This window comes from Streptomyces sp. NPDC058664, from assembly GCF_042716635.1.
Classification (GTDB): Bacteria; Actinomycetota; Actinomycetes; order Streptomycetales; family Streptomycetaceae; genus Streptomyces.
The window spans coordinates 1-55,199 of the sequence record NZ_JBHXRW010000024.1 but is presented as its reverse complement, the minus strand read 5'-3'; the positions used below and the strand labels follow the sequence as shown (position 1 = coordinate 55,199).

55 protein-coding genes are annotated in these 55,199 nt (G+C 71.4%); 25 read left to right on the top strand and 30 right to left on the bottom strand.

The genetic code is table 11. The annotated features are described in order from the left end of the window. Window positions 1-232: 232 nt before the first annotated feature. The 9 genes from ACFWUY_RS20710 to ACFWUY_RS20670 all read left to right on the top strand — a co-directional run bounded on the left by ACFWUY_RS20710 (window position 233) and on the right by ACFWUY_RS20670 (window position 9,506). Window positions 233-778 (top strand): GntR family transcriptional regulator, encoded by a 546-nt coding sequence (locus ACFWUY_RS20710; protein ID WP_384110471.1) that lies wholly within the window; start codon window positions 233-235, stop codon window positions 776-778. Further along, window positions 778-1,545 carry a GntR family transcriptional regulator gene (locus tag ACFWUY_RS20705; protein WP_384110468.1) on the top strand — a complete coding sequence of 256 codons (768 nt, stop codon included), beginning with the start codon at window positions 778-780 and terminating at the stop codon, window positions 1,543-1,545. The genes ACFWUY_RS20710 and ACFWUY_RS20705 overlap by 1 nt, the downstream gene beginning before the upstream one ends. A 59-nt stretch (window positions 1,546-1,604) precedes the next feature. Continuing rightward, complete coding sequence (locus tag ACFWUY_RS20700) at window positions 1,605-2,198, top strand: hypothetical protein (protein ID WP_384110464.1); 594 nt, start codon at window positions 1,605-1,607, stop codon at window positions 2,196-2,198. Window positions 2,199-2,380: 182 nt separating this feature from the next. Next, window positions 2,381-2,659: a GntR family transcriptional regulator gene (locus ACFWUY_RS20695; RefSeq protein WP_384110461.1), complete on the top strand. Its 279-nt coding sequence runs from the start codon at window positions 2,381-2,383 to the stop codon at window positions 2,657-2,659. Window positions 2,660-2,696: 37 nt separating this feature from the next. Beyond that, window positions 2,697-3,149, top strand: coding sequence for a nucleoside deaminase (locus ACFWUY_RS20690; protein ID WP_384110458.1), 453 nt, complete (start codon window positions 2,697-2,699; stop codon window positions 3,147-3,149). After that, window positions 3,142-4,050 (top strand): isopenicillin N synthase family dioxygenase, encoded by a 909-nt coding sequence (locus ACFWUY_RS20685; protein WP_384110455.1) that lies wholly within the window; start codon window positions 3,142-3,144, stop codon window positions 4,048-4,050. The genes ACFWUY_RS20690 and ACFWUY_RS20685 overlap by 8 nt, the downstream gene beginning before the upstream one ends. 111 nt (window positions 4,051-4,161) lie before the next feature. Further along, window positions 4,162-6,264, top strand: coding sequence for a hypothetical protein (locus tag ACFWUY_RS20680; RefSeq protein ID WP_384110452.1), 2,103 nt, complete (start codon window positions 4,162-4,164; stop codon window positions 6,262-6,264). Window positions 6,265-6,268: 4 nt separating this feature from the next. Continuing rightward, window positions 6,269-7,837, top strand: coding sequence for an ABC transporter substrate-binding protein (locus tag ACFWUY_RS20675; RefSeq protein ID WP_384110449.1), 1,569 nt, complete (start codon window positions 6,269-6,271; stop codon window positions 7,835-7,837). A 178-nt stretch (window positions 7,838-8,015) separates the two neighbouring features. Beyond that, window positions 8,016-9,506 carry an MFS transporter gene (locus ACFWUY_RS20670; protein ID WP_384110446.1) on the top strand — a complete coding sequence of 497 codons (1,491 nt, stop codon included), beginning with the start codon at window positions 8,016-8,018 and terminating at the stop codon, window positions 9,504-9,506. A gap of 12 nt (window positions 9,507-9,518) precedes the next feature. Here the strand turns inward: ACFWUY_RS20670 and ACFWUY_RS20665 are convergent, their stop codons facing one another. The 8 genes from ACFWUY_RS20665 to hemL form a co-directional block, all read right to left on the bottom strand. Next, window positions 9,519-10,058 (bottom strand): SRPBCC domain-containing protein, encoded by a 540-nt coding sequence (locus ACFWUY_RS20665; RefSeq protein WP_384110443.1) that lies wholly within the window; start codon window positions 10,056-10,058, stop codon window positions 9,519-9,521. 37 nt (window positions 10,059-10,095) lie between these two features. Continuing rightward, window positions 10,096-11,178, bottom strand: a complete 1,083-nt coding sequence (gene ccsB, locus ACFWUY_RS20660; RefSeq protein ID WP_384110438.1) for a c-type cytochrome biogenesis protein CcsB — start codon at window positions 11,176-11,178, stop codon at window positions 10,096-10,098. Then, window positions 11,175-12,890: a cytochrome c biogenesis protein ResB gene (locus ACFWUY_RS20655; protein WP_384110694.1), complete on the bottom strand. Its 1,716-nt coding sequence runs from the start codon at window positions 12,888-12,890 to the stop codon at window positions 11,175-11,177. The genes ccsB and ACFWUY_RS20655 overlap by 4 nt, the downstream gene beginning before the upstream one ends. A 104-nt stretch (window positions 12,891-12,994) precedes the next feature. Continuing rightward, window positions 12,995-13,732: a cytochrome c biogenesis CcdA family protein gene (locus tag ACFWUY_RS20650; RefSeq protein ID WP_384110435.1), complete on the bottom strand. Its 738-nt coding sequence runs from the start codon at window positions 13,730-13,732 to the stop codon at window positions 12,995-12,997. Window positions 13,733-13,736: 4 nt separating this feature from the next. Beyond that, window positions 13,737-14,372 carry a TlpA family protein disulfide reductase gene (locus ACFWUY_RS20645; protein WP_384110430.1) on the bottom strand — a complete coding sequence of 212 codons (636 nt, stop codon included), beginning with the start codon at window positions 14,370-14,372 and terminating at the stop codon, window positions 13,737-13,739. A gap of 77 nt (window positions 14,373-14,449) precedes the next feature. Beyond that, window positions 14,450-15,736 (bottom strand): hypothetical protein, encoded by a 1,287-nt coding sequence (locus tag ACFWUY_RS20640; protein WP_384110692.1) that lies wholly within the window; start codon window positions 15,734-15,736, stop codon window positions 14,450-14,452. 212 nt (window positions 15,737-15,948) lie between these two features. After that, window positions 15,949-16,644, bottom strand: coding sequence for a histidine phosphatase family protein (locus tag ACFWUY_RS20635; protein WP_384110427.1), 696 nt, complete (start codon window positions 16,642-16,644; stop codon window positions 15,949-15,951). A gap of 5 nt (window positions 16,645-16,649) precedes the next feature. Beyond that, a complete protein-coding gene (hemL, locus tag ACFWUY_RS20630) occupies window positions 16,650-17,996 on the bottom strand; it encodes a glutamate-1-semialdehyde 2,1-aminomutase (protein ID WP_384110424.1) in 1,347 nt (448 codons plus the stop codon). A 230-nt stretch (window positions 17,997-18,226) separates the two neighbouring features. Here hemL and ACFWUY_RS20625 point away from each other — a divergent pair, with 230 nt between their 5' ends. After that, window positions 18,227-18,829 (top strand): hypothetical protein, encoded by a 603-nt coding sequence (locus ACFWUY_RS20625; RefSeq protein ID WP_384110421.1) that lies wholly within the window; start codon window positions 18,227-18,229, stop codon window positions 18,827-18,829. A 174-nt stretch (window positions 18,830-19,003) separates the two neighbouring features. Then, window positions 19,004-19,423 carry a MerR family transcriptional regulator gene (locus ACFWUY_RS20620; protein ID WP_384110689.1) on the top strand — a complete coding sequence of 140 codons (420 nt, stop codon included), beginning with the start codon at window positions 19,004-19,006 and terminating at the stop codon, window positions 19,421-19,423. Between the two features lie 303 nt (window positions 19,424-19,726). Here the strand turns inward: ACFWUY_RS20620 and ACFWUY_RS20615 are convergent, their stop codons facing one another. Further along, window positions 19,727-20,620, bottom strand: a complete 894-nt coding sequence (locus ACFWUY_RS20615; RefSeq protein WP_384110417.1) for an ABC transporter substrate-binding protein — start codon at window positions 20,618-20,620, stop codon at window positions 19,727-19,729. Between the two features lie 266 nt (window positions 20,621-20,886). Here ACFWUY_RS20615 and ACFWUY_RS20610 point away from each other — a divergent pair, with 266 nt between their 5' ends. Further along, complete coding sequence (locus tag ACFWUY_RS20610) at window positions 20,887-21,120, top strand: hypothetical protein (RefSeq protein ID WP_384110414.1); 234 nt, start codon at window positions 20,887-20,889, stop codon at window positions 21,118-21,120. Between the two features lie 26 nt (window positions 21,121-21,146). On the opposite strand, the gene ACFWUY_RS20605 is transcribed toward ACFWUY_RS20610, so the two are convergent. Beyond that, window positions 21,147-21,731, bottom strand: a complete 585-nt coding sequence (locus tag ACFWUY_RS20605; protein ID WP_384110411.1) for a TIGR03086 family metal-binding protein — start codon at window positions 21,729-21,731, stop codon at window positions 21,147-21,149. 84 nt (window positions 21,732-21,815) lie between these two features. Between ACFWUY_RS20605 and ACFWUY_RS20600 the strand changes: the two genes are divergently transcribed. Together ACFWUY_RS20600 and ACFWUY_RS20595 are read left to right on the top strand one after the other, a co-directional pair. Then, entirely contained in the window at window positions 21,816-22,706 is an 891-nt protein-coding gene (locus ACFWUY_RS20600) for a DUF6597 domain-containing transcriptional factor (protein ID WP_384110407.1), read from the top strand. A 14-nt stretch (window positions 22,707-22,720) separates the two neighbouring features. Beyond that, complete coding sequence (locus ACFWUY_RS20595) at window positions 22,721-23,284, top strand: GNAT family N-acetyltransferase (RefSeq protein WP_384110401.1); 564 nt, start codon at window positions 22,721-22,723, stop codon at window positions 23,282-23,284. Here the strand turns inward: ACFWUY_RS20595 and ACFWUY_RS20590 are convergent. Then, window positions 23,281-23,730, bottom strand: coding sequence for a GNAT family N-acetyltransferase (locus ACFWUY_RS20590; RefSeq protein ID WP_384110397.1), 450 nt, complete (start codon window positions 23,728-23,730; stop codon window positions 23,281-23,283). The two genes, ACFWUY_RS20595 and ACFWUY_RS20590, sit on opposite strands and share 4 nt — an antisense overlap. 189 nt (window positions 23,731-23,919) lie before the next feature. On the opposite strand from ACFWUY_RS20590, the gene ACFWUY_RS20585 reads away from it, so the two are divergent. Further along, entirely contained in the window at window positions 23,920-24,660 is a 741-nt protein-coding gene (locus tag ACFWUY_RS20585; RefSeq protein WP_384110393.1) for a Mut7-C RNAse domain-containing protein, read from the top strand. 86 nt (window positions 24,661-24,746) lie between these two features. On the opposite strand, the gene ACFWUY_RS20580 is transcribed toward ACFWUY_RS20585, so the two are convergent. Continuing rightward, a complete protein-coding gene (locus ACFWUY_RS20580) occupies window positions 24,747-25,307 on the bottom strand; it encodes a TetR family transcriptional regulator (RefSeq protein WP_384110388.1) in 561 nt (186 codons plus the stop codon). A gap of 115 nt (window positions 25,308-25,422) precedes the next feature. Here ACFWUY_RS20580 and ACFWUY_RS20575 point away from each other — a divergent pair, with 115 nt between their 5' ends. Next, entirely contained in the window at window positions 25,423-26,847 is a 1,425-nt protein-coding gene (locus ACFWUY_RS20575) for an FAD-dependent monooxygenase (RefSeq protein ID WP_384110382.1), read from the top strand. A 95-nt stretch (window positions 26,848-26,942) separates the two neighbouring features. On the opposite strand, the gene ACFWUY_RS20570 is transcribed toward ACFWUY_RS20575, so the two are convergent. Beyond that, window positions 26,943-27,425, bottom strand: coding sequence for a hypothetical protein (locus ACFWUY_RS20570; protein ID WP_384110377.1), 483 nt, complete (start codon window positions 27,423-27,425; stop codon window positions 26,943-26,945). A gap of 75 nt (window positions 27,426-27,500) precedes the next feature. On the opposite strand from ACFWUY_RS20570, the gene ACFWUY_RS20565 reads away from it, so the two are divergent. Further along, a complete protein-coding gene (locus ACFWUY_RS20565) occupies window positions 27,501-27,836 on the top strand; it encodes a YnfA family protein (protein WP_384110374.1) in 336 nt (111 codons plus the stop codon). Window positions 27,837-27,904: 68 nt separating this feature from the next. Then, a complete protein-coding gene (locus ACFWUY_RS20560; protein WP_384110371.1) occupies window positions 27,905-28,669 on the top strand; it encodes an SDR family NAD(P)-dependent oxidoreductase in 765 nt (254 codons plus the stop codon). A 74-nt stretch (window positions 28,670-28,743) separates the two neighbouring features. On the opposite strand, the gene ACFWUY_RS20555 is transcribed toward ACFWUY_RS20560, so the two are convergent. Then, window positions 28,744-29,937, bottom strand: coding sequence for an RtcB family protein (locus tag ACFWUY_RS20555; protein ID WP_384110364.1), 1,194 nt, complete (start codon window positions 29,935-29,937; stop codon window positions 28,744-28,746). A 174-nt stretch (window positions 29,938-30,111) separates the two neighbouring features. Between ACFWUY_RS20555 and ACFWUY_RS20550 the strand changes: the two genes are divergently transcribed. From ACFWUY_RS20550 to ACFWUY_RS20540, 3 genes are all read left to right on the top strand, one after another. Then, window positions 30,112-31,077, top strand: a complete 966-nt coding sequence (locus ACFWUY_RS20550) for a DUF3558 domain-containing protein (RefSeq protein WP_384110362.1) — start codon at window positions 30,112-30,114, stop codon at window positions 31,075-31,077. Between the two features lie 127 nt (window positions 31,078-31,204). Beyond that, the gene (locus ACFWUY_RS20545; protein ID WP_384110359.1) at window positions 31,205-31,942 is read left to right on the top strand and encodes a DUF3558 domain-containing protein; all 738 of its coding nucleotides are present in this window, start codon (window positions 31,205-31,207) and stop codon (window positions 31,940-31,942) included. Between the two features lie 120 nt (window positions 31,943-32,062). Next, a complete protein-coding gene (locus ACFWUY_RS20540; RefSeq protein ID WP_384110356.1) occupies window positions 32,063-33,343 on the top strand; it encodes a DUF2637 domain-containing protein in 1,281 nt (426 codons plus the stop codon). A gap of 88 nt (window positions 33,344-33,431) precedes the next feature. Here ACFWUY_RS20540 and lysS read toward each other — a convergent pair whose 3' ends face one another. After that, window positions 33,432-35,156: a lysine--tRNA ligase gene (gene lysS / locus ACFWUY_RS20535; RefSeq protein ID WP_384110353.1), complete on the bottom strand. Its 1,725-nt coding sequence runs from the start codon at window positions 35,154-35,156 to the stop codon at window positions 33,432-33,434. A gap of 191 nt (window positions 35,157-35,347) precedes the next feature. Here lysS and argS point away from each other — a divergent pair, with 191 nt between their 5' ends. Further along, the gene (argS, locus tag ACFWUY_RS20530) at window positions 35,348-37,123 is read left to right on the top strand and encodes an arginine--tRNA ligase (protein WP_384110348.1); all 1,776 of its coding nucleotides are present in this window, start codon (window positions 35,348-35,350) and stop codon (window positions 37,121-37,123) included. Window positions 37,124-37,185: 62 nt separating this feature from the next. Here the strand turns inward: argS and ACFWUY_RS20525 are convergent, their stop codons facing one another. The 7 genes from ACFWUY_RS20525 to ACFWUY_RS20495 form a co-directional block, all read right to left on the bottom strand. Next, the gene (locus tag ACFWUY_RS20525; protein WP_384110686.1) at window positions 37,186-37,455 is read right to left on the bottom strand and encodes a DUF1876 domain-containing protein; all 270 of its coding nucleotides are present in this window, start codon (window positions 37,453-37,455) and stop codon (window positions 37,186-37,188) included. Between the two features lie 62 nt (window positions 37,456-37,517). Beyond that, the gene (gene hemB / locus ACFWUY_RS20520; RefSeq protein ID WP_384110343.1) at window positions 37,518-38,522 is read right to left on the bottom strand and encodes a porphobilinogen synthase; all 1,005 of its coding nucleotides are present in this window, start codon (window positions 38,520-38,522) and stop codon (window positions 37,518-37,520) included. Window positions 38,523-38,980: 458 nt separating this feature from the next. After that, window positions 38,981-40,651 (bottom strand): uroporphyrinogen-III synthase, encoded by a 1,671-nt coding sequence (locus tag ACFWUY_RS20515; RefSeq protein ID WP_384110338.1) that lies wholly within the window; start codon window positions 40,649-40,651, stop codon window positions 38,981-38,983. After that, the gene (hemC, locus tag ACFWUY_RS20510; RefSeq protein ID WP_384110333.1) at window positions 40,648-41,634 is read right to left on the bottom strand and encodes a hydroxymethylbilane synthase; all 987 of its coding nucleotides are present in this window, start codon (window positions 41,632-41,634) and stop codon (window positions 40,648-40,650) included. The genes ACFWUY_RS20515 and hemC overlap by 4 nt, the downstream gene beginning before the upstream one ends. Further along, complete coding sequence (locus ACFWUY_RS20505; RefSeq protein ID WP_384110325.1) at window positions 41,631-42,986, bottom strand: glutamyl-tRNA reductase; 1,356 nt, start codon at window positions 42,984-42,986, stop codon at window positions 41,631-41,633. The genes hemC and ACFWUY_RS20505 overlap by 4 nt, the downstream gene beginning before the upstream one ends. Further along, window positions 42,983-43,786: a redox-sensing transcriptional repressor Rex gene (locus ACFWUY_RS20500; RefSeq protein WP_384110318.1), complete on the bottom strand. Its 804-nt coding sequence runs from the start codon at window positions 43,784-43,786 to the stop codon at window positions 42,983-42,985. The genes ACFWUY_RS20505 and ACFWUY_RS20500 overlap by 4 nt, the downstream gene beginning before the upstream one ends. A gap of 272 nt (window positions 43,787-44,058) precedes the next feature. Next, window positions 44,059-44,337 carry a glutaredoxin family protein gene (locus ACFWUY_RS20495; protein ID WP_384110310.1) on the bottom strand — a complete coding sequence of 93 codons (279 nt, stop codon included), beginning with the start codon at window positions 44,335-44,337 and terminating at the stop codon, window positions 44,059-44,061. Between the two features lie 150 nt (window positions 44,338-44,487). Between ACFWUY_RS20495 and ACFWUY_RS20490 the strand changes: the two genes are divergently transcribed. The 3 genes from ACFWUY_RS20490 to ACFWUY_RS20480 all read left to right on the top strand — a co-directional run bounded on the left by ACFWUY_RS20490 (window position 44,488) and on the right by ACFWUY_RS20480 (window position 48,180). Continuing rightward, complete coding sequence (locus tag ACFWUY_RS20490; RefSeq protein WP_384110307.1) at window positions 44,488-45,441, top strand: HAD family hydrolase; 954 nt, start codon at window positions 44,488-44,490, stop codon at window positions 45,439-45,441. 428 nt (window positions 45,442-45,869) lie between these two features. Further along, the gene (locus ACFWUY_RS20485; RefSeq protein ID WP_384110300.1) at window positions 45,870-46,655 is read left to right on the top strand and encodes an ECF subfamily RNA polymerase sigma factor, BldN family; all 786 of its coding nucleotides are present in this window, start codon (window positions 45,870-45,872) and stop codon (window positions 46,653-46,655) included. Window positions 46,656-46,941: 286 nt separating this feature from the next. Further along, window positions 46,942-48,180, top strand: a complete 1,239-nt coding sequence (locus ACFWUY_RS20480; RefSeq protein ID WP_384110294.1) for a DUF5667 domain-containing protein — start codon at window positions 46,942-46,944, stop codon at window positions 48,178-48,180. 61 nt (window positions 48,181-48,241) lie between these two features. Here ACFWUY_RS20480 and ACFWUY_RS20475 read toward each other — a convergent pair whose 3' ends face one another. The 8 genes from ACFWUY_RS20475 to ACFWUY_RS20440 form a co-directional block, all read right to left on the bottom strand. Then, window positions 48,242-49,267 carry a lysophospholipid acyltransferase family protein gene (locus tag ACFWUY_RS20475; RefSeq protein ID WP_384110290.1) on the bottom strand — a complete coding sequence of 342 codons (1,026 nt, stop codon included), beginning with the start codon at window positions 49,265-49,267 and terminating at the stop codon, window positions 48,242-48,244. Between the two features lie 15 nt (window positions 49,268-49,282). After that, window positions 49,283-50,392, bottom strand: coding sequence for an NAD-dependent epimerase/dehydratase family protein (locus ACFWUY_RS20470; RefSeq protein ID WP_384110285.1), 1,110 nt, complete (start codon window positions 50,390-50,392; stop codon window positions 49,283-49,285). Between the two features lie 138 nt (window positions 50,393-50,530). Next, a complete protein-coding gene (locus ACFWUY_RS20465; protein ID WP_003948845.1) occupies window positions 50,531-50,629 on the bottom strand; it encodes a 30S ribosomal protein bS22 in 99 nt (32 codons plus the stop codon). Window positions 50,630-50,793: 164 nt separating this feature from the next. Beyond that, entirely contained in the window at window positions 50,794-51,003 is a 210-nt protein-coding gene (locus tag ACFWUY_RS20460) for a helix-turn-helix domain-containing protein (protein ID WP_015034391.1), read from the bottom strand. 127 nt (window positions 51,004-51,130) lie between these two features. After that, complete coding sequence (locus tag ACFWUY_RS20455) at window positions 51,131-51,946, bottom strand: phosphatase (protein WP_384110274.1); 816 nt, start codon at window positions 51,944-51,946, stop codon at window positions 51,131-51,133. Between the two features lie 97 nt (window positions 51,947-52,043). Continuing rightward, window positions 52,044-53,219, bottom strand: a complete 1,176-nt coding sequence (locus ACFWUY_RS20450) for an acetoin utilization protein AcuC (RefSeq protein WP_384110271.1) — start codon at window positions 53,217-53,219, stop codon at window positions 52,044-52,046. Continuing rightward, window positions 53,188-54,402, bottom strand: coding sequence for an MFS transporter (locus ACFWUY_RS20445; protein ID WP_384110266.1), 1,215 nt, complete (start codon window positions 54,400-54,402; stop codon window positions 53,188-53,190). The genes ACFWUY_RS20450 and ACFWUY_RS20445 overlap by 32 nt, the downstream gene beginning before the upstream one ends. Before the next feature lie 43 nt (window positions 54,403-54,445). Next, complete coding sequence (locus ACFWUY_RS20440) at window positions 54,446-55,093, bottom strand: HAD family hydrolase (protein ID WP_384110260.1); 648 nt, start codon at window positions 55,091-55,093, stop codon at window positions 54,446-54,448. Window positions 55,094-55,199: the final 106 nt, after the last annotated feature.

The window sequence follows — 55,199 nt, the reverse complement described above, 5'->3', positions numbered from 1 at the left end:
TCGGACCATCGATCGAGAAACTTCTGCCATCCGGCTTCGGCGCGAGCGCGGAGAGCCGGGCTCAAACCCGATGGCGGCACAGGTGCGTCCTGCCACCGCCCGTCGGTGTCCGTCGTTTCCATGACAGCGACCTTAAGCGCAAGCCGCTATAAGCGGCAAGCGCTTAAGGTGAATCCACTGGTTCGGCTGAAGGAAGTAGGGTCGCTGACAACACTGAGTCGGAGGTACGAGCATGTCGGGCGATGCGTGGATCAGCGAGACTGCGCCGTACCTGGCCCCACGCGCCCCTGGCCAGCACGACGCGTGGACCGATGAGGCCGCTCGCCGCGGACGCCGTGGCGGCCAACTACTTCTCCAGGCAGGCGAAGTGGTCGCTCCCGACACTGTCTGCGCTGCCCTGCAGTTGCCTCCCGGTGAGCACGTGATCGTCAGGCGCCGGCTGATCCTGCTCGATGACCAGCCCGTGGAGCTGGCCGACTCCTACTACCCCCTCGCCATCGCCGGCGGCACACCACTCGCGGAACGGCGCAAGGTGCCCGGTGGCGCCATCAGTCTGCTCAAGGACTTGGGGTACACCGGCGCCGAGGTCGTGGAGGACGTGAGTGCCGCCCTCGCCACCGCAGATGAGTGCGAGCACCTGGGCCTGCCCGAGGGGAGCGCCGTCCTGCGGCTGCTCCGTCTGACGCGCACCGCCGACGGAACGCCGATGGAGGCCTCCCTGATGACCATGCCGGCCGACAGGCACCTCACGTACCGGCTCGGGAAGCAGGGCGTGTGATGGCGAAGGAGTTCAAGGATCCGAGATCACCGCACCAGAAGATCGCGGCGGAGCTCCGACGCCAGATCACCCGCGGCGACCTCCTTCCGGGCAGCAAGCTGGGGTCGACGGCCGAACTGATGGAACAGCACGGCGGCGTTGCCAACACCACCGTCCAGAAGGCCCTCCAGATGCTGAAGGCCGAGGGACTGCTCGAAGGGCTCCCCGGCAGGGGCGTATACGTGCGGCAGCACGCACAGCAGTCCATCGAGCCGATCACCTACATGAAGTCGGCCGGGCCGGGCGAGCCCTACCCGTGGGTGTCCGAGGCGGCGAAGCGGCAGCAGGTCGGCAGGTCACGGCTCCTCGACGTCGAGGTCGTCACCCCGCCGCAGGAAGTGGCCGAGGCCCTGCAGTTGGAGGAGGGCGGGCGAACCGTGCTCCGCAAGCAGATCCTGTTCCTGGACGAGGAGCCCACAGAGCTCACGAGGTCGTACTACCCGCTGAGCCTGGTCGAGGGCACGGCGATGCTGGAGAAGAAGCGGATTCGGGGCGGCACGCCGGCACTGCTCGACTCGATGGGTTTTCCCCCGCGCGAGTTCGTGGACGAGCTCTCGTCCGAGATCCCGACGGAGGAAGAAGTCGTCGCTCTGGAGCTTCCGAAGGACATGCCGGTTCTGTTCGCCTTCCGGGTGGTCTATTCAGACGATCGGCTTCCGATCGAGGTCACGCTGATGACGAAGGCGGCACATCGCTACAGGATGAGATACAGGTCGCCCGTGGAGTAGCGCCCCTGCGGTGTCGGTGGCAGCCCGTACTGTGCGCCCCTGTTCATCGAGGAGGTTCCATGGGGTTTTCGGGTCATCTGGTCTTTGCCCGTAGCGAGCATCCGCTGCTGGAAGCGCCCCTGTTCGGCAGCGTCGAGCAAGGACTGAAGGGCGGCGTGCATGAGTGGTGGCCGCGGCCGGGCGGCTGGCAGACCCTGCAGCTGACACAAGGAATCTGGGAGGACGGTCACCTGTCCGCCCTGGTCAGATGGACTGGCGCACCGGCCTGCGTCGCCGACGTCTCCGACAGCAGCCTCGCCCTTGTGACCGGCCTGGACACCAACGGACAGCGCTGGCAAGCATGGCTCAACCTGGACAACGCCGCGGCCCTTCTCGTCGAGGTGCCCGAGGACTTGGACGACATGAGCCTGTGGGTAACCACCCCTGAGTCCGACGAAGCCATGGGTCGTAAACGCGCAGAGCTCGACGCCGAGGTGCCGGCCGACGCCGAAGGCGCTCTCATATGGGCATCGGCAGCCGGCATCCGGACGGCGGCGCAGCAGCCCCGGATCGAGGAGCTGCTGCGCTCGCAGGAGCCCTTTGCAGAAGACCTGTTCAGCGCATTGCTGGACGAGTTGGGCTTTCCGGAAGCCACCCAACCCTCGCAGCCATGAAGAACGACGTCTCAACCCAGGGCCGATACGACGAAGATCGACCGAGGCTCTTGTCGATCCTCACCGACCTTGTCGATCGACGAGCCCGGCCGTCAGGGCGTGGGCCAGCAGGGACACGGTCACCGCGTCCGCGATCTCCGGCATCACCCAGCAGCCGTCCCCCGCGCGGTTACGTTGGTCGTGTGACCGACCGCAGCAAGATCCCCGACTTCGATCCCCAGGGCCCCCAGCTGGTGTACGTCGCGGTGGCCGACCACATCGCCGCCCGGATCACGGCCGGCGAGCTGTCCCCGGGCGCTCGCCTGCCTGCCGAGCGTGACCTTGCCGAGGAGTACGGCGTCGCCTATCTGACGGTCCGCCGCGCGGCCCGGGTCCTGCGGGAGCGAGGCCTGATCCTGACCGTTCACGGCAAGGGCACGTTCGTCGTCGATCCACTGCCCATGGGCGAGGGCCAGCAGTAGGTGTGACGGTGCGGGTCCGGCGGGGAAGGCTCCCCGCATGGACCACGAACAAGCCCGCCGCTGGCTCGCCACCGCCCTGGCCGAAGCCCGCGCCGGGCTCGCCGAGGGCGGGATCCCCATCGGGGCCGCGCTCTACGGGGCCGACGGCTCGCTGCTCGGGCGCGGGCGCAACCGGCGCGTGCAGGACGGGGACCCGTCGGCGCACGGGGAGACCGCCGCCTTCCGGGCGGCCGGGCGGCAGCGCTCGTACCGGGGGACGACCATGGTCACCACCCTCTCGCCGTGCTGGTACTGCTCCGGGCTCGTCCGGCAGTTCGGGATCTCGCGGGTCGTCGTCGGCGAGGCGGAGACCTTCCACGGCGGGCACGACTGGCTGGCGGAACACGGGGTCGAGGTCCTCGTGCTCGACGACCCCGAATGCGTCGCCCTCATGCGGGAGTTCATCGAGCGGAACCCCGCCCTCTGGAACGAGGACATCGGCGATGAGTGAGGCGAGCCTTCCGACCGTCGACCTGCGCCGCGACCCCGCCCCGCAGCTCCCCGCCGTCGACCGCGCCCTCCGCGAGGCCGGGTTCCTGCTCGTCACCGGGCACGGTGTCGATCCCGACCTCCGGAAGGACATCCGCGCCGCCGCCCGACGGTTCTTCCACCTCCCGCCCGCCGCCAAGGAGCCGTACGCCGTGCGGGTCGGCGGCCGGGGCTGGCTCGGGCCCGGTGCCGAGGCCAACGGGTACGCGGAGGGGACCGCGACCCCGCCCGACCTGAAGGAGTCGCTCTCCTTCGCGGCGGACGAGCCGACCGGGGACCCGGCCGTGGACGCCGAGTGGTTCCTGCCGAACACCTGGCCCTCCGAGGTCCCCGAGCTGCGGCCGCTGGTGGAGACCTACCTCGCGCGGATGAAGGCGCTCGCCGACCGCGTCCTCGACCTGCTCGGCACGGCGCTCGGCGAGGAGCGGGACTTCTTCACCCGGCACACCGGGCATCCCACCTTCGGTTTCAACGTCAACTGGTATCCGGGGCGGGAGCGGACGGGCGATCCGGAGCCGGGCCAGTTCCGGATCGGCCCGCACACGGACTTCGGCACGGTCACCCTCCTCGACCGGGAGGCGGGCAAGGGCGGGCTCCAGGTCTTCACCGACGCGGGCGGCTGGCAGGACGCCCCGTACGATCCCGACGCCTTCACCGTCAACATCGGTGATCTGATGGCCGGTTGGACCGGCGGACGGTGGCGTTCGGGGCGCCACCGGGTGCTGCCGCCGCCGGCCGACGTACCGGCGGAGGAGCTGATGTCGCTGGTGTACTTCTACGAGTGCACGCCCGGAACGACGATCCACGGCATCGAGTCGCACCGCTATCTGCGGGGCCGGCTCGACGCCATCGCCACGGACTGACAACGCATCAGCAACGCCCGTACAACGACTCGAAAGCAGTGTCGAAAAGCCGACCGCTTTCCCAACACGCCGTCGATATCCTTGTGTTGACTGTGACGGGGGTGGCGGGGCGTGGACAGGGAGCTGTACGGCCGCGAGGCGGTCCTGCACGATGCCGGGCTGGTCGCGCGGCTCAGCGGCCTCACGCGGCACGGCGCCGCCCGGGTGCCGTTCGAGCACGGGGACGACCCACCGGTCACGGTGTTCACCGGCGGGCGCGGTACGGGGAAGACCGCCCTGCTCAAGGAGGTCCGCAACCGCTACAAGGGGTACACGCCGCTCGCGCTGCTCGACTGCGCGCACGTCGAGCCGCCCGCCGACCACGGCCCCGGCTGGACCCCGGTCACCGGGGCGCTCGCCGAGCTCGCCGTCCAGCTGTCGCCGAAGGTGCTCGGCGCGCGGCCCGTGCGGTTCCCCCGGCTCTCGCTCGGCCTGGTGGCCGTCGCCTCGCTCAGCTGGTCCCGGGAGGACGACGAGCGGGCGCGGCGCGACCTGCTGCGGCTCGGGCCGCTGCTCTCCACCGTCGACGCGACCAGGGGCGCCGCCGCCAACTGGGTCGGCAAGGTCCTCGCCAAGCTCGCCGCGCGGTTCGCCGAGGCCGCCGTCCCGCTCGCCGGACTGCTCGCCGAGGCGACCGTGGAGACCGTCCTCGAAGAGGTGTTCGGCCGTCTCCAGCGTGCCTCGGAGAACTGGTACGGCAGCTATCGCAACGCGGGCGGGAACGGCAAGGCCGGTCTCCAGCAGCTCGCGATCGACTTCGAGCAGGGCGGCAGGCGCCGCCGCGAGGCCGAGGACTTCCTCGTCGGCGCCCTGACCGAGGACCTCCGCCACGCCTACACCGGGTTACGGCGCGGCAGCCGTATCGGCCGCCCCCTGATCCTCCTCGACAACGCCCACGAGCCGCTCGGCCGGCAGCTCGTCGAACCGGTTCTGCGCGCCCGCGCCGAGGGCCGCCGCGACCGGGTCGTCGTCCTCGCCGCCTCCCGGATCCGCGAGCACGAGGGGCTGCGGCACGCCACCAGGACCCGGCTTCCGGAGACCGCGCACCGGGCGCCGTGCCCGCGCGGGACGAGCGTCGGCTCCGGCATCCTCGCCGTCGAACTGACGCCGCTGTCCCCCGCCCAGACCCGCTCCGCCTTCGACCGTTACGATCCGGCCGGCCGGACGCCCCCCGAACTCGCCCGCGCCGTCCACCGGCTGACCGGCGGCCGCCCGCTCGGCGTGGCGCTCCTCGGCCGGGCCGCCGGCGAGGCCCCGGAGCACCTGCGGGCGGGGCTGACCCCGGGCGGGCTGCTCGACCTGACCGTGGAACTGCGCGAGGACACCCCGCCGGTGCCCGTCGCCCCGACCCTGCTCGCCGAACTCCTCCCGGTGCGCAGGCCCGGCCCGTACGCGGTGCTCGCCGCCGCCCACGACGAGGAGTCCGCCCGGATGCTCGCCCACGCCCGGCTCCAGGGCGAGTCCCTGGACGGGGACGTGGCGCTGCGCGTCCGCGACCAGCTGCGCTCCGAGGACTGGCCGGAGGGTCCGGGCCACTTCGTCGCCGACCCGCTGCTTCGCGCGCTGCTCCTGCACCGGCTCCGCTTCGAGGACGGCGACCATCCGCGGTACGCCGCCTGGCACGCCGTCCACGAGACCCTGCACCGGCACTACGGGCCCGAGACGGGACCGTACCGGCTCCATCACGACCTGGCGCTCGGCCGCACCGAGGAGGCCGTCGGCCATCTGCGGGAGACGTTCCCCGAGCAGGACGTCCTCGGCTGGCTGGGGCGGCTGCGGTTCATCGGGTCCGCGCCCTGCCCCCGGGAACGGAACGGGACCGGTCCCGACCCGCGCCAGGCGGTCGCCCTCGGCCAGGGGCCGCTCGGCGAGCTGCCGCCGGGTCTCGACGCCGACGCCACCGAACTGCACCTGTCGATACGGCGGTTGCTGCACGCCGTATGGCTGCTGACCGATCCGCTCGCACTGCCCGACGACGAGGTGGCCGACCGCCTCGCGCACGAGCTGCGCCGGCTCTCCGGCCGTCATCTGACGGGCAGCGGTTCGCTCTGGGACGCGGCCACCCACTGGCCGCGCGACATCCGTGCCTGGCGGGAGCTCTCGCTGCCGCCGGGCCGCGAGGAGCCAGGCGATCCGACCCGACCGACAAGACGCCCCTCCGAGGACGGAGTCTGACGCCATGCCCGACCGTCTGACCGACCGGCAGCCCGACCGTCTGACCGACCGGCTGCGCCGCCGCGTCCGCACCCCCCGCCAGAAGCTCGTCGCCTCGGTCGTCGCGGCCGCCGTCGTCCTCGGCCTCGGCGGCTACGGCATCGCCCGGCTCACCACCCCGGAGGACCGTTCCTGCGCCCCCGGCGTCGAGCGACCCGCGAACAGCGACGAATGCGTCGGCGTCAACGGCGCCGGCCACGACTTCGGCATCGCCGAACTCCGCGACATCGCCACCGCGATCAGCGAGGAGAACGCCACCCTCAAGGCCGGCGAGTACGTGACCGTCGCCGTGCTCCTGCCGCTGACCTCCACCGACAGCGGCATGCGGACCAAGGTGCTGCACGAGCTCCAGGGCGCGTACGCCTACCAGTTCCGCGCCAACCACGAGTCCAACGAGGAGACGCCCCGGATCCGGCTCGTCCTCGCCAACACCGGACAGGGCAACGCCCACTGGCGCACCACCGTCGACCGGCTCGTCGCCATGACGGACACCGCCGACCGGCTGCGGGCCGTCTCCGGCGTCGCCACCTCCTCCACCGAGATACGGGACGCGGTGACCGCCCTCACCGGAGCCGGGATCGCCGTCGTCGGCACCACCATCACCGCCGACGACATCGCCAACGGCCCCGGCCCCGGCAACCGCTACCCCGGCCTCGCCCGCGTCTCCCCCACCAACGGCGACGAGGCGAAGGCCCTCGCCCACTTCGGCAAGGTCGACGCCGCCAAGGCGTTCCTCGTCCAGGACACCCGGACCGGCGACCACTACACCGACACCCTCAAGGCCGCCTTCGCCGCCAACCTCGAGGGCGCCCCGCACGAACCGGCGCTCTTCACCTCCCCCGCCGACCCGACCGCCGAGGGCACCACCGCCAACACCTTCCGGCAGATCACCCATCTGATCTGCGACACCCGCGCCGAGACCGTCTTCTTCGCGGGCCGCCACACCCAGCTGCGCCAGTTCATCAACGCGCTCGGCTCCCGCGGCTGCGTCGACCGCGCCTTCACGGTCCTGACCGGCGACGAGGGCTCGTACCTGGGCGCGGACGAGAAGCTCGACCGGAACGCGCTGAAGGCGAAGCTGACCGTGCGGTACGCGGCGCTCGCCCACCCCGACGCCTGGAAGCCGGCGCCCGGCCGGCCGGTCCCGGCGACGGGCGGCTCGGTGGTGGCGTACTCGACCTTCGTGACGGACGTCGCCCGCGCCTCGAAGACGCCGGTGCCGCTCGCGGACGGGCAGGCGATCGTCGCGTACGACGCGATGGCGACGGCGGTCCACGCGATCCGCCAGGCCACCCCGCAGGGCTCGCCCTACCCGGCGCTCGCCGACGTGGGCACCCAGTGGCCGCAGGTCAAGGGCTCGCTGCGGGTGCAGGGCGCGAGCGGCTGGATCTGCCTGGACAACTACGGGAACCCGCACAACAAGGCGGTCCCGATCGTGGAACTGGCCCAGGACGGCTCGCAGCGCTTCGTCCAGATCGCCTGGCCGGAGGGCCGCCCGCCGACCACCTCCTGCCTCCCGCCGAAGCGCGGCTGACCCCCGGGCTCCCTCACCCGGGTCCCGTCCCCGCCCCCCGAACGGCCGAGCGGAACCGGGGAGCTGTTGTCGCCCCCCGGCGGCTCCGCCGAAGCTGGGACAGCGGCTCGCGCGGGCATGCCCGGCCGTCCCGGGGGTACGCGGGCAGCCGCCTGACGGGACGAAGGGAGCACGATTCATGGGAGTCGACTCGGTATCGGCACCGGCCCCGGTGCCCGCGGACAGGGGCTCGGTCGTCACCACGGCGGTCCCGGCCCGCCTGGACCGCCTGCCGTGGTCACGGTGGCACTGGATGATCGTGATCGGCCTCGGCACCGTCTGGATCCTCGACGGCCTCGAGGTCACGATCGTCGGCAACGTCGCCGGCCGCATCGCGGAGGAGGGCAGCGGCCTCGCCATCACCTCCGCGCAGGTCACCGGCGTCGCCGCCGCCCTGTACGTGGCGGGGGCCTGCTCCGGAGCGCTGTTCTTCGGCTGGCTCACCGACCGCTACGGGCGCAAGAAACTCTTCATGATCACCCTGGCCGTCTATCTGGGCGCGACGGCGATGACGGCGCTGTCCTTCGAGTCCTGGTGGTTCTTCCTCTTCCGCTTCCTCACCGGCTTCGGCATCGGCGGCGAGTACGCGGCCATCAACTCGGCGATCGACGAGCTGATCCCGTCCCTCTACCGGGGCCGGGTCGACCTCATCATCAACGGCAGCTACTGGCTGGGCGCCATCGGCGGCGCCCTGCTGTCGATCGTCATGCTGGACACCGACATCTTCCCGAAGGACCTCGGCTGGCGGCTCAGCTTCGCCCTGGGCGTCGTCCTCGGCCTCGTCATCCTGCTCGTCCGCAGGCACGTGCCGGAGAGTCCACGCTGGCAGTTCATCCACGGCCGGGGGGAGTCCGCCGAGGAGCTGGTGTCGACGGTCGAGCGCGAGATCGAGCGGGAGAAGGGCGAGGCGCTGCCGCCGCCGGCCGGCGAGATCACCATCCACCAGCGCAGGAGCATCGGCTTCGGGCTGATCGCGAAGACCGTCTTCGCCCGCTATCCGCGCCGCGCGGTCCTCAGCCTGTCGCTCTTCATCGGGCAGGCGTTCCTCTACAACGCCATCACCTTCGGCTTCGGCGCCATCCTGACCACGTTCTTCGACGTACCGACCGGGAACACCGGCTACTACTTCGCCGTCATCGCGGCGGGCAACTTCGTCGGTCCGCTGCTGCTCGGCAGGCTCTTCGACACCGTCGGACGCCGGATCATGATCTCCTCCACGTACCTGCTGTCGGGCCTGCTCCTGTTCGGGACGGCATGGCTCTTCGACCGGGGCTCGCTGACGGCGACGACCCTGACGGCGTGCTGGTGCGTGGTGCTGTTCTTCGCGTCGACCGGTGCCTCCAGCGCGTACCTGACCGTCTCCGAGATCTTCCCGATGGAGACCCGGGCGATGGCCATCGCCTTCTTCTACGCGCTCGGCACCGCGGCCGGCGGCATCAGCGGCCCGCTGGTCTTCGCCGAGCTCACCGAGTCGGGCGTCGTCGGCGACACGGTCCTCGCGTTCCAGATCGGCGCCGGGCTGATGTGCGCCGCCGGCCTGGTGGCGGCGTTCCTGGCGGTGAACGCGGAACGGCGCTCCCTGGAGGACATCGCCGAACCGCTGTCGGTGGCGAAGCGGGAGATCTCCTAGGAGCCCTCGGGCTCAGGGCTCCCACTTCGGCCAGGGGGCGTCCTCGCGTTCGTACAGATCCCGTAGGTGCCGCCACCGCTCGGACGTCCGCTCCCGCCAGTCGGCGGGGTGGCCGTCCAGGGCGCGCGCGAGCAGCTCGAAGTGGTCGTGCCACGCCGCGAGACGGTCGAGGCGGTGCTCCCGCGGCCCCCGGAGCTCGTTGGTGAAACGCAGCACGGTCGACCCGTCGCCACCGGGTCCGGGCCCCGACTCCAGGCGGAACCGGATCCGGCCGTGCGTCGGATCGACCGTGTACTCGGCCACGCGCTCGGTGTCCCAGGCGGTCACCCGCCCCGTGTCCTCGATGTCACCGCTGGTCAGCCGGTGGAGGGTGACCCGGCCGCCGAGCCGTGGTTCCAGCGGGTCCACCGCGCACAGCCAGCCGGCCAGGCCCTCGGGCGAGGTCACTGCCTTCCACACCTCGGGCACGGGGTGCGGAAGCTCGACGACGAACCGCAGCAGGTGCGTGTCCCCGTCGTGGGTCTCGCTCCTGCCCCGGGGTATCTCGCTCATGCCTCAAGCGTCACCCAGGGACGGGCCCGCTGCCAGCTCAGACGCCGGCGTACGAGTGCTTGCTGTTCACGAAGATGTTGACGCCGTAGTAGTTGAACAGGAAGCAGCCGAAGGCGATGAGCGCGATGTACGCGGCCTTCCGCCCCTTCCAGCCGGCCGTCGCGCGCGCGTGCAGGTACGCGGCGTAACCGACCCAGGTGATGAAGGACCAGACCTCCTTGGCGTCCCAGCCCCAGTAGCGGCCCCACGCGTCACCGGCCCAGATCGCGCCCGCGATGATCGTGAAGGTCCAGAGCGGGAAGACGGCCGCGTTGACCCGGTACGAGAACTTGTCGAGCGAGGCCGCGGAGGGCAGCCGTTCCATGACCGAGCGGGCGAAGGCGCCCGGGTTACCGCCGGTCGCGAGCTTGTTCTCGTACGAGTCGCGGAAGAGGTACAGCAGGGTGGCGACCGCGCCGAGGTAGAAGACCGCGCCGCAGAAGATGGCGGTGGAGACGTGGATCCACAGCCAGTACGAGTCGAGCGCGGGGACCAGCTGGTCGCTGGGGGTCTTCAGCCAGGTGGTGGCCATGCCCAGGTCGAGGAGGACGGTCGTGACCAGCGGCAGGCCGAGCCAGCGGACGTTCTTCTTGGCGACGAGGAAGCCGAGGTACGCGCCGACCGCCACCGTCGAGAAGGTGGTGGAGAACTCGTACATGTTGCCCCAGGGGGCCCGCTGCACGGCGAACGCCCGGGAGATCACGCCCGAGGCCTCGACCAGGAAGGCGAGGACGGTGAGCGAGACGGCGATCCGGCCGTACAGGTCGCCCTTGACCGTGCCGCCGGCGGCGCCGGGGCCGTCCGGCACGTCACGGCTGCCGGCGGCGGCGCGGGTGACGACCTTCGGCTTGTCCAGGACGGCGGCGCCTCCGCCCTGCTTGACCTGGACCGTCACGGCGGCGGTGGCCGCGGTGGCGCGCGGGGTGAGGGCGGCGGCGGTACGGCCGACCTTGCTGCGGCTGCCGAGCACCCACTCGGCGATGTGGGCGAAGAAGGCCAGGGTGTAGACGGCCATCGAGGAGTAGATGAGCAGGTCGCTCACCTGCGCCAGGCCTTCGTTGGTCGTGGCGGCGAGGATCACTTGTCGGCCTCTCCAGAAGGGGCAGGGTCTTCTGCGGGTTCTTCCGCGGGTTCCGGTACGACGGGCTCCGGTACGGCTTCGGGCGCGGGCGGCGCCTGGGTCGTGAGCGCGACCGCGAGGTCGCCCAGCTCCTCCGGCAGCCTGGCGGACTCGCTCCGGCCGAGCCCGGCCATCTCGACGACGGTCACGCCGTCCTCACCCCGTACGGCCCGGACCCAGATCCGGCGCCGCTGGATGAAGAGCGAACCGGTCAGTCCGGCGATGGCGGCGATCGCGCCCGCGAGGGCGAGGCCGTTGCCGGGCTGCTGCGAGATCTGGAAGCTCGCCCACTCCTTGATGTCCTTCTCGAAGGTGATCGAGCCGGCACCGTCGGGCAGGGTCATCGTCTCGCCGGGCCGCACCCGCTGGGCGAGACCGGTGCCCTTGCCGAGCTTGAACTGGGTCATCTTGGAGGTGTCCAGCTGGTACACGTTCTGCGGCAGACCGGAGTCCACGCCCAGACTGCCGTGGTAGCCGGTGAGCGCCATCAAGGGGGAGACGAGCCCCGGGAACTGCGAGAACATGGTGCCGTGGCCGGCGCCGGCGAAGGTCGGCACGAAGAAGGCGTTGAAGCCCAGCTGCTCCTTCTTGCCGTTCTTGTCGCGGTAGCCGTCCATGACCTTGATCGCGCCGGTCGACGTGATGTTGTTGTCGATGGGCAGCAGCGGCACCGCGCCGTGGAAGACGGTCTTGCCCCGGCCGTCCTTGACGGTGACGACGGGCGCGTACCCGTGGGCGATCAGATAGACCTTCGAGTCGCCGACCTCGAGCGGCTCGTTGACCCGGATGACGGCCTTCTTGTCCGTACCGCCCTGGGAGTAGGTGACGGCCGCCTCGAAGGTGCGCGGGGTGCCGCGCTGGGGGCCGCTCTTCTCGTACGTGCCGTCGAAGGAGTCGAGCGTGAAGCTGAACGGCTCCAGCTCGTCGACGCCGAACTGGGAGCCCGACTTGAAGTCGTCGTACTGGGTGAGCGTGTTGGAGAAGCCGTCGCCCTCGACGATCAGCTTGCCGCCCTCGGACTTGAAGAGCTGGCCCCAGGCGAAGGCGACGAGCATCACGATGAGGGCGATGTGGAAGGCCAGGTTCCCGGCCTCGCGGAGGTAGCCCTTCTCGGCGGCCACGGCGTCGTCGGCCGTGTGGGCGCGGAAGCGGCGGCCCTTGAGGAGACCGAGCGCGGCCTCGCGGACCTGTTCGGGCTCGGCCTCCGTACGCCAGGTCGTGTACGCGGGGAGGCGGTCGAGGCGCCGGGGGGCGCCCGGCGGGCGGCTGCGGAGCTGGCCGACGAACTGCCAGGTGCGCGGCACGATGCAGCCGATGAGGGAGACGAACAGCAGGATGTAGATCGCGGAGAACCACGCCGAGCTGTAGACGTCGAAGAGCTGGAGCTTCTCGTAGAGCGGGGTGAGGGTCTCGTGCGCCTTCTTGAAGTCCGCGACCTTCAGCTCGTCCACGCCGGTCTGCGGGATGAGGGAGCCGGGGACGGCGCCCAGGGAGAGCAGGAAGAGCAGGATCAGGGCGACCCGCATGGAGGTCAGCTGCCGCCAGAACCAGCGGACCCAGCCGACGATCCCGAGCGTGGGGCCGCCGATGGCGGTCTCGCTCCGGTCCTCGGTGGGAGCGGTCGACAGCTGGGCGCCGGCCGCTTCGTCGGCCTTGCGCTCGGTCTCCGTCATACCGGTCTCCGTCGTACCGGTCTCCGTCGTACCGGTCTCCGTCGTACCGGTCTCCGTCGTACCGGTCTCCGTCGTACCGGGAGTGTCGGTCGTGCTCATGGAACTCAGATCCCCACCGTGAAACCGCTGGACCAGCCCTGCATCGTGGCGACCATGCTGTCCCACGCGCCCGTGAGGAGCAGGACACCGGTGACGAGCATCATGCCGCCGCCGATCCGCATCACCCACACGTAGTGCTTCTTCACCCAGCCGAACGCGCCGAGGGCCTTGCGGAAGGCGACGGCGGCGAGCACGAACGGCACGCCCAGGCCGAGGCAGTACGCGAAGGCGAGTATCGCGCCGCGTCCCGCGCTGGCCTGCTCCAGGGCGAGGGCGTTGACCGAGGCGAGGGTCGGGCCGATGCACGGGGTCCAGCCGATGCCGAAGAGCGCGCCGAGGAGCGGGGCGCCGACCAGTCCGGCGACGGGCTTCTTGTGGAAGCGGAACTCGCGCTGGGTGAACCAGGGCATCAGGCCGAGGAAGAAGACGCCCATGAGGATCATGAGCACGCCGAGGACCGCGGTGAGCGTCTCGCGGTACTCCTGGAGGGTCGACCCGAAGTAGCCGAAGAGCGCCCCGCCGGACACGAACACGGCGGTGAAGCCGAGGACGAAGAGGACGGCCCCCGCGGTCATCCGGCCGCGTCGGCTCTCGGCGAGGTCGGTGCCGGTGACCCCGGTGACGTACGAGAGGTAGCCGGGGACGAGCGGGAGGACGCACGGCGAGAAGAAGGAAACCAGGCCGCCGAGGACCGCGAGGGGCAGGGCGAGCAGCAGGGCTCCGCTGGTGACCGTCTCGTTCACCGGGTCACTTCTCCTTGAGGAGGGGCTCGATCATCGACCGGAGCTTCTCCTCGTCGAGCGCCATGAGGGAACGGGCGGCGATCTTGCCCTCCTTGTCGAGGACGACGGTGGAGGGGATGCCCTGGAGGCTGAGGGTGCCCTTGGGGAAGCCGAAGAGGATCAGCTTGCCCTGCGGGTCGTAGAGGCTGGGGTAGGGCACCCCGTAGTCCTCTTCGAAGGCGAGCGCGGGCTGCTTGTTGGGGTCGCGGGTGTTGAGCCCGACGAACTCGACGCCCTTGCCCTTGAGGTCCTTGGCGACCTTCACGAAGTGCGGGGCCTCGGCGCGGCAGGGGCTGCACCAGGAGCCCCAGGCGTTGAGGACGACGATCTTGCCCTTGAGGTCGGCGACGTCGAGCTGCTTGCCGTCGAGGGTCTCGCCCGCGAGCTTCCCGGTGGCCGCCCGCTCGCCCTTGGCCGCGGTGGAGATGCCGCCCGTGTTGGTCACGAAGTTGGTGTCGCCACCGCCGCCGGACTTGCCGTTGCTGTCGCCGCCGCAGGCGGAGAGCGCGAGGGCGGCGGACAGCACTCCGACGGCGAGCAGGGTGCGCCGAGGGGCACGGCTGGAGCGGCTGGCGCGACCGGCACGACTGCTAAGGCTCATGTGAAAAGTTTCGCATGGGCGTTTGGGGGATCTTGGGCACCCCCCTACGTGCCCGTAAAGCCCCTTGTCAAGATCCTCTAAGCCGTCGGGGTGGAAGAGACGGGCGGGGTGGACGGGGTGGGCCTGAGGAAGGCGTTCCAGCCGCCGACGGGCTTCTGTCCGACGTCGAGCGAGCGCAGCTTCCCGAGGATGGCCGGGTCCTGGACGTCGAGCCAGTCCACGAACTGCCGGAAGGAGACGAGCCGGACGTCCTTCTTCCCGGCCATCCCCTTGAGCGCGTCCTCGACGGCGTCCATGTAGATGCCGCCGTTCCACTGCTCGAAGTGGTTGCCGATGTAGAAGGGCGCGCGGTTCGACTCGTACGCGCGCGTGAAGCCGCCGAGCAGGGCCCCGGCGGCCTGCTTGCGCCAGCCCGGGTAGCGCGAGGGCATGCCCTTCGTCGTGTTCTTCGACTGGTTGGCGAGGATGTTGTAGTCCATGGACAGGACCTCGAAGGAGTGCCCGGGGAAGGGCACGGCCTGGAGGGGCAGGTCCCAGATGCCCTGGCGCTTGTCGGGCCAGGTCTGCCGGCCGCCGGGCGAGCTGGCGTCGTAGCGCCAGCCCAGCCGCTTGGCGGTGGGGAGCAGGTTGTCCTGGCCGAGGAGGCAGGGGGTGCGGCCGCCGACGAGCTCCTTGGAGTAGTCGAAGGGCAGCGGTTCGAGGTCGGTCCAGCCGCTGTTCGTCTTCCACTCGGTGACGAACTTCATGGCCTGGTCGATCTCGCTCTGCCACTGGGCCGGGGTCCAGTTGCCGACGGAGCCCGAGCCGCCGCAGAAGTGCCCGTTGAAGTGGGTGCCGATCTCGTGGCCCTCGAGCCAGGCCTGCCGGACGTACTTCAGGGTGTCCTTGATGTGGTCGTCGGTGAGGTAGCCGATGTCGGAGGCGCCGACGCGGTTGTTCGGCGGGCGGTAGAGGTTCTTCTTCGACTCGGGGAGGACGTAGACCCCGGAGAGGAAGAAGGTCATCGCCGCGTCGTGGTTCTTGGCGAGTTCGAGGAAGCGCGGGAAGAGGCCGTTGCCGACCTCGCCGGCGCCGTCCCAGGAGAAGATCACGAACTGGGGCGGGGTCTGGCCGGGTTCGAGCGGGACGGGGGCGTCGGGCTGGTGCGGCTGCTTCCCGGTGTCGGCGGTGGAACCGTCGCCGATGAGCCGGACGTCCTCCTTGGTCGGGGTGGCCGTGCTCGGGTCCGCCGAGACGTCACCCCCCTTACCAGGTCCGGAACGTCCCGGCTTGTCCTTTTCGTTGACGCTGCACGCGGCGACGCCCATCGCCGCCGCGGCGCCAACGCCCGCTCCGAGCAGCCCCCTTCGACTGATCCCGTTGATCCCGCGCATGACATCCCCATTCGCGCTGACGTATGACCTGAACGTCATCCAAACCGACAATGAGTGAGATGCCGGGAGGAACACGTAGGTTCCCGGAAATAGCACAAAAATTTCAGGGCGACCGGTTGGCATGAACACCACCCGATCGCCCTGAACTGTGGACCGTCCGCTCCCGCGCTGTCCAGTGGGGCCGTACCGCGTCTACCGCATCTCTACGCCCCGAAGGCCTTCGACTTCCCCTTGGCCGGCTTCGCGCCCGCCCGCAGGTGCACGGGGACGAGGTCGAGCGCCGGCTCGCTGTACCCGACCGAGACGATCCGGTCGCCCTGGTACGTGAACGAGGTCAGCGAGGCCAGCGTGCACTGCCGCCGCCGCGGGTCGTGCCAGAGCCGCCGCTTCTCCACGAAGCTGCGGACGATCCAGATCGGCAGCTGATGGCTGACGCAGACCGCCTCGTGCCCCCGGGCCGCGTCCTTCGCCGCGTCGAGCGCGCCCATCATGCGGACGACCTGCTCGACGTACGGCTCGCCCCAGGACGGCTGGAACGGGTTGGTCAGGTGCTTCCAGTTCCCCGGCTTGCGCAGCGCCCCGTCGCCGACGCCGAAGGTCTTGCCCTCGAAGACGTTCGCCGCCTCGATCAGGCGGGGGTCGCTCGCCACGTCGAGACCGTGCGACTTGGCGACCGGCTCCGCCGTCTCCTGCGCCCGCTCCAGCGGGGAGGCGACGACGTACGTGATGTCCCGGCCGGCCAGGTGCTCGGCGACCCGGTCCGCCATCTCGCGGCCGAGATCGGACAGGTGGTAGCCGGAGCGCCGCCCGTACAGCACCCCGTCGGGGTTGTGGACCTCGCCGTGCCGCACCAGATGGACGACGGTGATGTCGCCGTTGCTTGTGTCGTTACTGCTCACGGCGCTCATGCGGTGGCCTCCGCCGCGGCGCGCGCGGCGGCCGGCAGGGCGGCGGCGATCCGCTCGACGGCCCGCTCGTCGTGGGCGGCCGACACGAACCAGGACTCGAAGGCGGACGGCGGCAGGTAGACGCCGTCGGCCAGCATCGAGTGGAAGAAGGCGTTGAAGCGGAAGGCCTCCTGCCGCTTCGCCTCGTCGTAGTTCCGCACCTCGTCGGCGGTGAAGAAGACCGAGAACATGTTGGAGGCGGTCTGCAGCCGGTGCGCCACACCCTCCTTGGCGAGCGCGCCGGTGACGAGCTCCTGGATCTCCCTCGACACCGCGTCGACCTTCTCGTACGCCGCGTCGTCGAGCAGCCGCAGCTGCGCGAGCCCGGCGGCGGTCGCGATCGGGTTACCGGAGAGCGTGCCCGCCTGGTAGACCGGCCCGGCCGGGGCCAGGTGTCCCATGACGTCGGCGCGGCCGCCGAACGCGGCGGCCGGGAAGCCGCCGCCCATGACCTTGCCGAAGGTCAGCAGGTCGGCCTTCACGCCGTCGACGCCGTACCAGCCGGCCTTCGAGGTACGGAAACCGGTCATCACCTCGTCGGAGATGTACAGCGCGCCGTTCTCCCGGCACAGGTCCGCGAGCCCCTGGTTGAAGCCGTCCACGGGCGGCACGACGCCCATGTTGCCGGGCGAGGCCTCCGTGATGACACAGGCGATCTCGCCCGGGTGCGCGGCGAAGGCGGCGCGCACCGCGGCCAGGTCGTTGTAGGGCAGCACGATCGTGTCCCCGGCCTGGGCGCCCGTCACGCCGGGCGTGTCCGGCAGCCCGAGGGTGGCGACGCCGGAACCGGCCGCGGCGAGCAGCGCGTCCACGTGGCCGTGGTAGCAGCCGGCGAACTTGACGACCTTGGCGCGTCCGGTGAACCCGCGGGCGAGGCGGATCGCGGACATCGTGGCCTCGGTGCCGGAGGAGACGAGCCGTACCTGCTCGACCGGCTCGATCCGCGCGACGATCTCCTCGGCGAGCGCGACCTCGCCCTCGCCGGGCGTACCGAAGGAGGTGCCGCGGGCCACGGCCTCCTGCACCGCGGCGGTGACCTCGGGGTGCGCGTGGCCGAGGATCATCGGCCCCCACGAACACACCAGGTCGACGTACTCACGGCCGTCCGCGTCGGTGAGGTAGGGGCCGGAACCGGACACCATGAACCGGGGCGTTCCGCCCACGGCCCGGAAGGCACGCACCGGTGAGTTCACGCCGCCGGGCGTCACGAGGGAAGCGCGGTCGAAAAGCGTCTGTGAGACTGGGGCTTCGTATGAATACGGCACTGTGATCCTGACCTGCGAGAACGACTTCGGGCACGACATCGGGGACGGAGGGACGGCATGGACATCCTGGCTATGACACCGGGGCATTCCCCCTCCGCGTCTGCGAAACTGGGGCGTCATAGGGATGACTCACGGAATCCATGGTGTCAGAGGCCACGGCGTTCTTGCGGACAGGTGTTTCACCGTACGAACGCGGGGGAGGTCACTGACACGATGATCGGGTCGCGCGGCGGGGTCGTGTTGCCGAGAAAAAGCAGTCGGGTGGAGATATGCATCGCGGTGGCGGACCGGGCGAGGGGACGGACGACCTGGGTCCGGAGTCTGCCCGGCGGGGCAGGCACCGGCGCCGGCGGGCGGAGGACCCGGCCGCGTCGGAGCGCCGGACGAGCCCCGAGCCGGCCGCGGAACCACCCCCTGCGACCGGAGGTCGGAGCTTGGGGGTGACGTACAAGTACTTCGGCGCGCCCAACAGCGCGACGGCGGCCCGGGTCCCGATCTCGATGCGTCCGGAGGAGCTCGGCGGTGACGAGCTCGGCATGGGCGGCATGTTCACCAAGATCAAGCCGGAGACCATAGCGGCCATGGTCCTGACCGGCATCCAGGGCATGCCCCTGCACAAGGTGCCACCGCTGGAGCTGGTGGTGCTGCACCCGGACTACGCGGTGGTGAAGCTGCCGATGACCGTGGTCGACCCGCTCCGGGCGATCGGCGAGGAGTCGGTCGGCGCCGCCGCCTTCATCTGGTCCACGGTCCCCGACCGCGGCGGCCCGCGCGACGCCTTCGACGTCTACCAGCTGCTCCACGAGTGGCAGGACTTCTCCGTCCGCCTCCACGAGGCGGGCCACCAGCCGTACTGCCTGGTGTGGCCGTGAGCTGAACGCCCTAAAGGTCCTGCGGCCAGGCGTTTCGCCACACTTCCGGCACTCATAAGTGCTGAAGTTAGGACGAATCGGATGTAATGCGCGGAAGCCGCACCCCCTGTGGGGGTCCGATACGTCCTGGGGGAGCCCGCACGAGGAAGGACCTGACGCGTGAGCGGAGTACGAATGACCGGCGAGCCCATGCAGATCGGCGAGGTCGCCGCACGGACCGAACTGTCCCTGCGGACGATCAGGCAGTACGAGGACAGCGGCCTGGTCGTCCCGTCCGCGGCCTCACCGGGCGGCTTCCCGCTCTACACGGACGCGGACGTGTCCCGGCTGATGGTGGTCCGCCGGATGAAGCCGCTCGGCTTCACGCTCGACGAGACCCGTGAACTCCTCATGGCCATGGACCGGCTGGCCGCCGAGCGCGCGGGCACGGACACGGAGCTCGAACCGGACGAGCGGGCCGAGCTCCTGGCCCGCGTCCGCGGCTACGAGCAGGCGGCCGCGGAACGGGTCGCCGAACTGCGGACCCAGCTCGCCCGCGCGGAGGAGTTCGCCGACTCCCTCCGCCGCACCCGCCTGACGGCCGCACCCGCCTGACGGCGACATCGGCCTGAAGAGGCACTGGCCTGACCGGTGGGCCGGTGACCGGCCCGGGGCGGCGACCGACCCGGGCGGTCCGACCGGACCGACGGACAGCACCCGATCATCCGACTGCCGGCGGACGGTGGCCAAACGCCCGACCAGCCGGCGGCGGCCTGAGCGCCCGCCCGGACCGGCGGGCGGCGACCCGAGCACCCGACCGTCCGACGAGGGCCTGAGCCGTCCGCCCCGGTCGGCGGCAGCCCGAGCAACCGGCCTGGTCGGCGGCAGCCCGAGCAACCGGCCCGGCCTGCCGGCCGTTCAGGTGGTGAGCGCTTCGGCGAGGTCCCGGAAGAAGCGCGCGTACGCGGCCGGACTGGGCGGGGTCTCGGGGTTCCACGGAGTGGTCCGGACGCCGGACAGGGCCTGGCCGGGCGCCGTGGCATGGGCGCGGTTGTCGAAGAGGACCAGGTCGGGGCGGAGTCCAGTGGCGTGGTCCCAGTCCGCGGTGAACCAGTTGGCACCGGGCCCGGGCCCCGGGTCGACCAGCCGGACGCCGAGCTCGGCGAGGCGCGCCAGCTCGGGCCAGGCCTGCGGCCGGGCCAGGTGCACCTGATCGGGACCGGCCCCCGAGAGGGCGAGCACGGCGAGCCGGCTCCGGGCGGCGGCCTCCCGGAGCGCGTCCTCGGCGGCCCGGAGCCCGCCCGGAGGGCCCACCGCCGACACCTCCGTCGCAGCCGACAGCTCCGTCGCCGCACCGGAGCCCGGGACGTCGGACTCCGGCGCGGCCCCCAGGCTGACGGCCAGCGCGCCGAAGCGGTCGAGTATCGCCGCCAGCGTGAGTTCGTTGCCGACGGAGAGCGCGACGAGCGGCACCCCGGCCCGTTCGGCGACGGCCTCGTCGAGCGCGTACGGACTCTTCCCGTCGTAGGTGACGTCGACGATCACGTCCGGCCGCAGCTTCCGCAGCAGCTCCTCGTCCAGGCTCCGGCCCGGTCCGAGGTACGTCACCCCGGCCGCCCGCAGCCCGCCCTCCTTGGCCGGATCGAGGACCTCGCCGTCGTGCCCGGAGCCGTACACGGCGACCGGCGTCACGCCCAGGTCGCACAGCGCCGCCCCCGCCCGCACGTACGCGATCACCCGCCGCGGCGCACGCGCCGCCCCCAGCTCCGTACCCCTGTCGTCCGTGAATCCCCACGGCTGCGCCCCGGACATACGGCTGCTCCCTCCCCGGCCGGAATGTGCCTCTTCCGCCACCTTGGAGCGGTTCCCCGGCACGCACAAGAGGGCCTTCCGCCCCCGGTCGGCGACCGGAGGCGGAAGGCGGTGCCCCGGTCCCGGACCCCCTGCCGAAAATCCCCCACAGTGGTGTTAACTGAACAGATCGGGAGGAAGCAGCAGGAACCACCGGCGCCGCCGTGCCCGTCGCGCCATCTCCCGGGGCGCCGCGTGCGGGCGGTCCTCACGCCCTGGAGTGAGCCATGTCCTTGCCCGGACCGTTCGCCGACCCCCGTGTGATCACGTTCTTCGGTCTGCTCGCCGTCTCGACGGTGGTGTGGCTGTCACGGAGCCTGTGGTCCCGCGACCGGGCGGGTACCCCGCTGGAGCGCGTCTGGCACCCTCAGGAGTCGGTGGAGCTGACGCCCGCGGAGGAGCATGCCTTCGGACAGGTCGTCTCCCAGCTCTCGCCGGACCCGCCGGGCCGCACGCGCTGAGCGGCGAGGGCCTGGGACCGGCCGCCTCAGGCCGCCCGGTCCCGCGGATCGCGTCCCGTCGTGGCGAGGAGCCGCTCGAAGACGGTGGCGTCTCCGGGCAGGTCGACCGCGTCGCCGAAGACCTTCATGCTCCGGGCCATCGGCGCCATCCCCTCCACCTCCTCGACGAGCCCCGCGACCACCGCCGGATCGGGCGCGAAGCTCCGCCCGGTGGCGCGGGCCAGGTCCCAGGCGTGCACGGTCAGGTCGAGCAGCACCATGGACCCGACGGTCCGTGCGGGCAGCCCCATGGCTCCGGACGTGCCCTCCTCCGCACCGGGCGCCGACCAGGCCTCGACGAGCTTCCCCGTCTCGGCCCCGAAACGCTCGCGCCAGTCCGCTTCGGCGAGCCGGTCGGGGGTGTGGGAGAAGTCGGCCGGCTGCTTGGCGGCGAGGGCGCGGAAGTTGACCACGACGTCGAAGAGGTGGTTGAGCAGGGCGCGCACGTCGTACTCGGCGCAGGGCGTGGGCAGGCCGAGCGACGCGTCGACGGTGTCCCTGACCAGGGGTGTGGCCTGCGCGGCGGCGGTACGGAGCAGGTCACCGATACGGGGCGGGGCTACGTTCGTCATGGAATCGATGCTGGGGGAGCATGCCCGCCCGGGTCTTGAAGAAACGCGCCAGGGCGCGGGCGCGCCCCGTCCTAGCATCGGAGGATGTCCGCTTCCGCTCCCCGCCGGGACACCCGGGGCATCGTCGACCCCGCCGAACTGCTCTCCCGGGTCCGCTTCCGCCGTCACCTGCCGGCACCGGAACTGCGGCCCTACCTGGAGCACTACTGGCTGATCGACTGGGAACTGCCGGAGCCGTACGCGAGCCACGTCGTCCCGCATCCGTCGGTGAACATCGTCTTCCAGCGGTACGGGCCGCTCGGTGCCCCGGAGGCGGCGGCGGAGACGTCCGCCGAGGTCGCAGGGGTGGGACTCGGCCTGTTCACCCACAAGCTGACGGAGGCGGGCCGGGTCTGCGGCGCGCAGTTCCGTCCCGGCGGCTTCCGCCCCTTCGCGCCCGCGTGGCCGGTGTCGGCCTGGACGGGCCGCCGGGTTCCCCTCACGGAAGTGTTCCCGGAGTCGAGCACGGGCACCGACCAGGCGTCCGTGGACCAGGTGCCCGCCGACCGGCTGTCCGCCGTCCTCTCCCCCGACACCGACCACGCGCGCGTGGCGGCGCTCGACGCCTTCCTCCTGGCCCACGGCCCCGTCCCCGATCCGGACGCCGAGCGGGCCATGGAGCTCGTGGACCTGATCCGCGCGGACCGGTCGGTCCGCAAGGTGTCCCGGCTGGTCACGGCGACGGGCCTGTCCGCACGCTCGCTCCAGCGTCTCTTCGCGACCCGTGTCGGCGTCGGCCCGAAGTGGGTGATCCTGCGCTACCGCATCCACGAGGCCCTGGAACGCGCCGAAGCGGCGGAGACGGCGGGCACCCCGGACTGGGCGGCACTGGCGGCGGAGCTCGGCTACAGCGATCAGGCCCATCTCGTACGGGACTTCACGGCGACGATCGGGGTGCCGCCGGCGGCGTACGCCCGCGGACTGTCGGTGCCCTGACCTACCGTACGGACATGGAGACCAACACCTCGCCGGTACGCCTGGAACCGTGGTCCGAGGACGACGCCGACCTGCTGCGCGCCCTGAACGCGCCCGCGTTGATGGAGCACCTGGGCGGCCCGGAGACCGAGGAGCAGCTGGTCCGGCGCCATCGGCGGTACGTGGACCTGAGCGCGGACGCCACGGGTGCGGGGCGGATGTTCCGGATCGTGCTGCTGCCGGAGGAGGCCGTGGTGGGCAGCATCGGCTACTGGGCGCAGACCTGGGACGACGAGCCGGTGTACGAGACCGGATGGGCGGTGCTGCCGGGCTTCCAGGGCCGGGGCCTGGCGACGTCCGCCACGCGCGCGGTGGTCGCGGAGGCCCGGGCCGCCGGCCTCCGCCGCCATCTGCACGCGTTCCCGTCGGCGGACAACGCCGCTTCGAACGCGGTGTGCCGCAAGGCGGGGTTCGAGCTGCGCGGCGAGCGGGGCTACGAGTACCCGCCGGGCCGCCCGATGCGCTGCAACGACTGGCGCCTCGACCTGGAGAAGCCGGTCCGGGAGCCGGTCCGGGAGCCGGTCCGGGAGCCGGTCTAGGAGGCGTCCCCCGGCGCGGTGAGCGGCCGGGTGAAGTGGAAGGCCACGATGTCGAAGCGCTCGCGCAGGTAGAAGCGGTGGGCTCCGGTGCGGTGGGTGCCGGAGTCCAGGTTGAGCTCGTGGCAGCCGGCGGCGTGGGCGTGGGCCTCCAGGTGGGCGATGAGCGCGTGGCCGACACCGGTGGAGCGGCTGGTGGCGGCGGTCACGAGATCGTCGACGTAGAGCTTGCGCAGGGAGCTGGTGTTGTTGACGATCCGCCAGCCGGCCGCGCCGACGCAGCGGCCGTCGTCCGCGTAGGCGGCGCTGAACCGGAGCCCCTGCGGGTGGCCGGCCTCGTAGACCTCGCGGAAGAGCTCCGGGGTGAGGTGGGGACGGAGTTCGGAGAGGACCGGCAGGAGATCGCTCTCCAGCCGGGGGTCCCCGAGTTCGAGGTCGATGATCTTCATGGCGGGACGGTACCGCAGGCTCTTGTCCCGGCCGGCACCTCGTACCCGCCCCGGCACGGGCAGGCACCCCACCGCCTCTGCCCCACCGACTCCACCGGTCCGTCCGCCGGCCCACTCGCCCGCCCGTCGTTCGCCGCCCGACGCCGAATTCCCTGGCCGCCCGTCCCGGGACGATGCCATCCTGTCCTCGTGAACGGACCGGAGATCCAGATCAGTTTCGCCCCCGTCCTGGGGCTCTTCGTCTCGGTGGAGCGGCGCGCGGGCCGCACGTCCGTGATCACGGACGGCGCCTCCTCGCTCGGCCACGTCGTGGAGTCGCTCGGCGTGCCGCTCACCGAGGCGGGGAGGCTCCTGGTCGACGGCCGGCCCGTCGAGGCCTCGCACGTCCCGGTCGCGGGCGAGACGGTCGAGGTGGAGGGCGTCGCCCGTCCGCAGCCGGTGCGGCCGGGCGCACCGCTCCGGTTCCTGCTCGACGTGCACCTGGGCACGCTGGCCCGGCGGCTGAGGCTGCTCGGGGTGGACGCGGCGTACGAGAGCGAGGACATCGGCGACCCGGCGCTCGCCGCGCTCTCCGCGCGGGAGCGGCGCGTGATGCTGTCCCGGGACCGCGGCCTGCTGCGCCGCCGCGAACTGTGGGCGGGCGCGTACGTCTACAGCGACCGGCCGGACGAGCAGCTCCGTGACGTCCTCGAGCGGTTCGCGCCCCCGCTCGCGCCCTGGACGCGGTGCACGGCGTGCAACGGGCGGCTGAGCGACGCCGACAAGGACGCGGTCCGCGAGCGTCTGGAGCAGGGCACGGAGAAGACGTACGACGTGTTCGCCGAGTGCGTGGAGTGCGGCCGGGTCTACTGGCGCGGCGCCCACCACAGCCGTCTGGAGGAGATCGTCTCCGACGCGGTACGGGAGTTCGGCGGCGCGACGACCGGCTGACGGGAGACCGCGGCCGGACCCGCGTCGCCGCCCCGCACCCGCGCGCGGGTCTCTCAGCGCGTCTCGGCGACCCGCACGCGGGTCCCTCAGGGCGTCTCGGCGGTCAGGTAGCGCTGCACGGTCGGGCCCAGCCAGGCCACGATCTCCTCGGTGGACATGTCCACGGCCGGCGGCAGCCGCAGGACGTAACGGGTGAGCGCCATGCCGAGGATCTGGGACGCGACGAGCGCCGCCCGGTGCGGGGCCTCCGCCGGGTCGGGGCAGACGCCCCGGGTGACGGGCCCGAGCTGCTGGGCGAAGATCTCCCGCATCCGTTCGGCCCCGGCCTCGTTGGTGACCCCGACCCGCAGCATCCCGGTGAGGACGTCGTCCCGCTCCCAGCGCTCCAGGAAGTGGGTGACGAGGACGGCCCCGATGTGCTGCGCGGGCAGCCCGCCCAGTTCGGGGAGGCCGATCTCGATCTCGGAGGCGGCCGCGAACAGCCCTTCCTTGTTGCCGTAGTAGCGCATCACCATCGAGGGGTCGATCCCGGCGTCACGGGCGATGGCCCGGATGGTGGCGCGGTCGTATCCGTCGGAGGCGAAGCGCTCGCGGGCGGCCTCCAGGATGGCGGCCCTGGTGGTGTCGGAGCGGCGGGCGGTCGTCATACCAACGACTGTAGGCCAACAGGCGTTGACACTCCACCGAGGCTGCCCCTACAGTTGCCAACAAGCGTTGACCAACAGACGTTGGCCAACGGTCGTGGGCACCCTGGAGGCAGCCATGAGCACCACGGAGAAGACCGACACCCAGGTACTCGTCATCGGCGCCGGCCCCACCGGCCTGCTCCTCGCCGGCGACCTCGCCGCCGCCGGCGTCGACGTCACCCTCGTCGAGCGCCGTCCGCACGGCCTCGCCAACATGACCCGCGCCTTCGGCGTCCACGCCCGCACCCTGGAGCAGCTCGACGCCCGCGGCCTCGCGGACGAACTCCTCGCCACGGGCACGACCCTCCCCCTCGCCCGGCTCTTCGGCCGCTTCGACCTCGACCTCACCCGACTGCCCAGCCGCTTCAACCACCTGCTCGTCACCCCGCAGTACGAGGTCGAGCGACTCCTGGAGCGCCGCGCGGTGGCCGCCGGAGTCACCTTCCGGTACGAAACGGAGCTGCGGGGACTGCGCCAGGACGCCGACACGGTCACGGCCGAGCTCACCGGCCCCGACGGAACCCCGCTCACCCTCACCGCCCGCCACCTCGTCGGCACCGACGGCGTCCGCAGCGCGGTCCGCACCGCCCTGGGCCTGCCGTTCCCCGGCCGCTCCGTGATCCGCTCCATCGTCCTCGCCGACGTCCGCCTCGCCGAGGAACCCACCGACTCGTTCACCGTCAACGGCTCCGGCGACACCTTCGCCTTCCTCGCCCCCTTCGGCGACGGCTGGTACCGGGTGATGGGCTGGAACCGCACCCGCCAGGTCGCCGACAGCGAGCCCGTCGACCTCGACGAGGTCCGTGAGATCGCCCGCCGCGCCCTCGGCACCGATCTCGGCATGCACGACCCCCGCTGGATCTCCCGCTTCCACAGCGACGAGCGCCAGGCCCCCGCCTACCGGGTCGGCCGGGTCTTCCTCGCCGGAGACGCCGCCCACGTCCACTCCCCCGCCGGCGGCCAGGGAATGAACACCGGCCTCCAGGACGCCGCCAACCTCTCCTGGAAGCTCACCGCCGTCCTGCGCGGCGATGCACCCGACCCCGAGGCACTCCTCGACAGCTACCAGTCCGAGCGCCACCCGGTCGGCGCCATGGTGCTCCGCAGCAGCGGCGCGATCGTGCGCCTCGCGATGGCCCACACCCCGCTCACCCGCGCCGCCCGTTCCCTCGCCGCCCGCACGCTCAACGCGCTACGGCCCGCCTCCGCGCGCGCCATGGGCATGATCAGCGGCATCGGCATCGCATACGCGCCCCCGGCGGGCTCCAGCCGCCCCGCGGGCCGCCGCGCGCCGGACCTGCGACTGCGCGAGGGACGGCTCTACGAGCTGCTGCGCGGCGGCGAGTTCGTCCTGATCGCCCCCGAGGGCGAGCCCCCGGCCCTGCCCCGCACCGTCCCCGTCTCCCCGGAGCGCCTCGTACGGGCCACCTGGGCGGACCCGTCGCGCCGGACCGCGGTACTGGTCCGCCCCGACGGCTACGTCCACTGGACGAGCCGCTGACCGGAGCGAGCGGGCACCGGAAGACGCACGGGAACCCGGTGCCGGAGTGGGCATCAGAAGACGCACGGGCATCCGATGGTGAAGCGGGCCGGGGATCAGAAGACGTACGGATCCCCGGTGGCGAGCACCAGGACACGGTGCCGGTCGTTCGCCGGATTCCGATCGGCCACCCCGCCCCGCCAAGCCGTCGTGATGTCCACGGTCAACTCGTCCGGAAGCCCCGCGGTCCGCAGATCGAGTGCCAGCTCACCCACGCCGCCCGCGGCCCGCAGCTCACCCGTACGGCACGACACCACCCGGTCGCTGCTCCACAGACAGGCCGGCGGCAGCTCCTGGCCACCCGCCATCGGCACGGAGAAGGCCAGCCGGACCGTCGCCTGGGAGACGTCCGAGGGTCCGTGGTTCCCGCTGACCAGCCAGACACCCACCCTCCCGTCCCAGAGGGAGACATGACCGTGATGGGTCAGATCCGCCTCGGCCCCGCCCGTCGGACCCACGGCACCGGCGGTCGCGCCCGCACCCCACACCACCGCGGCCGCGAGAGCGACCCCGAGCACACCTTTCCGCATTCCACGCATGAGGCCAAAATACCCACAGATCATCCCATGGTCTGACAATCCATCAGCCAGCGTGTCCCATGGCACGCTCACCCCATGCTGACCGCCCGCTCCCTCGCCCTCTTCGCCCTCGCCGCCCTCTTCGAGATCGGCGGCGCCTGGCTCGTCTGGCAAGGTGTCCGCGAGCACCGCGGCTGGATCTGGATCGGCGGCGGAGTCCTCGCCCTCGGCGCCTACGGCTTCGTCGCCACCCTCCAGCCGGACGCTGAGTTCGGCCGCGTCCTCGCCGCCTACGGCGGAGTGTTCGTGGCGGGATCCATCGCCTGGGGCATGGCGGCCGACGGCTACCGGCCCGACCGCTGGGACGTCATCGGAGCCCTCGTCTGCCTCGCCGGCATGGCCCTGATCATGTACGCCCCGCGAGGCCGCTGACCGGCGGCCCCACCTATCCTGACCGGGCGACCGACGTCATCGACCACCCGCGCGAGGAGCACCCCGTCATGACTGCCCCCGGTACCCCCATCGCCGTCATCACCGGAGCGAGCAGCGGAATCGGCGCCGCCACCGCCAGGCAGCTGGCCGCCGCCGGCTACCGCGTGGTCCTCACCGCCCGCCGCAAGGACCGCATCGAGGCCCTGGCCGCCGAGATCAACGAGGCCGGCCACCAGGCCACCGCCTACGCCCTCGACGTCACCGACCGCGCCGCCGTCGACGAGTTCGCCACCGCGTTCCGCAGCCTCGCCGTCCTCGTCAACAACGCCGGCGGCGCCCTCGGCGCCGACCCCGTCGCCACCGGCGACCCCGACGACTGGCGCCAGATGTACGAGGTCAACGTCATCGGCACCCTGAACGTGACCCAGGCGCTGCTCCCGGCCCTCACCGCGAGCGGCGACGGCACCGTCGTCGTCCTCTCCTCCACCGCCGGCCACTCCACCTACGAGGGCGGCGCCGGCTACGTCGCCGCCAAGAACGGCGCCCGCGTCCTCGCCGAGACCCTCCGCCTGGAGATCGTCGGCACCCCGGTCCGCGTCATCGAGGTCGCCCCCGGCATGGTCAAGACCGACGAGTTCGCCACCACCCGCTTCCGCGGCGACACCGACAAGGCCGCCAAGGTCTACGCCGGCGTGGCCGAACCCCTCACCGCGGACGACGTGGCCGACACCATCACCTGGGCCTGCACCCGCCCCCCGCACGTCAACATCGACCTCCTGGTCGTCCGCCCCCGGGCCCAGGCCTCCAACACCAAGGTCCACCGCGAGCTGTAGAGCCGAGAGAGGGCCGGCGCACCGCGCCGGCCCTCCTCGTCCCTCACCGGTCCGTCAGGCCCCCGCCCACCGGCTCAGCCCTTCACGCAGATGACCTGCTTGAGCTTCGCGACGACCTCCACCAGGTCGCGCTGCTGGTCGATGACCTTCTCGATCGGCTTGTACGCGCCCGGGATCTCGTCCACGACGCCGGAGTCCTTGCGGCACTCCACACCCCGCGTCTGCTCCTCCAGGTCCCGCGTCGAGAAGCGCCGCTTCGCCGCGCTCCGGCTCATCTTCCGGCCTGCCCCGTGGGAGGCCGAGTTGAACGAGGCCGCGTTGCCGAGGCCCTTCACGATGTACGAGCCGGTGCCCATCGAGCCCGGAATGATCCCGAACTCCCCGGAGCCGGCCCGGATCGCGCCCTTCCGCGTGACCAGCAGGTCCATGCCCTCGTACTGCTCCTCCGCCACGTAGTTGTGGTGGCAGGAGATCACCTGGTCGAAGGTCACCCGCGCCTTGCGGAACTCCCGGCGGACGACCTCCTGGAACAGCGCCATCATGATCGCGCGGTTGTACTTCGCGTACTCCTGCGCCCAGAAGAGGTCGTTCCGGTAGGCCGCCATCTGCGGGGTGTCCGCGACGAAGACCGCCAGGTCACGGTCGACGAGACCCTGGTTGTGCGGCAACTTCTGCGCCTCGCCGATGTGGTGCTCGGCGAGCTCCTTGCCGATGTTCCGGGACCCGGAGTGCAGCATCAGCCAGACCGCACCCGACTCGTCGAGGCAGAACTCGACGAAATGGTTTCCGCTTCCGAGCGTCCCCATCTGCTGTCGCGCCCGTTCATGACGGAACTTGACCGCGTCCGCGACCGTGTCGAACCGCGACCAGAAGCCGTCCCACCCCGCCGTCGGGAACTGGTACAGCCGCCCCGGGTCCACCTCCGTGCGGTGCATCCCCCGGCCCACCGGAATCGCCTGCTCGATCTTCGACCGCAGCCGCGACAGATCGCCCGGCAGGTCGTTCGCCGTCAGCGACGACTTGACCGCCGACATCCCGCAGCCGATGTCCACACCGACCGCCGCCGGACAGACCGCGCCCCGCATCGCGATCACCGAACCGACCGTCGCGCCCTTGCCGTAGTGCACGTCCGGCATCACGGCCAGGCCCTTGATCCACGGCAGCGTCGCCACGTTCTGCAGCTGCTGCATGGCACCGCCCTCCACCGTGGCGGGGTCGGCCCACATCCGGATCGGCACTTTCGCCCCAGGTACCTCTACGTACGACATACTCCCTCGATTCCCCCGAAAAGCCTGATAACGCAAAAACCGGAGCCAAAGCCCGTACAGGTGACAGCGGACCGGCATCAACAGCTGCGTGTGCGATAGACATTGTGTCCATCGGCCGGGTTCGCGCGGCAAACAGTTTTCGGGAAAGACTTCGGGAGAAGGGAGCCTGGGACCGTGCAGCGAAAGAGGTACGCCCCCGGCCGCACCGGGTCCACGGCTCGCACCGCCGTCGTCCTCGCACTCGGCCTCGGCCTCGGGATCGGCCTCGCCGGATGCTCCGCCGGCCCCCCGGTGGACGACATCGCCGTCGACGCCAAGGCCGGCCCCGCCGCGCCCGTGGCACCGCCCGGCCGCTACCGCACGCTCTTCGAGCCCTGCGGCTCCGTCCCGCCCGGCACGCTCAAGGATCTGCTCCCGGGCGCCGCCGCGCTCGCCGAAGCCGAGCGCGGCAAGGCGTACCGGGGCGTCGCGGCCGTGACGTACGACACCGACCGGCGTGTCGGCTGCACGTGGAAGGCCGACACTCCGGACGTCTCGCACCGGCTGATGCTCGACGTCGAGCGGGTCGTGTCGTACGACACCGCCGTCAGCGACGACGCCCGGGCGCAGGAGGTGTACGTCCGCAAGCAGCTCGCGGCGGGCATCCCGCTGCCCCCGACGGCCCCACCGACCCCCACGGCACCGACGGCCCCCGCGACCGCGTCGAGCGGCGCCACGCCCCCGAACGCGAGCACCGGCCCCGGCCAGACCCCGGGCAAGACCCCGCAGGGCGCGGCCACACCGAAGAGCACCGCGCCGCCCCACCCCCCGACGGGCGCCACCACCCCGGCCACGGGTACCGGCACGGCCACGGGTACCGCCACCGGTCCCACCCCGACCGGCGACCCCGCCTCCACCGGCCTCGAACCCCGCGTCCTCGACGGCCTCGGCGACGTCGCGTACCTGAACGACGTCGTCAGCACGGTCGGCGCGAACGGCCGTGCGCGTGCCGTCAGCGTGGTGTTCCGCACATCCAACGTCATCGTGACCGTCTCCTACCGGGAGCAGACGACCGGCTCGGCCGAAGGCCCGGACAGCCGGGAACTGCAGGAAAAGGCCCGGAATCTGGCCCGGCTGCTCGCCGAGCGCCTGGAGGAGTAGCGGTTCGGCTCCCCACCGTGAGCGGGCGGCGACCACGTAACGTGTCGCCGTACCCGTGGCCCACCAGCACCCGTGCCCGGGCCGCCGGAGCCCCGGCCGGACCGCACGACAAGCGACTGAAGGAACCATGCAGCGATCAGCCCCGCGACTCACCCGCATACTCGCCTGCGCCGCCGTCCCGGTGATGCTCGTCGTCGCCGGCTGCTCCTCGGACTCCGGCGACGGCGGCTCCGGTGCGACGGGGTCGAAGGACAAGGGCGGCGCCTCGGCGTCCGCGACCCCTTCGCCCTCGCAGACCACGAAGACGGTCGAGCCGGCGAGGTTCGCGGAGCTGCCCCAGGCGTGCAAGGCGATCTCCGCCAAGACGACGGCTTCGCTGGTGCCGAAGGCGAAGACGAAGAACGGTACGCCCGCCCCCTCCAGTGATCTCACCAGCCGTGGCGGCTGCTCGTGGAACGGTCTCGCGGACATGGGTGTGAAGGGCTCGCAGTACCGCTGGCTCGACGTGTCGTTCTACCGGTACGAGTCGGACGTCACGCTCGGCAGCGGTCAGGAGCGGGCGCAGGCGAACCTGGCGAAGGAGCTCGCCAAGATCGAGGAGACTCCGGGCGCGAAGAAGGTCCGTACGGCCACGGCCACGGGCATCGGCGACGAGGCGAAGACCGTCGCGTACCAGCTGCGGAAGACCGATGAGGACTTCGTGTACGGCTCCGTCGTGGCGCGTACGGGCAACGTCCTGGTGCTGCTCTCGTACAACGGTGCCGGGTACGCGGGCGCGGCCACCCCGTCGGAGAAGACCGTCATGGCGGGAGCGGTGAAGGCGGCGAAGGAAGCCGTGGCCGCGGTCGCCGCCGCCAACAAGTAGTCACAAACCAGCGCACAGTGGCACGTGCGTGCGGAGCCCGTCCCTCCCCCGGGGGCCGGGCTCCGTGTGCATGTGCCACTCTGTGCGCGCGGGTTGTCCAATGACGGGAGGGGATCGCGGGTGGCCGCGATGCAGCTGACACGTACACACCGAATACTCATCGGTCTCGTCATCGCCGGTGCGCTGATCATCGCGGGGATCGGTTTCGCGGGTTCGTACGCCGCCGTGCGCGAGCTCGCTCTCGACAAGGGTTTCGGTACCTTCTCGTACTTCTTCCCGATCGGCATCGACGCGGGCATCTGTGTGCTGCTCGCCCTCGACCTGCTGCTGACGTGGCTGCGGATCCCGTTCCCGCTGCTGCGGCAGACGGCGTGGGTGCTGACGGCGGCGACGATCGCGTTCAACGGCGCGGCCGCGTGGCCGGACCCGCTGGGTGTCGGGATGCACGCGGTGATCCCGGTGCTGTTCGTGGTGGCCGTCGAGGCGGCCCGGCACGCCGTGGGCCGGATCGCGGACATCACGGCGGACAAGCACATGGAGGGTGTCCGGCTGACGCGCTGGCTGCTGTCTCCGGTGCCGACGTTCCGGCTGTGGCGTCGGATGAAGCTGTGGGAGCTGCGTTCGTACGAGCAGGTGATCAAGCTGGAGCAGGAGCGGCTGATCTACCAGGCGCGTCTGCAGGCCCGTTACGGCCGGAGCTGGCGGCGGAAGGCTCCGGTGGAGGCGCTGATGCCGTTGCGTCTGGCCCGGTACGGCGTCCCGCTGGCGGAGACGGCGGCGGCGGGCCTGGCGGCGGCCGGCATCGAGCCGGCCCTGCTGCCCCCGCAGCCGCAGGCGCAGCAGCTCCAGCCGCAGCAGGCGCCCCAGCTGCAGCCGGCGGTGCAGGGACCCGTCCCCGTACCGCAGCAGTCACCGCAGGTGCCGCAGCAGGCGCCGTCGGCGCAGCAGCAGGCGCCGCACGTCGGGCTCGCGCAGGTGGAGGCGGAGGCGCCCGGCGGGCCCGTGAACCACGAGAGCCCCTGGTTCGACGCGCAGCAGATCACCCCGAAGACGTACGAGGGCACGTACAACCCGCAGATCGTCGATGGTCTCGAGCCCACGCCCGTCCCGGTCCCGCAGGGCCCGGAGGACGTCCCTCCGCCGGGGCCCGAGCAGTTCGTCGAGTATCCGGAGTACGTGGAGCCGGACCAGCAGATCGACGAGTTCCGTGAGGTCGTCTACAAGCTGACCTGGGCGTACGCGGTGGAGCATGACCGCTTCCCGGAGGACGCGGAGCTCGCGGCCATGGTGGCCGAGCACCAAGGGACTCAGCAGCTCGGTAACCCCGCTCTGCTGCAGCAGGTGATCCCCGGGATCCAGCAGCAGATCCAGCAGGACATGCAGGACTACCGCACCGCCTGACCTTCGAGATGACCTTCGAGGCCACGGCAAAGGGCCGCCACCCGGTCTCCGGGTGGCGGCCCTTTCACGCACTCACGCACTCACGCACTCACGCGCCGAGCAGCTTCCTCACCCGGTCCGCGCCGACGGCGAGGAGCAGCGTGGGCAGTCGGGGCCCGGTCTCCCGGCTCACGAGGAGCTTGTAGAGCAGGGCGAAGAAGGCACGCTGGGCCAGCTTCAGCTCGGGCGTCGGCTTGGCCTCGGGGTCGAGACCGGCCATGACCTTCGGGACGCCGTAGACGAGGGTGGTGAGCCCGTCGAGCGACCAGTGGGTGTCGAGGCCCTCCAGGAGCAGGCGGAGCGACTCGCGGCCCTCGTCGTCGAGGGAGCCGAGGAGCTCGGTGTCGGGCTCCTCGCGGACGATGGTGCGCTGGTCGGCCGGGACCTGGCTGGTGATCCAGTTCTCGGCGCGGTCGAGCCGGGGCCGGACCTCGTCGAGGGAGGTGACGGGGTTCTCCGGGTCGAGTTCGGTGAGGATCCGGAGGGTCTGCTCGTCGTGCCCGGCGGTGATGTCCATGACCGAGGCGAGCGTCCGGTACGGCAGCGGGCGCGGGGTGCGCGGGAGCTCGCCGGCGGCCGTGCGGGCGGCGCGGGAGTACGCGGCGGCGTCGGCGGGCAGCACGGTGCCGTCGGCGACCTTGGCCTCCAGCTTGTCCCACTCGTCGTAGAGCCGCTGGATCTCCTGGTCGAAGGCGATCTTGAAGGACTGGTTGGGCCTGCGGCGCGCGTACAGCCAGCGCAGCAGCGGGGCTTCCATGATCTTCAGCGCGTCGGCGGCGGTCGGTACTCCACCGCGCGAGGAGGACATCTTGGCCATGCCACTGATGCCGACGAAGGCGTACATCGGGCCGATGGGCTGGACGCCGTCGAAGATCTCGCGGACGATCTGGCCGCCGACGACGAAGGAGGAGCCGGGCGAGGAGTGGTCGACGCCGGAGGGCTCGAAGATGACGCCCTCGTAGGCCCAGCGCATCGGCCAGTCGACCTTCCAGACCAGCTTGCCGCGGTTGAACTCGCTGAGCTTCACGGTCTCGGCGAAGCCGCAGTTCGCGCAGGTGTAGGCGAGCTCGGTGGTCTCGTCGTCGTACGAGGTGACGGTGGTGAGGTCCTTCTCGCACTGCCCGCAGTACGGCTTGTACGGGAAGTAGCCGGAGGCACCGCCGGAGCCGTCGTCCTCGCTCGCGGCACCGGAGCCCTCCTCGGCCTCCAGCTCGGCCTCGTCGACGGGCTTCTGCGACTGCTTCTTCGGGGCCTTCTTCGTCCGGTACTGGTCGAGGATGGCGTCGATGTCACCGCGGTGCTTCATGGCGTGCAGGATCTGCTCGCGGTAGGCACCGGCGGTGTACTGCTCGGTCTGGCTGATGGGGTCGTACTCGACGCCCAGCTCGGCCAGTGACTCGACCATGGCGGCCTTGAAGTGCTCGGCCCAGTTGGGGTGGGGCGAGCCGGCGGGGGCCGGGACGGAGGTCAGCGGCTTGCCGATGTGCTCGGCCCAGGACGCGTCGATGCCCTCGATGCCGTTCGGCACCTTGCGGTAGCGGTCGTAGTCGTCCCAGGAGATGAGGTGCCTGACCTGGTACCCGCGGCGGCGGATCTCGTCGGCGACCAGGTGCGGGGTCATGACCTCGCGGAGGTTGCCCAGGTGGATCGGGCCGGACGGGGAGAGGCCGGAGGCGACGACGACCGGTTTGCCAGGCGCACGTCGCTCCGACTCGGCGATGACCTCGTCCGCGAAACGGGAGACCCAGTCGGTCTCGGTGCTGCTCTGAGCCACGGTCGGTACGTCCTTCTTCCTGAGGGGGTTCTGCCTGACGGCCCTGCGTAAGCCATTCTCCCAGACGGAACAACACTCTCCGAGGTTGTCCACAGTCCGAGGTCGTCCACAGGCGGGGAAATCACGTTGCGCTCCCGTGGGACACTTGACAAGCGAATTAGACCTGACGGACTCAACAGGAACGGAAGCTCATGGCCTCGGTCCCTTCCCTCGCTTCGACCGTGCAGCAGCGCCTCGCGGACGGACTCTCGGCAGCCCTGCCGGAGGCCGCGTCCGCCGACCCGCTGCTGCGACGAAGCGACCGGGCCGACTTCCAGGCCAACGGCATCCTGGCGCTGGCCAAGCGGCTCAAGGGCAATCCGCGTGAGCTGGCGACCCAGGTCGTCGCGGCGATCCCGGAGAACGACGTCCTGAAGGAGATCGAGGTCTCGGGCCCCGGCTTCCTGAACATCACGGTGACCGACGCGGCGATCGTGCGGACCCTCGCGGCCCGCGCCGCCGACGCCCGGCTCGGCGTGCCGTTCAACGAGTCGGCGGGCACGACGGTCGTCGACTACGCCCAGCCGAACGTGGCGAAGGAGATGCACGTCGGGCACCTGCGCTCCGCCGTGATCGGCGCCGCGATGGTGGAGATCCTGGAGTTCACCGGCGAGAGCGTGGTCCGCCGTCACCACATCGGCGACTGGGGCACCCAGTTCGGCATGCTGATCCAGTTCCTGATCGAGCACCCGCACGAGCTGGACCACAAGGCCGAGGGCGGCGCCGAGGTCTCCGGTGAGGAGGCCATGTCGAACCTGAACCGGCTCTACAAGGCCTCGCGTGCCCTCTTCGACTCCGACGAGGAGTTCAAGAAGCGGGCCCGCGCGCGCGTGGTGGACCTGCAGGCCGGTGACGAGGAGACGCTCGCGCTCTGGCAGCGGTTCGTCGACGAGTCGAAGATCTACTTCTACTCGGTCTTCGACAAGCTCGACATGGACATCCGGGACCCCGACGTGGTCGGCGAGTCCGGCTACAACGCCATGCTGGCGGAGACCTGCCGCCTCCTGGAGGAGTCGGGCGTCGCCGTCCGCTCCGAGGGTGCGCTGTGCGTCTTCTTCGACGACGTGAAGGGCCCGGACGGCAACCCGACCCCGCTGATCGTCCAGAAGTCCGACGGCGGTTTCGGGTACGCGGCGACGGACCTGTCGGCGATCCGCGACCGGGTGCGGAACCTGAAGGCGACGACCCTGCTGTACGTGGTCGACGCCCGTCAGTCGCTGCACTTCAAGATGGTCTTCGAGACGGCCCGCCGGGCCGGCTGGCTGAACGAGGACGTGAAGGCCGTGCAGCTGGCCTTCGGCACGGTCCTCGGCAAGGACGGCAAGCCGTTCAAGACCCGTGAGGGCGAGACGGTCCGGCTGGTGGACCTGCTTGACGAGGCCGTGGACCGGGCGACGTCGGTGGTGCGCGAGAAGGCCGAGAAGGTGGGCCTGACCGAGACGGAGATCGTCGAGAACGGCCAGTACGTGGGCATCGGCGCGGTCAAGTACGCCGACCTGTCGACGTCCGCGGCGCGGGACTACAAGTTCGACCTGGACCAGATGGTCTCGCTGAACGGCGACACCTCGGTGTACCTGCAGTACGCGTACGCGCGGATCAGGTCGATCTTCGGGAAGGCCGGCGACCGTGTGCCGCTCGCGCACCCGGAGCTGGAGCTGGCCCCGGCGGAGCGCGCACTCGGCCTGCACCTGGACCAGTTCGGCGAGGTGATCGCCGAGGCGGCCACCGAGTACGCGCCGCACAAGCTCACCGCGTACCTGTACCAGCTCGCCTCGCTGTACACGACGTTCTACGACCAGTGCCCGGTCATCAAGCCGGCGCCGGCGCAGGAGGTCGCGGAGAACCGCCTCTTCCTCTGCGACCTCACCGCCCGCACGCTCCACCAGGGCATGGCCCTCCTGGGCATCCGGACGCCCGAGCGCCTCTGACGCTCCCGGCAGCCGCGAAGGCGAAGCCCCCGGCACGGGATCCCGTGCCGGGGGCTTCGTCGTCAGCGAAGGGAGTGCGAGGTCCGGCCCGACACCTCGTCGATCTCCGTATGCGCCTTCTGCAGCAGCTGGGAAGCGAGGTCCATCAGGGCGCGCGCCCCCGCGATCTCCTCACCCACCCGCAGCTGCTCCGGATCGGAGGGGTGCCGGTTCGCGGTGCCGTGGGCCCGGAACTCGGTGCCGTCGGAGAGCCGGACCATGGCCGCGGCCCGCGTCCGGTCGCCTTCCTCCTGGAACTCCATCTCCACATGCCAGCCGACAAGCGTGTGCATCATGAGGACCACCTCCAGAGAGGTACCTGTCGGGTACCTCTCCAGGGTGCGCCGGACGGCCCCTACTGGCGAGCCGACCCCAGGGTCCGGGCGACCTCGGTGGCCCAGTAGGTCAGGATCAGCTGCGCGCCGGCCCGCCGGATGCCGGTGAGGGTCTCCAGGATGGCCTTGTCGCGGTCGATCCACCCCTTCTCGGCGGCCGCCTCGACCATCGCGTACTCACCGCTGATCTGGTAGGCGGCGACGGGCACGTCCACGGACTCGGCGACCTTGGCGAGCACGTCGAGATACGGCCCCGCCGGCTTCACCATCACCATGTCGGCGCCCTCCTCCAGGTCGAGGGCGAGCTCGCGCATCGACTCGCGGAGGTTGGCGGGGTCCTGCTGGTAGGTCTTGCGGTCGCCCTGGAGGGAGGAACCGACGGCCTCGCGGAAGGGGCCGTAGAAGGCGGAGGAGTACTTCGCGGTGTACGCGAGGATCGACACGTCCTCCTTGCCGATGGTGTCGAGGGCGTCGCGGATGACTCCGACCTGCCCGTCCATCATCCCGGAGGGGCCGACGACGTGGACGCCGGCGTCGGCCTGGACCTGGGCCATCTCGGCGTAACGTTCCAGCGTGGCGTCGTTGTCGACCCGGCCGTCGGCGTCCAGGACGCCGCAGTGGCCGTGGTCGGTGAACTCGTCCAGGCACAGGTCCGACATGATGACCAGCTCGTCGCCGACCTCGGCCTTCACGTCCCGGACGGCGACCTGGAGAATCCCGTCCGGGTCGGTCCCCGCCGTACCGGCGGCGTCCTTCTTGGCGTCCTCGGGCACGCCGAAGAGCATGATCCCGGAGACCCCGGCCTCCAGCGCCTCCACGGCGGCCTTCCGCAGGGTGTCCCGGGTGTGCTGGACGACCCCGGGCATGGCCTGGATCGGCACGGGCTCGGTGATCCCCTCGCGCACGAACGCGGGGAGGATCAGATCGGCGGGGTGCAGCCGGGTCTCGGCCACCATCCGCCGCATGGCAGGCGTCGTCCGCAGCCGCCGCGGCCGCGCCCCGGGAAAGGATCCGTACGAGTTCATGCCCCGAGGCTACGCCCGCGGCCACGGTGCCTTTGCCAACAGGTTGTGGGCATACGCCCCACCCCCGTCGCGGAACACATCCGCCCCCCACCCCACGTAACCGCACGCCCGACCCCCACCCCCGCGCAGCCGCACGCCCCGCCCCCACCCCGTGCGGACAGTAGTCCCGTCCCACCCCGTGTGACCGCACGCCCCACCCCACCCCACCCCACCCCCGTGTGGGCAATCGTCCCGCTGGGGCGGGACGGGTGGGCACACGGGACGGCGCCCTCGGCGGCGCCTGCGCCCCTTGTGCCTGGACCCGCACCATGAGCGCGCCACCTCCACCCGAACCCGCATCAGCAGGCCCCGGCAACGCAAAGGGCGCGGGCCCCGAAAGGACCCGCACCCCAGTGCCCCGGCAACGCAAAGGGTGCGGGCCCCCTCAAGGGGACCCGCACCCGAGCAACCGGCTACGACTACGTCGTACGACGCCTCCGCGCCCCCGGCCGCCGCTCAGAAGGCCGCGTCACCGGATCCCCCGCCTCGAGCGCCGCCTCCCGCCGCCGCAGCCCGAAGTCCGCCAGCGCCTCCGCGAGCTTGTGCACGGACGGCTCGGGCGACAGCACGTCCACCCGCAGCCCGTGCTCCTCGGCCGTCTTGGCCGTGGCGGGACCGATACACGCGATGACGGTCACGTTGTGCGGCTTCCCTGCGATACCGACGAGATTCCGCACAGTCGAAGACGACGTGAACAGAACGGCGTCGAACCCGCCCCCCTTGATCGCCTCCCGCGTGTCCGCCGGCGGCGGCGAAGCCCGTACGGTCCGGTACGCGGTGACGTCGTCGACCTCCCACCCGAGCTCGATCAGCCCCGCGACCAGCGTCTCGGTCGCGATGTCGGCCCGAGGCAGGAAGACGCGGTCGATCGGGTCGAAGACCGGGTCGTACGGCGGCCAGTCCTCGAGGAGCCCGGCAGCCGACTGCTCACCGCTCGGCACCAGATCCGGCTTCACACCGAAGTCGACGAGCGCGGCGGCGGTCTGCTCGCCCACCGCGGCGACCTTGATCCCGGCGAAGGCACGCGCGTCGAGCCCGTACTCCTCGAACTTCTCCCGTACGGCCTTCACCGCGTTGACCGACGTGAAGGCGATCCACTCGTACCGTCCGGTGACGAGCCCCTTGACGGCCCGCTCCATCTGCTGCGGGGTGCGCGGCGGCTCGACGGCGATCGTCGGCACCTCGTGGGGCACCGCGCCGTACGAACGCAGCTGGTCGGAGAGCGACGCGGCCTGCTCCTTGGTGCGCGGCACGAGGACCCGCCAGCCGAAGAGCGGCTTGGACTCGAACCACGACAGCTGGTCCCGCTGCGCCGGGGCGCTGCGCTCGCCGACCACGGCTATGACCGGCCGGTGGCCCTCGGGCGAGGGGAGCACCTTGCCCTGCTTGAAGACCTGGGCGATGGTGCCGAGCGTGGCGTTCCAGGTCCGCTGGCGGGTGGTGGTGCCGGCGATGGTGACGGTGAGCGGGGTGTCCGGCTTGCGGCCGGCCGCCACGAGCTCACCGGCGGCGGCGGCCACCGAGTCGAGCGAGGTGGACACGACGACGGTGCCGTCGGAGGCGCCGACCTCGCTCCAGCACCGCTCGTCGGCGGTCCGCGCGTCGACGAAGCGGACGTCGGTGCCCTGCGCGTCACGGAGCGGCACACCCGCGTAGGCGGGTACGCCGACGGCCGTGGCGACGCCGGGTACGACCTCGAAGGGGATGCCCTCGGCGGCGCAGGCGAGCATCTCGGCTCCCGCGTTCCCGTCGAGGCCGGGGTCGCCGGTCACCGCACGGACGACCCGCCTGCCGCCCCTCGCGGCCTCCATGACAAGATTGGCGGCGTCCCTCAACACGGGGACACCGGCGGTTGTTGACGTCTCGTCAACGACCGCCAGCTCCGGCGTGCTCACCCCCGCGCGCGCGTGGCCGCGAACGACCTCGAGCACCTCCGGCTCGGCGATCAGGACATCCGCTCCGGCGAGGGCCTCCACGGCCCTGAGGGTCAGGAGTCCGGGGTCACCGGGGCCTGCGCCGAGGAATGTGACGTGCCCATGGCCCGCGAAGGCCGGGTACAGCGGGCTGGTGGTCGGGCTGGCGGGGTTCAAAGTGCTCGCTCCCCCATAAGACCGGCCGCACCCTTGGCGAGCATCTCGTCCGCGAGTTCGCGTCCGAGCGCCATGGCCTCGTCGTGCGAGGTGGGTACGGGTCCGGTGGTGGACAGCTGCACCAGCGTCGAGCCGTCGGTGGTGCCGACGACGCCGCGCAGGCGCATTTCGGTGACAACCTGCCCGTGACCGGGGTCGTCGGCCAGCAGGTCGGCCAGCGCACCCACGGGTGCGGAGCAGCCGGCCTCCAGGGCGGCGAGCAGGGATCGCTCGGCGGTCACGGCGGCCCGCGTGCGCGGGTCGTCGAGCGCGCCGAGCGCGGTGACGAGTGCGGCGTTCGACGCCGGGCACTCGATCGCCAGGGCCCCCTGGCCGGGGGCGGGCAGGACGGAGTCGACCGACAGGTGGTCGAGCGACAGGGAGCCGGTGAGCTCCGCCGTCCCGCCGATGCGGTTGAGGCCGGCCGCGGCGAGGACCACCGCGTCCAGCTCTCCCTTGCGTACGTAGCCGATCCGGGTGTCGATGTTGCCCCGGATCGGGACGCAGGTGATCTCCAGGCCGTGGCTGCGCGCGTACGCGTGGAGCTGGGCCGTGCGTCGCGGCGAGCCGGTGCCGATCCGGGCGCCCTGGGGCAGCCGGTCCAGCGTCAGGCCGTCGCGGGCGATCAGTACGTCGCGCGGGTCCTCGCGCTTCGGGATCGCCGCCAGCACCAGGTCGGGGTGCTGGGTGGTCGGCAGGTCCTTCAGGGAGTGGACGGCGAAGTCCACCTCGTCGGCGAGCAGCGCGTCACGCAGGGCGGCGACGAAGACGCCGGTGCCGCCGATCTGCGCGAGGTGCTCCCGGGAGGTGTCCCCGTACGTCGTGATCTCCACGAGCTCGACGGGCCGGCCGGTCAGCTGCCGGACGGCGTCGGCCACGTGCCCGGACTGGGCCATGGCGAGCTTGCTGCGCCTGGTCCCGAGCCTCAGTGCCCTCTCGGTCATACTCGCCCTCGGTTCTTGACGTCGGCGTCATTCAGGTCGGCCCGGCTGACAGCAGCCACCGTCTCCGGGTCGAGGTCGAAGAGTGTCCGCAGCGCGTCCGCGTACCCGGCTCCGCCGGGTTCGCTGGCCAGCTGCTTGACCCGCACGGTCGGCGCGTGCAGGAGCTTGTCGACCACGCGGCGCACGGTCTGGGTGATCTCGGCGCGCTGTTTGTCGTCGAGGCCGGGCAGTCGGCCTTCCAGCCGGGCGACCTCGTTGGCCACCACGTCGGCCGCCATGGTGCGCAGGGCGACGACGGTGGGGGTGATGTGGGCGGCGCGCTGGGCGGCGCCGAAGGCGGCCACCTCGTCGGAGACGATGCCCCGCACCTGGTCGACGTCGGCGGCCATGGGCGCGTCGGCGGAGGCCTCGGCGAGCGACTCGATGTCGACGAGCCGGACTCCGGGGACGCGGTGCGCGGCGGCGTCGATGTCGCGGGGCATGGCGAGGTCGAGCAGGGCGAGCGGGGTGCGGCGGCCCCGTACGGCGGTCTCGACGGCGTCGCCGGTGAGGACGAGTCCGGTGGCTCCGGTGCAGGAGACGACGATGTCGGCACGTGTCAGTTCGTCGCCGACGGCAACCATCTCGACCGCGCGGGCGGCGACACCCGTGCCCCCGGGCTCGCTCAGGATCTGTGCGAGCCGCTCGGCGCGGGCGAGGGTGCGGTTGGCGATGACGATCTCGGAGACGCCGACACGCGCGAGCGTGGCGGCGGCGAGCGAGGACATCGACCCGGCGCCGATGACGAGCGCCTTCTTGCCCTTGGCCCAGGTGTCGACGTCGGTGCCGTCGGCGAGCTGCTCCAGGCCGAAGGTGACGAGCGACTGCCCGGCCCGGTCGATCCCGGTCTCGCTGTGGGCGCGCTTGCCGACCCGCAGGGCCTGCTGGAACAGGTCGTTGAGGAGGCGTCCCGCGGTGTGCAGTTCCTGGCCGAGGGCGAGGGCGTCCTTGATCTGGCCGAGGATCTGGCCCTCGCCGACGACCATGGAGTCGAGTCCGCAGGCCACCGAGAAGAGGTGGTGGACGGCCCGGTCCTCGTAGTGCACGTAGAGATAGGGAGTGAGCTCGTCCAGGCCGACGCCGCTGTGCTGCGCGAGCAGCGTGGACAGCTCGGCGACACCGGCGTGGAACTTGTCCACGTCGGCGTAGAGCTCGATGCGGTTGCAGGTGGCGAGGACGGTGCCCTCGGCGGCCGGCTCGGCGGCGAGGGTGTCCTGGAGGAGCTTGGCCTGGGTGTCCGCCGCCAGCGCGGCCCGCTCCAGGATGGAGACCGGGGCGCTGCGGTGGCTCAGCCCGACGACGAGGAGGCTCATGCCGGCATCACGGCGGGGACGTCCCCGTCGGGTCCCTTGCGGTTGCCGCCCGTGGTGCCACGGGGCGCCGGCGGTACGGCGGCCACGGCGGTCTCCGCCTCGGCGCCGGTGTCCGTGCCGGTCTCGGCGTTCGACTCCTCGCCGGCCTTGCGCTGCTCGTGGAAGGCGAGGATCTGCAGCTCGATGGAGAGGTCGACCTTGCGTACGTCCACGCCGTCGGGCACGGAGAGCACGGTCGGGGCGAAGTTCAGGATGGAGGTGACTCCGGCGGCCACGAGCCGGTCGCAGACCTGCTGGGCGACGCCGGCCGGGGTCGCGATGACGCCGATGGAGACGCCGTCCTCCTCGATGATCTTCTCGAGGTCGTCGCTGTGCTGGACGGGGATCCCGGCGACCGGCTTGCCGGTCATGGCGGGGTCGGCGTCGATCAGCGCGGCGACGCGGAAGCCGCGGGAGGCGAAGCCGCCGTAGCCGGCGAGGGCGGCACCGAGGTTGCCGATGCCGACGATGACGACCGGCCAGTCCTGGGTGAGGCCCAGCTCGCGGGAGATCTGGTAGACGAGGTACTCGACGTCGTAGCCGACCCCGCGGGTGCCGTAGGAGCCGAGGTAGCTGAAGTCCTTGCGCAGCTTCGCGGAGTTGACCCCGGCGGCGGCCGCGAGCTCCTCGGAGGAGACCGTGGGTACGGAACGCTCCGAGAGCGCGGTGAGTGCGCGGAGATACAGCGGAAGCCGGGCGACGGTGGCCTCGGGAATTCCTCGGCTACGGGTCGCCGGTCGGTGAGTTCGGCCAGTTGCCACGGTGCTCCTGCGGGATGAGCGGGGCTGCAGGCGGCCATATGTCCCAAGACCGCCCCGTCGAATGCAGGCTATGTCTTTGTGAACGCGTGCACAAAGATGGTGTCCGTTTTGTCCGGCCAAAGTGACCGGGGTCACGCGGGCCGTTCGCGTCATCACGGAACCGGGCGACGCCTCAGTGCGTTGAGAACCCGAAGGGGGCAAAACCGCACACACTCCTCACGATGCCGCCCCCGAAACACAACAAAACGTCCACGATGGTAACCGCCTTCCGGTCACGCGCCCAGCTCGCGCCGGAGCCGCCCCGCGTCGACGCGCCAGAAGGTGTGCTGCTCGCCGTCGACCAGGACGACGGGAATCTGCTCCCAGTACGCCCGGTGGAGCTCCTCGTCCTGCGTGATGTCCTTCTCCTCCCAGCGCGCCCCCGTCTCCGCGCACACGGTCTCGATCACCGCGCGGGCGTCGTCGCAGAGATGGCATCCCGGCTTGCCGATCAGCGTCACGGTGCGCGACCCGGCGTCCTTCTTCTTCGTCCGTCCGAACATGCCGTCCATTCTCCCGCCGCCGGGCCCGAAGCCCGCCACGCCCGGACGGAAGCCCAAGAAGACCGCGCGGGACCCGATTAACAGGGGAGCCCCACACTGTTCACGCCTCGGCATCGTCACAAGTCAGGAAGTTCCGAACAGACTGGCTATGCTCACGACATGGCCGCTCTGGGATGGCTCACCCCACGTAGGCGCTCCGCCACCGCGCGCAGCGTCCTCGCAGGCGAGGCCGCTGCCGAGGCAGCGCGCAAGTCCTCGCTCCAGCTGGAACGGGAGCGGGAGGAGGCGGCGGCCACCGCGGAGGGCGAGGCGCCGGTCGAGCCCGAGTTCCCGGTCGTCGGCGACGTGCGGGCGGCCGCCTTCTTCGACCTCGACAACACCGTGATGCAGGGCGCCGCGATCTTCCACTTCGGCCGCGGCCTCTACAAGCGGAAGTTCTTCCAGCGCCGCGAACTCGCCCGCTTCGCCTGGCAGCAGGCCTGGTTCCGGCTCGCCGGCGTCGAGGACCCCGAGCACATGCAGGACGCCCGCGACAGCGCCCTGTCCATCGTCAAGGGCCACCGCGTCTCCGAGCTGATGTCGATCGGCGAGGAGATCTACGACGAGTACATGGCCGACCGCATCTGGCCCGGCACCCGGGGCCTGGCCCAGGCGCACCTGGACGCGGGCCAGAAGGTCTGGCTGGTCACGGCCGCCCCGGTGGAGACGGCCACGATCATCGCCCGCCGACTCGGCCTGACCGGCGCGCTCGGCACGGTCGCCGAGTCCGTCGACGGCGTCTACACGGGCAAGCTGGTCGGCGAGCCCCTGCACGGACCGGCCAAGGCCGAGGCGGTACGGGCGCTCGCCGCCGCCGAGGGCCTCGACCTGGGTCGCTGCGCCGCCTACAGCGACTCGCACAACGACATCCCGATGCTCTCGCTCGTCGGGCACCCGTACGCGATCAACCCGGACACCAAGCTCCGCAGGCACGCGAAGGACCGGGACTGGCGGCTGCGCGACTACCGGACCGGCCGCAAGGCCGCCAAGGTCGGCATCCCCGCCGCGGCGGGCCTGGGCGCTCTGGCCGGCGGCACGGCCGCCGCGGTCGCCCTGCACCGCCGCCGCCACTGAGGTCGGGTCACCCCACCCCTTCCCACGCACCTGCCGATACGTTTCGGCTGCGATCACCTGCGACAACCCCGGACCAGTCGCCCTCACCCATCCGTGGTCGAACACCACCGCACAGGTCGACCGACGGGCATTCCGGGCTCCTTACCCCGCAGCGGCCACGATCACTCACGCGCCCCGCACTTGAGCACAACGCAACGCCCGTGCAGTCACACCCGAAAGCAAACCGATCAACAACTGATCACGAACCGCGATGATTTACGACTACAAGCAGTAACAGAATCGACGTAACCGGTGATTTAGGCAACTGGGTGTAGCGCTGCCTGTACGAAGCGTTATTCTCCTCAGACGCACTAAGGACCCCTCACGTCGCCACGACGGGTGAACGGTCCCGCACTGCACGTGATGGAAGCTCTGCCTCTGGGAGTCCCGTGTACCCACACGTCGGGGTTGACACCTCGGGCCTGGCTACGCTGCGCGCAACGGTCCTCGACCACTTGCGCGGCTTCGTCCCCACCGCGTACGCCGGCCCTGTCCCCGCATTCGCCTTTGCCGCCCCGGCACCCGCCGGCCCTTGCTATGCCCTGGCCGACGGCGGCGCCGCCGTGGGCAGACGCGGTGCCCGCTCCGCGACCTCGACCCCCGCCCGCCGACCCACCGCCGACAGCGACAGCGCCCGCATGATGGACCTGGTCGAACGCGCCCAGGCGGGCGAGGCCGAGGCCTTCGGCCGCCTGTACGACCAGTACAGCGACACCGTCTACCGCTACATCTACTACCGCGTCGGCGGGAAGGCGACGGCGGAGGACCTCACGAGCGAGACGTTCCTGCGCGCCCTGCGCCGGATCTCCACCTTCACCTGGCAGGGCCGCGACTTCGGCGCCTGGCTCGTCACCATCGCCAGGAACCTGGTCGCCGACCACTTCAAGTCCAGCCGCTTCCGCCTGGAAGTCACCACGGGCGAGATGCTCGACGCCAACGAGGTCGAGCGCAGCCCCGAGGACTCCGTCCTGGAGTCCCTCTCCAACGCCGCCCTCCTCGACGCGGTCCGCCGCCTCAACCCCCAGCAGCAGGAGTGCGTGACCCTGCGCTTCCTCCAGGGCCTCTCGGTCGCCGAGACGGCCCGGGTCATGGGCAAGAACGAGGGGGCCATCAAGACCCTTCAGTACCGGGCCGTCCGCACCCTGGCCCGCCTCCTGCCGGACGACGCCCGCTGACCGGTTCGCGCCCCCCACACGCGCCCCAGAGCCCCGGCCCACGGCCCCGCCCCCCGCATCCCCACGACCCCACTCCACTCACATGCGGTGACGCCTCGATGACGCACTGGTCCGATCATCTTTCGCGCGTAACCCAAGTGCCGCGCCGCTCGTTGTGCGGGATGCAGGCTCCCTGTGGACACGCCATGTCCGCTGCCACTCACTCTTTCGTGTGGATGCGCTCAAGGTGTGCAACCTTCCGGACACCCCGGGGAGTCGACCGTCATGACGAGAGGAGGTGCCGCCAGTGATCGCGAACGTATCGGCGCACCGGCGGGCGAACGCCTTCGCCCAGACCCTGGAGGACCGGGCGTCCGAGGGCGCGGCGACCGAGCAGTCCGATGCCCCGGCCGAAACGGCCGAGCAGGGACGGCTGTTGGCCTTGGCGAACGGTCTCGGCGAACTGCCGAAGCCACAACTGGACCCCGAGGTCAAGGTGGTGCAGCGAGCCCAGCTCGTCGCCGCCATGGAAGCGATGCTCATGGAGGGGAGCGCGACCGCCGGCCCTACGGTGCCGGAACAGCGCACCTCCCACGGCAAGGGAGCCCACCGGGCGTCCCCCCTGCGGAAGCTGCGCCCCCGTTCCCGCTGGACCAAGGGCCTCGCAGCCGGCGGCCTCACGGTCGGTGTGGCCGCGGGTGCCTTCGGAGGAGTGGCCGCTGCCAGTTCCGACGCGCTTCCCGGTGACTCGCTCTACGGGCTCAAGCGAGGCATGGAAGACATCAAGCTGGGAATGGCGGACGACGACGCGGACCGCGGCGGCATCTACCTCGACCAGGCGTCCACCCGCCTCAGCGAGGCACGCAGACTCATGGAGCGAGGCCGCTCGGGCGACCTCGACCACGAGTCGCTCAGCGAGATCCGCCGCGTCCTGGGCGGGATGAAGCACGACGCGAGCGAAGGCCACCGTCTGCTCCGCCAGGCGTACCAGCGGGACGGCGCGATCGCCCCGATGGCCCGGCTCAACTCCTTCGCCCAGGCGCACCGGGACACCTGGAACGGCCTTCGCGACCGGCTTCCCGTCCAACTGGCGGACGTCGGCAGCGAGGTGACGTACGTCTTCGACGCCATGGACGAAGAGGTCGAGCCGCTCCAGTCGGTGCTTCCCCGCACCCCGGAGAAGGGCGGGATCACCTCGGAGAGCCCCAGCAGCACCCCCAGCACCCCGGAGGCCCCGCAGGGGACGGACGCCCAGCGTCCACCCTCCCCCGACGAGACCACTCCCTCGGGCAGCCACTCGGCACCACCCCGCCCGTCCGGCACCGGCACCGGCGCCGCCCCGAGCTCGGACGGCGGCACCGTCTCACCGGAGGACGACGGCCTCCTCGGCGGCAGCGCCGGCGGACTGCTCAAGCCCTCCCCGACCGGCACGCCGACGGTCCCCTCCGCCGACGAGGCGGCACCGGACGCGCCGGACGTGACCCTTCCGCCACTCCTGCCGGGCCTGCTTCCAGGCCTCGGCATCGACAGCGAGGACGCTCGCTAGCAAGAAGAAGGGGCGCCCCCACGGACGGGGGGCGCCCCTTCTTCCATGCCCGGCACACCACTCAGAAGAAGACCGACCGCCGCTGCACCAGCAGCTTGTAGAGCGTGTGCTGGATCTGCTCCCGCACCTGATCCGTCAGGTTGAACATCAGCATCGGGTCCTCCGCCGCCTCCGGCGCGTAGGAGTCCGTCGGGATCGGCTCGCCGAACTGGATCGTCCACTTCGTCGGCAGCGGCAGCGCCCCCAGCGGCCCCAGCCACGGGAAGGTCGGGGTGAGCGGGAAGTACGGGAAGCCGAGCACCCGCGCCAGCGTCCTGGCGTTCCCGATCATCGGGTATATCTCCTCCGCCCCGACGATCGAGCAGGGCACGATCGGCACTCCGGCCCGCAGCGCCGTCGAGACGAAGCCGCCCCGCCCGAACCGCTGGAGCTTGTACCGCTCCCCGAACGGCTTCCCGATCCCCTTGAAGCCCTCCGGCATCACGCCGACGATCTCGCCGACGCGCAGCAGCCGCTCCGCGTCCTCCGCACAGGCCAGGGTGTGTCCCGCCTTGCGGGCCAGTTCGTTGACGACCGGCAGCACGAAGACCAGGTCGGCGGCGAGCAGCCGCAGGTGCCGCCCGGCCGGGTGGTGGTCGTGGACGGCGACCTGCATCATCAGCCCGTCCAGCGGCAGGGTCCCCGAGTGGTTGGCGACGATCAGGGCCCCGCCCTCGGCCGGGATGTTCTCGACGCCCTTCACCTCCACCCGGAAGTACTTCTCGTACAGCGGGCGCAGCAGCGACATCAGGACCTGGTCGGTGAGTTCCTCGTCGTAGCCGAACTCGTCGACCTCGTAGTCGCCGGTGATCCGGCGGCGTAGGAACGCGAGCCCGCCCGCGAGCCGCCGCTCCCAGCCGGCCTCCCGGGCGCCCTCCTCGGCGCCGCCGGCCGGCAGACCGCCCCGGAGGCCCTCCCCCGGCTCCTGAGGGCCCTGCTGCGGCCCTGGCAGGGCCCGTACGTCCGCCGCCTCGCCGTCGGCACGGCCGGGCCGTCGCCGGGCCCGCGACCGGTCGTCGTCGAACGGAATGACCTTGGCGTCCGCCATCGCTGTCCGGTCTCCTCAGGGGCCGTCGTGAACGGGGGGAACAGATGAAACAGGGCGAGCAGGTGAAACAGGGTCAGCGGGAGCGGGCGGGGCGGCGGACGGAACCAGACGCCCGACGATCCGGTCCACCACGCCGGCGAGCACCTCGGGCGGCAGCAGCCCAGGCCCCAGGCCGCGCGCGAAGTCGGCGAAGGTCTCCGCCGTGGTGCGGCGCGGCGAGAACCCGAGGACCTCACTCGTCTGGACCGTCGAGACGACCCTGCCGTGGGTGAGCAGCCGGATCTGCTCGGGCGCGAAGTCGGTGATCCCGACGGTGCGCAGCGCCGTCCCCACCCAGGTGACCGCGGGCAGCAGTACCGGCACCGTGGGCCGTCCGAGCCGCCGCGCGCACTGGGACAGCAGGAGGACCCCGTCGCCCGCCACGTTGAAGGTGCCGCTGTTGAGGGTGGCCCTGCGGGGCTCGTGCGCCGCCAGGCGCAGGACGTCGATCACGTCGTCCTCGTGGACGAACTGCAGTCTCGGGTCGTAGCCGAGGACGGTCGGCATGACCGGCAGCGCCAGGTACTCGGCGAGCGGGGAGTCGATCCGGGGGCCGAGGATGTTCGCGAACCTCAGCACGCACACGGCCACGTCGGGGCGGCGCCGGGCGAAGCCCCGTACGTATCCCTCGACCTCGACCGCGTCCTTGGCGAAGCCCCCGCTGGGAAGCGACTTCGCGGCCGTCGTCTCGGTGAAGACGGCCGGGTCGCGGGGCGCGGAGCCGTAGACGCTGGTACTGGACTTGATCACGAGCCGGCTGATCCGCGGCGACTTCTGGCAGGCGCCGAGCAGCTGCATGGTGCCGATGACGTTGGTCTCCTTGACCGACGTACGGCCGCCGCCGCCGAGCGCCGTCCCGGTGACGTCCAGATGGACCACCGTGTCGACGTCGTGCTCGGCGAGCACCTTGGCGATCTCCGGCCGGCGGATGTCGGCCCGTACGAACTCGGCGGCGCCGAGCTGGTGCGCCGGGTCGACCGCGTCCACCGCGATCACCCGCTCCACCTCCGGATCCCGCTGGATCCGCCGCACGAAGCGGCCCCCGAGATGCCGGGCGGCACCGGTGACGAGCACGACCTTGCCCAAGATCAGCGCCTTCCGTCCGTCTTCCGTTGGTCGCCACCGTAGCGCCTCAGGATTTCCGCGCAAATAAAGCGTGGCCCTTCACCGCGAACGGTGAAGGGCCACGCCTGACGCACGAAACGCTGCGATGCAGCTGTCGCCTTACTTCTTGTTGCGACGCTGAACGCGCGTGCGCTTAAGCAGCTTGCGGTGCTTCTTCTTCGCCATCCGCTTGCGCCGCTTCTTGATAACAGAGCCCACGACTACCCTCGCTCACTTCTCGGAACATCCCCGCCTCCCGGCGGGGATCGGTGCGGGGCGTCTGGGCCCACACGACCTACGTCGGCCTAGCCTACCGCCCCGAGCACCCCGCTTGTAATCCGAGGGACATACGGAGCTTTCCCGGCGTTGCCGCCACGCGCGCGCTACGCGGTCCCCACCCCCACGAAGGACTCCCTCAGGTACTCGTGAACCGCCTGTTCCGGCACCCGGAAGGACCTGCCCACCCGGATAGCCGGCAGATGACCGCTGTGCACCAAGCGGTACACGGTCATCTTGGACACGCGCATCACCGAGGCGACTTCCGCCACGGTCAGAAACTTGACCTCGTTGAGAGGTCGTTCGCCAGCAGCCATGACCCACCTGTACCTTCCGCCGCGACGCCCACCGGCTTCCCCTCCGGTGACTCTTCGTCGCCGAGCGCTCACGCTCCAGCCTAGGGGCGGGTGGTACGAGTGGGGAAGAGGAGCTGCCTTCGGCCGTTTACCGTGACAGACACGCTCGATTGAGTACATAGCGCGTCAGTGGACGGTAGTAGTCGGAGCGCACGCCGTCATCAAGCGGAACGGCGACCGACACCTGCCCCTCCGCCTCACCGACGAACAGCGCCGGATCATCCGTATCGGCGAGACCGATGGCCTCGATACCCAGCTGACCTGCCCCGCAGACCCATCCGTGGTCCCCGACCACGAGCTCCGGCAGCAGCCCGCCGCACTCCGCCGCGCTCTCCAGAGCGGCCCTGACCGGCAGCGGCGAGTGGGAGTGCGCCCCCGGCTCGCGCCCGCCCCCCGACGGCCCCGGCTCTCGCACCAGTGCGACCCCCTGGACGTAGTCGAGGAGGTACGTGCGTAGACCGAACCGGGTCGTTATGTCGACACATCGCCCCTGCGCCGGTGTGAGGACAAGACATCCCGCCGCCGACAAGGCGTCTGCCAGAGCGACGTAGAAACCGAGCAGCCGGTGCGGATGACCCGTCCCGAGGAGCACCGGAACCCGCCGCGCCGCCGCCGCCCCCAACCGCGCGGCGAAGGCGTCGAGTCCCCGCACCGTACGCTCGGGATCGATCACGTCGGGTCCCGACCGGTGCTCCGGATCGTCCGACACCCCGCACTTGTCGGCCATCAGCCGCAACAGATCGGCCTCACCCCACCCCCAGGCGGGGTCGAGCCCCAACAACACCCGCGGATCGCGCGCCGCGAAGAGCCGATAGCTCCGCAGGCTCTCCTCCCGCGACGTCGCCACCGTTCCCGCCAACCCCGCCGCCAACAGATGCGCCCGCAGCGCCCCGGTACTCAACACCCACCCGATGCTGCCGGAACACCCCTGCCACGGAGCCCGAACCCTCCGGACACCGCACAGTCGGCGTAACGCCCACCGGTACGTTCCGGACGTACCCCTAGGCGAGCAACCCCCGCAGCGGAAAAGCCGCCTTGCGGGTCGCGAGCACCGCCTGGTCCAGCCGGTCCGCCGGGTCGTACCCCTCGGACCAGTCACGGAAGCCCACCGGCCACAGCCCGTCCGTCATCCGCGCCGGCCCCGACTGCCGGGTCCGCGCGTACACTTCGTCCCGCCACGACGAGGGGATCACCGACTCCGGGTGCACCGGGGCGTGCGCCGCGATCCCCACCAGATGCGTCCACGACCGCGGTACGACGTCCACCACCGCGTACCCGCCACCGCCCAGGGCCAGCCACCGCCCCCCGGCATGCTCGTGCGCCAGCTCGTGACAGGCCTCCTGCACGGCCCGCTGCGCGTCCAGCGACACCGCCAGGTGCGCGAGCGGATCCTCGAAGTGCGTGTCGGCCCCGTGCTGGGTGACGAGCACCTGCGGCCGGAAGTCCGCGAGCAGCTCCGGTACGACCGCGTGGAAGGCCCGCAGCCACCCCGCGTCCCCCGTCCCGGCCGGCAGCGCCACGTTCACGGCCCCGCCCTCACCGGCCCCGGCCCCGCCCGTCTCCTCCGGCCACCCCGTCTGCGGGAACAGCGTCCGCGGATGCTCGTGCAGCGAGACGGTCAACACCCTGGGGTCCTCCCAGAACGCCGCCTGCACCCCGTCCCCGTGGTGCACGTCCACATCCACGTACGCGACCCGCTCCGCGCCCAGTTCGAGCAGCCGGGCGATGGCCAGCGAGGCGTCGTTGTAGATGCAGAACCCCGAGGCCGCCCCCGGCATCGCGTGGTGCAGACCGCCCGCGAAGTTCACCGCGTGGGCGGCCTCCCCGCGCCAGACCGCCTCCGCCGCGCCCACCGACTGCCCGGCGATCAGCGCCGACACCTCGTGCATGCCGGCGAACGCCGGATCGTCGACCGTGCCGAGCCCGTACGCCTGGTCCGCGTGCCGCGGATCCGCCGACGCGGCCCGGACCGCCGCCACGTAGTCCTCCCGGTGAACGAGCCGCAGCGTCGAGTCCCCGGCCGGCTTCGCCGCCACGACGTCCACCGCCCGGTCGAGCCCGTACGCCCGCACCAGCGCCATCGTCAGTGCGAGCCGTACGGGATCCATCGGATGCTCGGACCCGAAGTCGTATCCCGTGACAGCTTCATCCCACATCAACAGTGCGCGGCCGCTCATGCCCGCCACCGTATCGGGCCGCTCCCGAGCCGAACGACGTGGCGTACACCACCGTCACCAGGACCAGCACCATCGGCACCAGCATCGCCCCCCGATAGCTCCACGCGTCCCCGAGCGCCCCCACCAGAGGCGACCCGACGAGGAAACCCACGTAGTTGAAGACGTTGAGCCGCGCCACGGCCGCGTCGCTGTCCCCGGGGCTGTGACTTTCGAAAGCCAGCCTCCCCGCCGCCGCGAAGGTCTGCGGCACGATCACGCTCAGCCCGAGCCCCAGCACCGTGAACCCGGCGATCCCCACCCAGGCCCCGGGAGACACCGCCACCACCGCGAACCCCAGCGCGGCGAGCACGGCCCCCGCCCGCACGACCGCCGCGGCCCCCATCCGCCGCACCCCGAAGTCCCCGACGGCCCGCCCGAGCAGCGTCGTCACCATGTACGCGTTGTACGGGACGGTCGCCAACTCCTCGGAACTCCCCAGCACGTCCTGGAGGTACTTGGCGCTCCAGTTGGAGACGGTCGAGTCCCCGATGTACGCGAAGGTCATGACGAGACAGAGCGGCAGCAACAGCGTGAACGGCATCCCGCTCCCCTTGCTCTCCCCCACCGCCTCCACCGGCTGTTCCCGACCGGCCACGTACCACCGGCTGCCGACGAACGCGGCGGGCAGCAGGAGCACCACCACAGGCAGGTACGACACGAACAACGACAGATCCCAGTGCGCCCCCACCCAGGCCAGCGAGGCCCCCACGATCCCACCGAGGCTGTACGCGGCATGGAAGCCGAGCATGATGCTCCGCCCGTACGCCCGCTGGAGGCTGACCCCCAGCATGTTCATGGAGGCGTCGAGGGCGCCGACCGCGAGCCCGAAGAGCCCCAGGGCGACAGCCGCCTGCCACAGCTCGCCGCCCACCCCCACGGCGAGCAGGGACAACAGGACGAAAGGCTGCGCCCACCGCAGCACCACCGCCGGCCCCACCCTGGCGACGACCTTCCCGGTCGCCACACTCGCCACCCCGGCGAGGATCGGCACGGCGGCCAGGAAGACCGGCAGCAGCCCGTCCGAGATCCCGTACCGCTCCTGGATCGCCGGTATTCGCGTCACGAGCAGAGCGAAGGTGACGCCCTGCACAAAGAAGCTGACCGCCAGGGATCCCCGCCCACGCCGCAACCGCGCATCCGTCATGGCGGCACAGCGTACGGCCGGAACTTACCGCGGGGTAGATGGATCACAACCCCAATATCGCGGGCAGCTCGTCCATCCTCCGGAAGAAACCGACGGCCCCGGCCAGCTTCTCCTCGGGTGTCATGGCGGTGAACCCGTACACGTCCATCCCGGCCGCCACCGCCGCCTGGACTCCGAGCCGGCTGTCCTCGACCACCACACACCGCTCGGACGCCACCCCCATCCGTGCAGCGGCGTGAAGGAACAGATCAGGCGCCGGCTTCCCCCTCCCGACGTCCTCGGCACTGAACACGATCTCGTCCGGGAACCAGGCGTCGAGCCCGGTCTTCCGGTGCCCCACGCGAATCCGCTCATGGCTCCCGGAAGAGGCCACACAGTACGGAACCCCGCCCGCGGCAAGCTGCTTGAGCACCTCCTCGGCCCCGACGACGGCCTCGAGCTCAGCCTGAAAAGCAGCGAAGACCCGTCCGTGAAAGACCTCGTCGAACTCCACCGGCAACCGCTGCCCGCTCCGCTCCTCGACCAGCTCGTGAATACGGTGCATGGCGGACCCCATGTAGTCGCGCACCGATTCCTCGTACGAGGTGGGATGCCCCAGCTCCGTCAGGTAGCTGGCCAGCAGAGTGTTGGAAAGAGGCTCGCTGTCCACGAGCACACCGTCGTTGTCGAAGATGACCAAGTCGTAGCGCATGCGCACAGCCTAGAACGCAAAAATGCCTCAACCCCCGGACAGAGTCCGGGGGTTGAGGCTAAAAATTGTTCGGCGGTGTCCTACTCTCCCACAGGGTCCCCCCTGC

What these genes read in the sequence shown, in the direction of transcription:
- ACFWUY_RS20710 (WP_384110471.1), top strand. Translation starts at nt 233, where the DNA reads ATGTCGGGCGATGCGTGGATCAGCGAGACTGCGCCGTACCTGGCCCCA.
- ACFWUY_RS20705 (WP_384110468.1), top strand. Translation starts at nt 778, where the DNA reads ATGGCGAAGGAGTTCAAGGATCCGAGATCACCGCACCAGAAGATCGCG.
- ACFWUY_RS20700 (WP_384110464.1), top strand. Translation starts at nt 1,605, where the DNA reads ATGGGGTTTTCGGGTCATCTGGTCTTTGCCCGTAGCGAGCATCCGCTG.
- ACFWUY_RS20690 (WP_384110458.1), top strand. Translation starts at nt 2,697, where the DNA reads ATGGACCACGAACAAGCCCGCCGCTGGCTCGCCACCGCCCTGGCCGAA.
- ACFWUY_RS20685 (WP_384110455.1), top strand. Translation starts at nt 3,142, where the DNA reads ATGAGTGAGGCGAGCCTTCCGACCGTCGACCTGCGCCGCGACCCCGCC.
- ACFWUY_RS20675 (WP_384110449.1), top strand. Translation starts at nt 6,269, where the DNA reads ATGCCCGACCGTCTGACCGACCGGCAGCCCGACCGTCTGACCGACCGG.
- ACFWUY_RS20670 (WP_384110446.1), top strand. Translation starts at nt 8,016, where the DNA reads ATGGGAGTCGACTCGGTATCGGCACCGGCCCCGGTGCCCGCGGACAGG.
- ACFWUY_RS20665 (WP_384110443.1), bottom strand. Translation starts at nt 10,058, where the DNA reads ATGAGCGAGATACCCCGGGGCAGGAGCGAGACCCACGACGGGGACACG.
- ACFWUY_RS20655 (WP_384110694.1), bottom strand. Translation starts at nt 12,890, where the DNA reads ATGACGGAGACCGAGCGCAAGGCCGACGAAGCGGCCGGCGCCCAGCTG.
- ACFWUY_RS20645 (WP_384110430.1), bottom strand. Translation starts at nt 14,372, where the DNA reads ATGAGCCTTAGCAGTCGTGCCGGTCGCGCCAGCCGCTCCAGCCGTGCC.
- hemL (WP_384110424.1), bottom strand. Translation starts at nt 17,996, where the DNA reads ATGTCGTGCCCGAAGTCGTTCTCGCAGGTCAGGATCACAGTGCCGTAT.
- ACFWUY_RS20625 (WP_384110421.1), top strand. Translation starts at nt 18,227, where the DNA reads ATGCATCGCGGTGGCGGACCGGGCGAGGGGACGGACGACCTGGGTCCG.
- ACFWUY_RS20620 (WP_384110689.1), top strand. Translation starts at nt 19,004, where the DNA reads ATGACCGGCGAGCCCATGCAGATCGGCGAGGTCGCCGCACGGACCGAA.
- ACFWUY_RS20615 (WP_384110417.1), bottom strand. Translation starts at nt 20,620, where the DNA reads ATGTCCGGGGCGCAGCCGTGGGGATTCACGGACGACAGGGGTACGGAG.
- ACFWUY_RS20610 (WP_384110414.1), top strand. Translation starts at nt 20,887, where the DNA reads ATGTCCTTGCCCGGACCGTTCGCCGACCCCCGTGTGATCACGTTCTTC.
- ACFWUY_RS20605 (WP_384110411.1), bottom strand. Translation starts at nt 21,731, where the DNA reads ATGACGAACGTAGCCCCGCCCCGTATCGGTGACCTGCTCCGTACCGCC.
- ACFWUY_RS20600 (WP_384110407.1), top strand. Translation starts at nt 21,816, where the DNA reads ATGTCCGCTTCCGCTCCCCGCCGGGACACCCGGGGCATCGTCGACCCC.
- ACFWUY_RS20595 (WP_384110401.1), top strand. Translation starts at nt 22,721, where the DNA reads ATGGAGACCAACACCTCGCCGGTACGCCTGGAACCGTGGTCCGAGGAC.
- ACFWUY_RS20590 (WP_384110397.1), bottom strand. Translation starts at nt 23,730, where the DNA reads ATGAAGATCATCGACCTCGAACTCGGGGACCCCCGGCTGGAGAGCGAT.
- ACFWUY_RS20580 (WP_384110388.1), bottom strand. Translation starts at nt 25,307, where the DNA reads ATGACGACCGCCCGCCGCTCCGACACCACCAGGGCCGCCATCCTGGAG.
- ACFWUY_RS20575 (WP_384110382.1), top strand. Translation starts at nt 25,423, where the DNA reads ATGAGCACCACGGAGAAGACCGACACCCAGGTACTCGTCATCGGCGCC.
- ACFWUY_RS20570 (WP_384110377.1), bottom strand. Translation starts at nt 27,425, where the DNA reads ATGCGTGGAATGCGGAAAGGTGTGCTCGGGGTCGCTCTCGCGGCCGCG.
- ACFWUY_RS20565 (WP_384110374.1), top strand. Translation starts at nt 27,501, where the DNA reads ATGCTGACCGCCCGCTCCCTCGCCCTCTTCGCCCTCGCCGCCCTCTTC.
- ACFWUY_RS20560 (WP_384110371.1), top strand. Translation starts at nt 27,905, where the DNA reads ATGACTGCCCCCGGTACCCCCATCGCCGTCATCACCGGAGCGAGCAGC.
- ACFWUY_RS20555 (WP_384110364.1), bottom strand. Translation starts at nt 29,937, where the DNA reads ATGTCGTACGTAGAGGTACCTGGGGCGAAAGTGCCGATCCGGATGTGG.
- ACFWUY_RS20545 (WP_384110359.1), top strand. Translation starts at nt 31,205, where the DNA reads ATGCAGCGATCAGCCCCGCGACTCACCCGCATACTCGCCTGCGCCGCC.
- argS (WP_384110348.1), top strand. Translation starts at nt 35,348, where the DNA reads ATGGCCTCGGTCCCTTCCCTCGCTTCGACCGTGCAGCAGCGCCTCGCG.
- ACFWUY_RS20525 (WP_384110686.1), bottom strand. Translation starts at nt 37,455, where the DNA reads ATGCACACGCTTGTCGGCTGGCATGTGGAGATGGAGTTCCAGGAGGAA.
- hemB (WP_384110343.1), bottom strand. Translation starts at nt 38,522, where the DNA reads ATGAACTCGTACGGATCCTTTCCCGGGGCGCGGCCGCGGCGGCTGCGG.
- hemC (WP_384110333.1), bottom strand. Translation starts at nt 41,634, where the DNA reads ATGACCGAGAGGGCACTGAGGCTCGGGACCAGGCGCAGCAAGCTCGCC.
- ACFWUY_RS20505 (WP_384110325.1), bottom strand. Translation starts at nt 42,986, where the DNA reads ATGAGCCTCCTCGTCGTCGGGCTGAGCCACCGCAGCGCCCCGGTCTCC.
- ACFWUY_RS20495 (WP_384110310.1), bottom strand. Translation starts at nt 44,337, where the DNA reads ATGGACGGCATGTTCGGACGGACGAAGAAGAAGGACGCCGGGTCGCGC.
- ACFWUY_RS20490 (WP_384110307.1), top strand. Translation starts at nt 44,488, where the DNA reads ATGGCCGCTCTGGGATGGCTCACCCCACGTAGGCGCTCCGCCACCGCG.
- ACFWUY_RS20475 (WP_384110290.1), bottom strand. Translation starts at nt 49,267, where the DNA reads ATGGCGGACGCCAAGGTCATTCCGTTCGACGACGACCGGTCGCGGGCC.
- ACFWUY_RS20460 (WP_015034391.1), bottom strand. Translation starts at nt 51,003, where the DNA reads ATGGCTGCTGGCGAACGACCTCTCAACGAGGTCAAGTTTCTGACCGTG.
- ACFWUY_RS20450 (WP_384110271.1), bottom strand. Translation starts at nt 53,219, where the DNA reads ATGAGCGGCCGCGCACTGTTGATGTGGGATGAAGCTGTCACGGGATAC.
- ACFWUY_RS20445 (WP_384110266.1), bottom strand. Translation starts at nt 54,402, where the DNA reads ATGACGGATGCGCGGTTGCGGCGTGGGCGGGGATCCCTGGCGGTCAGC.
- ACFWUY_RS20440 (WP_384110260.1), bottom strand. Translation starts at nt 55,093, where the DNA reads ATGCGCTACGACTTGGTCATCTTCGACAACGACGGTGTGCTCGTGGAC.